Below are 57,671 nucleotides of genomic sequence, written 5' to 3'. Positions count from 1 at the left end.
CTTCATCACGACGGCCGCGTTGATGCTCATCAACCTGGCCTTAGTCTGGTGGTTGATTCCCGAGATTCGCCAGCACCAATCGCAGACTTCAAACGCTTAACTCATTCAGTCACACTCGGAACTGAACTGGTCTCGACCAGCCCCTTTCCACACACGTTTTAGTACTTGTCACCGGGGCCTGGAAGCTGATTCCAGGCCCCTTTTGCGTTGTTTTCAGGCTGATTTTCACATTTTTATAAGCGACTACTTATCAGATACTCATAAAGTTTTGTTATGGTTATATCATCTCTCGTTGACATCTTTTTGAAATCCCGGTAAAGCCTAGAAATATAAGGTTTTGTGGTCGTTTATTGGGGCCGATTATCAACAACGGCAATTGTCTTTTCTTGGTAATCGCTCCCACCTCATGTACAATAGAGCCAAGTTAAGCCTGTCAACGAACATTCTAATACGACCGGTCACCAGGCTTTTACCGTGCCAGCGGAAGGTCGGTCTGCCGATCGTTATTTTTATTATCCCCCCGGCTGATCTGCGGGGACAATTCAACTCAGGAGGTTAATCAATGCTACTTTCAATGGAACACCTACGTAAGGAATATGCTAATGGTAAAGTTGCCGTCGACGACTTTAATCTAAACGTCGATAAAGGGGAATTTATCTGCTTCATCGGAACTTCTGGTTCAGGGAAGACCACGACTATGCGGATGATTAACCGCATGCTCACCCAGACGTCCGGTACGATTAAAATCAACGACAAGGACATTTCACAAATGGATCCCGTCAAACTGCGGCGGTCAATCGGTTACGTCATTCAAAATGTCGGCCTGATGCCCCACATGACGATCCAAGAAAACATCGAAATCGTCCCCAAGCTGTTAGGCTGGGACAAGGAAAAGCGGGACAAGCAAGCCCACAAGATGATCGACCTGGCGCAACTGCCAGAAGAGATGTTGCAACGCTACCCCGGTGAGCTCTCCGGTGGGCAGCAACAACGGATCGGGGTTGTCCGGGCCTTAGCCGCCGACCAAGAAATCATCTTGATGGACGAACCCTTTGGCGCCCTGGACCCAATCACCCGGGAATCTTTGCAGGACTTAGTCAAGCACTTGCAAGAAGACCTGGGCCGGACCTTCATCTTCGTGACCCACGATATGGACGAAGCCTTACGCCTCGCCACCCGTGTGGTCATCATGAGTAAGGGCAAGCAGGTCCAAATCGACACGCCGGAAAACATCTTACGGCACCCGGCCAACGAATTTGTCACCAACTTGATTGGTGAGGAACGTTTGATTCGGGCCCAACCAAACATCATGAACATCAAGCAAATCATGCGCAAGAATCCGGTTGCCATTTCACCCGATAAAACGTTGTCCGACACGATTGATTTAATGCACGATAAGCGAGTCGATACTTTGCTGGTCACTGATGACCAAGACAAGCTGATTGGCTACATCGACCTGGACGACGTTAGTCGCAACACCAACGCTTCGACGCTGGTCAGTGAATTGATGAACCACGAGGTCTTCTACGTCCAAGACAAGGCCTTAATCGGCGACACCGTTCAACGCATCTTGAAACTGGGTGTGAAGAACGTGCCGGTCGTGGATGATGATCACCGGCTAGTCGGAATCGTCACCCGGACTTCGTTAGTTGACTTGGTTTACGACGCTTTGCGGGGCGCAACCGATGAGGAACTATCGTCACCGTTTAACGCTGACATCCACGCCGCCGCTAACCGCGATGAAGACGACAGTAAGGATGACAATAAGGATACAGAAAAAGAAGAAGGGAGTGACGGTCAGTCATGATTAACTTCTTATCGACTTACGGCACCCAACTGATTTCTAAAACCGGCCAACACCTGTACATTTCGGCGTTTGCCTTGGCTTTAGGGGTCATTGTTGCCGTGCCCTTAGGAATTGTACTGACCCGAATGAAGCGTGGCGCTAACGCTGTGATTACCTTGGCCGGGGTCCTACAGACCATCCCTGCCATGGCGCTCTTAGCTATTATGATTCCAATCTTTGGGATTGGGTCCACCCCAGCGATTGTGGCCCTCTTCATTTACTCACTGTTGCCGATTCTGCGGAACACCTACTTAGGCATGGAAGGGGTCTCCCCCGACGTGAAAGACGCCGCGAAAGGTATGGGGATGACCGCCTGGCAATCGATGATTCGTGCCGAGTTGCCGCTAGCTGCCCCCGTCATCATGTCCGGGGTGCGGTTATCCGCCACCTACGTCATCGCTTGGGCGACGCTGGCATCCTATATCGGTGCCGGTGGCTTAGGGGACTTCATCTTCAACGGCCTGAATTTATACCGTTCCGACCTCATTTTGGGTGGCTCGATTCCCGTAATCATTTTAGCGTTGATCGTCGACTACCTACTGGGGAAGCTCGAATTTGCCGTTACCCCAAAGGAATTACGATAGGAGGCCCGTCTTTATGCAAAAACGTTTACGCGTCTGGTTGGCTGGTCTTCTAGTCACCATTCTACTATTGCCGCTAGGTGGCTGTTCTCTGCCCGGGCTGGCCGGTTCCGGTAAGGACACGGTCCGCATCGCCGCGCAAAACACCACTGAACAACAAATCATGGCCTACGTGATTCAAGGAATGATTCAACATTACACGAAATTAAACACATCAATCATCAATAACTTAGGGTCCGGGAACGTCAGCTTCAACGCCCTGAAAAATGGTAACGCTGATATTTCCTCGATTCGGTTCTACGGGACCGACTTGACCACGGTCTTGGACGAAAAGTTTCAGCGGGACCCATCCAAGGTGGCCAGCAAGGTCACTAAGGAATTCCAGGACCGTTACAACATGACCTACTTCAAGTCTTACGGCTTCGCCGATACCTACGCGTGGATGGTCCAACAATCCTACGCCAAGAAACACAACCTCAAAACCATCAGTGATTTGAAGAAGCTCGCGCCGAAGATGACGGTCGGGATTGACCAAATTTGGCAGAACCGGCCTGGTGACGGCTACCCGGCCTTCCAGAAGACTTACGGTTACAGCTTCGGGACGGTCAAGCCGATGCAACTGGGGTTACTCTACGATGCCTTAGCGGCCAACAAGATGGATGCCATCTTAGGGTACTCCACCGATGGTCGGGTCGGCAGTTACAACCTGAAGATCTTAAAGGATGACAAGGACTTCTTCCCACCTTACGATGCCAGTCCCGTGGCAACCGACAAGGTCTTAAAGCAACATCCAGAAGTTCGGACGATTTTAAACAAGCTGGTCGGCAAGGTCTCCTTGAAGACCATGCAAACCTTGAACTACAAGGTCGACGACAAGTTGCAGGAACCACAGACCGTCGCCAAGCAGTTCTTGGAAGACCACAACTACTTCGAAGGGGGGAAATAACACATGAAAGACATGGGACTTTGGAGCCAACTGATTTATTACTTCACGCATAACGGCATGTACGTTTTACAACAGTTCAACCTTACTTTCTTAGTGTCCATCTACGGGGTGCTCTTCGGGGCCATCGTGGGGATTCCGATTGGAATCTGGATTTCACAGAACCGGAAGCTCTCCCCCGTTATCATCGGGATTGCCAACGTGATTCAGACCATTCCGTCACTGGCGATGCTGTCGATTTTGATGTTAGGCTTAGGGCTCGGGGAAAATACCGTCATTGCCACGGTCTTCCTCTATTCCCTCCTGCCAATCATCAAGAACACCTATACCGGGATGCTCAGTGTCGACCTCGACGTCTTGGACGCCGGCAAGGGCATGGGCATGACCCGCTTCCAGATCATGGCTAAGATTCGGATTCCGTTGTCACTTTCCGTGATTATCGCCGGAATTCGAAACGCCCTGGTCTTAGGGATTGGGATTGCCGTTATCGGGTCCTTCATTGGGTCCGGTGGTCTGGGTGACATCATCATCCGGGGGACCAACGCCACGGACGGTGGGGCCATCATCCTCGCGGGGGCCTTACCAACCGCGTTGATGGCCATCATCACCGACTGGATCTTATCCCTGATTGAAAAGTGGTTGAAACCGAAGACCGCTTCGGAATCTTAATCAAATTGACACGCGAAACGTCGCTGGTCCTGAGGACTGGCGGCGTTTTTGTTTGGCCTCGATTTCAATCTCGTCATCGTCAATTCCCCAATCAGCGCGGATTAATGGTAAAATTTGAACAGACTACGCGCCCCGTCATCACGTGGGGGCGTTACCGCTTTTAAGGGGGAAACGCGCGTGAAACGCCTACAGCAATGGGGCTTGGATTTTTCCGTCGGCACACTTAACTTTTTGGCTTTAGCCGGCATCATGTTGCCCTATATTTTGATTTTGTTTCAATACCAACGGACCCACAGTACGACTTACTTGATTGCCCTGGTGGCCGTCTATATCTCGCGAGCCGCCAGCATTTTTTACACCAAACGCTTCAACCTCCGCTCCAGTACCTACTTATTGTTAACCCTGATTTTCGGGGTGCTGGGCAGTCTGCCCTTTGCCCTGACCCAATCACTGGGGTGGTTGATTCTCGGCAGTGTCTTGTGGGGCTACAGTGCCGCTACCATCTGGCCGTACTTCTTGACGGTCAAGCTCCACCTGTCCCATACCACGGCCTTTAAGATGAAACGCGTCTACTGGTTGGTGTTTCTGGTGCTAGCGCTGTTACTAGCGGCCGACTTTGGCTTTCACCTGAGCTTTTCGCTGACCTTCGCATTACTGGCCATTTTGAACCTGGTGGCTTTGCCCGGTGGTCTGCTGCTCAACCAGTTCACTCATGACTTCTACCAGGACCAGCCCAGCCAGCCCCACGGTCTCAAGCAACTTTGGCGCTGGTGGTTGTCCGTTCTTTTCTTCGCCGCTTTGGCCTTACTCACCACCCTACGCAAGGCCAGCATGGCACTGCCAAACTGGGCGACGCTTCTGATTATTCTGGTGGCCCTAGTGATTGCCGGTATCGAACTTCTGGCCGACAAACACGACCTGGGCGCCTTCAAGTTACGGCTGCTACACCGCGGCTTCGTCCTGCTCTTTAGCAGTTTCATGGCGTTCTTCTACTGGGGAAGCTTGGGGATGTACCTAGTCTTTGCGATGTATCTCATCGGCTTCGAAAGTGGCAACGCTGTAATCGGCGTTCTAGCTCACCACGATGCCACCCGCCAAAAGGTACTCGCCGGCCGACTCTTAGGCCTGGGCCATCTCTTAATCTTGATTCCCTGGAAATGGTCTTATTTGTTGGGGTTATTGTTGCTGGCCACCTACATTGGCTATGATAACCCGACCGTCACCAAAGACCTTTACGAATCCGAGGCCACCGATGACGACTCGGCCATGATTGAAAAATACCGGTTCTCCACGGCTGGCGGCTTGCTATGTCAGTTGTGTCTGTTTGCGTTACTAGCGTTGATTGCTTGTTTGACCCCGCTCACCATTCTGGACTTCTTCAAGCCAACCACAACGGCCCACTGGTTCTTCTACACCTGGGCCGTCAACTGGCCGCTTACCCTGGGGTCAGCGTGGGTCTCTTGGCGGGCTTTACGCCAACCCAATACACTGAAATAACCTTGACGACCACCAAAATGGGCCAGCCACGTTTAGCGCGTGACTGACCCATTTTAAAATCCAATTTACTGCAAATTATCAAACGTCTTCAACGAAGTCATAATCAAATTAATGAAAGCTTCCCGGTCGATATTCAATAGAACTTCAGTATTTTTAGGCTTGCCCGTCAACTCATAGTAGTCGCAGACCGTTTCACCCCGCGTTAACTCACCAGCGGTATCCACGTCCACGTTCATCTTGGCCGTTTGGAACCACTCCGGATGGAGCAACCAGGTGATGGTGCAGGGGTCGTGAAGCGGCGCCCCCTGAAAGCCCCACTTCGGTGCTTCGTGGTAGCGTTCAAAGAAATTCAGTAACCCGTTGAAGGCCTGGGCGACCGGATTTTGAATCTGCTTGAGTGCCGCGATTTCCGGTTTTAAGATTTGGGCCTTGTGGGTCACGTTCAGCGGGGCCATCACCAGGGGAATCCCGGCGTTCATCACGATTTTAGCCGCTTCGGGATCCACGTAGATGTTGAACTCGACCGACGGCGTCCAGTTGCCCAGTCCCATGGCGCCCCCCATGAACACGATTTGGCTGATTTTGGCCTTGAGTTCGGGGTACACGCGCAAGAAGAGCGCCGCGTTGGTCATCGGGCCAGTTACGACCAACGTGACCGGGTCTGCGCTGGCCCGCAAGGTCTTGGCCATCAGTTCAATAGCGGTCATGTCCTGGACCTTGAAATCCGGGTCGGGCAACTCGGCGCCGTCCAGGCCACTCTTACCGTGGACGTTGCCCGCCGTTTCCAGCAGCTTGAGTAACGGGGTCCGATTGCCACCCGCCACCGGAATTTCCTGGTGGTGCATCAACGTTAATAGGCGCATCGCGTTGTTCAACGTCTTCTCCGGCGTCTGGTTGCCCGCCGACGTGGTGACGGCTAAGAGATCTAACTCGGGGTTGGCCAACGCCAGCATCATCGCTAAGGCATCATCGTGGCCAGGATCACAATCTAAAATCAGTTTTGTTGTCATATTTTATCCACTCCTATCTAGTACCTTGTGACCGTAATTGTTGTGCAGATTGATGGCAGACCCAGAATAAATAACCATTTACCATTAATCCAATTATGCTTACTATAATGGTTACCAAATTTTCTCCTGATATAAGCGTACTAATGAAACCAAAGCTATAAACGACATTAATAAACTGCATAAATCCCACTGCAAATCGTCGTTTACGCCATATCCCTAAAATTGCCCACGCATATAGCAACATTGCAAAACCTAACGTGTTCAGCAATGGCCGATAGTTCCCAGTTAATGTTGGTAATAACGTTATCCCGTAGGCAATCATAAACAACACGACTGATAAAATAGCAGCAACTGTAATCGTTTTACATTTCGGCTTCATTAAAGCTCACTCCTCTAGAAGTACAACCCAACGATAGTCCCTGTAAGAACTGAAGCTAGCGTTGCACCTAATAACAGTTTCATAGAAAACTTGGCTACGTAACCACCCTGTTCCTTACTAATTGACTTAATAGAACCAGTAACGATTCCAACAGTCCCAAAGTTAGCAAACGAAACAAGATAAGCTGAAATAATAGCTGTTGCCTTAGCACTTAAAGTACCTGCTATACTGTGCAATGATCCCATGGCAACAAATTCATTAGTGATTAACTTGGTTGCCATTAAACTACCAACTTTCAGAGCATCGTGTGCTGGAACACCCATCAAAAATGCAACAGGTGAAAAAACATAACCAATTAAGTCAGTAAAAGAAATATGCAAAATTGCAGTAAAGGAACTATTTAAGAAAGTAACCAATGCGACAAATCCAATTAGCATTGCACCAACTGTAATTGCTAAGTTAAATCCATCTGTAATGTAAGTACCTAAAACTTGGAAGAATGGTTCATCATTACCTTTAGAAATTTGCACTAATTCATCATTATCAGATGTTTCATAAGGATTAATAACGCAAGAAACAATTAAGGCAGACAGAATATTTAAGAAAACTGCCACAACAACGAATTTCCCTGGAACCATCTTCATGTAAGAAGCTAACATTGCAGCAGATACGGCACTCATTGCCGAAGCACAAATCGTATAGAGTCGTTGCTCGTTTAACTTTGGAATTTGATCTTTAACAGTTAAGAAGACCTCAGGTTGACCTAAAACAGCGGTTGAAACTGCAAAGTAGCTTTCTAGTTCACCCATGCCAGCAACTTTATTTAACGCCCAACCAGTCCACTTAATAATGAATGGCAATACCTTAATATAATTTAAAATCCCTACTAATGCTGATATAAATACAATTGGCATTAAAACGTTAAGGAAGAAGACTGATGCTCCCGGTTTAATCATAAATCCACCAAAAACGAAATCAACCCCGCCAGCTGCTTGATTCATTAACCAGCTAAAGAAGCCGGAAATACTAGCAAGAGTCTTAACCCCGCCAGAAGTATGCAGACAGAGAAACGAAATAACAAGCTGTAAAGCAAATAGAATACCCATACGTTTGTATTTAATATGTTTACGATCCGAACTAACCAGCCAGCCAATTCCAAAGACTAATGCTAAACCTGTTAACAAAAATACAAAATTCATTATGTTTCAACTCCAGTCTAGTTTTCAAAGCTGCTCAATTAGCGATTACCAAATTCCCTTAAAAGTTTCTCAGCGGCGTCTTCATCGATATTACGTGGTGTATTTCCAGCGAATTGTTCATGGGTAACTGCCGATGCGTTTTCCAATAATTCTTCAGTAGAAATACCATAATCGCTAAATGGATGTAACCCTAAAGTTTCATCACGAAATTGTCGATAGGCTTCAACTGCACGATCCGCTCGCTGCTTTTCATCTTCATTTTCCCTATAGGTTAATCCTAATATTTGACCAATCTCGGCAACCTTTTTTGGTAATACTGGAGAAACAAATTTCAAAACACCTGGTAAAGCATAGGCTACCGCTTCACCATGAACAATATGATATTTAGATCCCAAGACATGTGCCATAGAGTGACCAACATTTGTTCCGGCATTATTCAACATCCAGCCAGCTAAAGTAGCCGCGACCATGACCCTTTGACGAGCTTCACGATCTTGGCCGTTCTCTACAGCTCGCGGTAGGTAATTAGCTAATAAAAACATGATTTTTTCACAAATTGCGTCCGTTACTGGGCTAGATAAGCGTGATGTATCCCCTTCTGCTGCGTGTGAAAATGCGTCCAATCCCGTCGCAATCGTCATTTTCTTAGGTAGAGATAGCACCATATCTGGGCATAAAACGGCATACTCACTAACTGCATTATCAGATAAAATCGCCAGTTTCTTTTGACTATCTACATCTGTTACGACCAATGCATTTGACATTTCGCTTCCTGTACCCGAAGTTGTAGGAATTGCAATTAATCCCGGACATGGTTTAATCGTTGCATCTGGCTTAGTATAGTCTAGTATGTAACCACCATTTATTCGAACAATATTAACTCCTCGAGCTACATCAATTGAACTGCCACCACCAATTGCAATAATACTATCAGCTTGATGTGCTTTAAAGGCCCCAACACCATCCATTACAGTAGCTGCTGGCGGATCAGAAACAACTTTATCAAAAACTGCGTATTGAATATTATTCTTACCGAGAACTTCCTGTGTTGTTTGAACCAGTGGCATCTCTGCAAGAAAGTGATCCATAATAAACAATGGTCGTTTATATCCCTCAGTCCTTAAGATATCAAGGATGGTAGATGATAAATCATCCGTATCTACTACCTTAACTCGTTGTAATAATTTGACATTCATCAAAACACCTCTCAATTTTTAGCTAAAATAAATCGTTTTCTAAATACTCCACTTAAAGCTTGAATTGTTGGTCCCGTTGTTAGTGCCGTTAAGATTGTAATAATTCCAAACCGTCCGCCTAACAAAACGCCAACAACAATTAAACACACATCAAATGTGATTTTGCTCCGTCGCATACTCCATCCTGTTTTGTCTCGTATCGTTAACATAAAGCCACTAAATGGATCAACACCAATATCTGCTGCTACAAACAAGCTAATCCTCAAATAATAAAGAGAGATACCTGTAGCACCACCAAACATTCTTGTTACAAGAGTTGTCGATTGAAAAATTATTGGATATAGATATGACCCAATTGAGATAAAAAATCCATATGGGACTAGATACATCAACGTTCCCCAACTGGCATAGTGACGACCAATTAAATACAATGCAACAATTAAACCAACATTAAGATAATTAGACACTGTTCCTAATTGAGCATGACCAAGGTGAAAAGTCGCACGCAAACCGTCATAGATAATCCCTACTGGGTCATTGCCAAGTTGCGTATTATTATTAAAAGCAACCCCAATACAAACAAGAAATATCCCAATCATAGCCAATGCAACCGTTGTTGGCGTATAACGACGATTTGTCAAGCTCTCTCATCTCCTTAGAATTTAAAGTCCCAACTTTTCAGCTGCTGCGTCAGCATTTTTACAAAACTCACGAACTTTATCAATATCTTTCTCCATACGCCCACCTTCATACTTAATGCTAGTTCGGGTTAAAGAATCAACTCCATACGGACGAATTTTTTCAATAGCATCCGCAACATTTTCAGGACTCATTCCACCAGCTTCAATAACTGGTACATCAACGGCCTTAACAATCTTCGCATCAATATTCCAGTCATGAGTTTTGCCACTGGCACCAATTCCAGTATCAGGAGCTAATCCTGAATCCAATAAAATATAATCAACAAATTGGGCAAAGTGCTTAGCACGATCAATTGCTGATTCATTATCAACCAAAACTGCTTGCATTAAGTCTGTATGGGGCGCAACTTTTTTAAGCCGATTAGCAAACTCCTTGTCAGCTGCATAACCGTCGCCTGCAATATGCAAAATGTCCGGTTGGATTTTTTTAGCTAAATCCAGCATTTCTTCCGGATCATTGGTTAACATAATAGCAACTCCTGTAACTCCACGACGCTTAGCTTCATCAAAGATTTTACGAACCCGGTCTAAAGGTACTCGATGCGCAGGTACACCACCATTTTGCATCGGTACCAAGCCAATATTGTCAGCGCCAGCTTCCATTGTTTTAACTGCTTCTTCGTATTGAATTAATGAATAAATCTGTTTAATCATTACCAAAATCTCCTTTTAGTTTAAAATAGTAAGCGTTTCCATTTTTGCTTGAATCTGTTCTACTGTAATATCTGGAACTGATTTTGCACTCTCAAGTGCAATGCTAGAAGCTGCTTGAGCAATTTGCCCCGTTTGCCGTAACGAACGATGCGGATCCGTAAAACGTCCCCATGTGATGGCGGCCATTCCACAATCTCCTGCACCATTAGCATTCACAATACTCGTTTTGAACGGTGATACATGAATTATCTCATGTTGGTCAGCACATAAAATACCATCCGCACCTAACGAAATATAAACATGTTTAACACCTTCATCAAGAAGAACTCTAGCAGCTACACCAGCGGTTTCCACATCCTTAACCTCAATACCACTTAACAGCGAAGCTTCTAACGCATTTGGCTTCAAAGTGTCCATCTTATTTAAAACATTTTGGAAATGTGGTGCCTTACTAACAGATACTGTATCACCAAATAATGGGACCGTTACATGATCACCTAGCCAATCAATGGCTTCTTGAGAAATATTAGCATCGATTAAGCAAATACTGGCATGATTAATAAAATCTAATCGTCGACTCAAAAATTCTGGGGTGATTTTATCGCAGATTCCCATATCATTAACACCAACTAGCATATCTCCTGTTTCATCAGTGATGTACATATAAGTTGAAGAACGGGAACCAATCATTTGTTCAGCCTGATCTAACATAATATGGTTATCATGGCAAGCTTGTTTTAAAAGCGTTCCATTGTAATCATCACCATAAACTGTTAAAAGATATGTTGGAGTACCTAAATGCGCTAAGTTTTGTGCAATATTCTGGCCTACACCACCAACACTCATCCCCACCGTTCCAATATTAGAATCACGAGGAATCACTTTATGACTAGGCATCCCAAAGATATCCATATTCATTCCACCAATGACTACAACATAGTTATCCTTATGCGTTGCATTCATATCAATTACCTCCTCACCAAAGGCGATTTATAAACAAATTTTTATTTAAATAGTCATTTGACAGTTAAAGAATACCTCTTAATGTAAGCGCTGCCAATAAAAATAAAAAAGCTTCTTTTTATTTTCTATTTATTCACAAGCTTGCCTAATGTTTAACGTACTATTATGTCTAAGTTCGCCAACACTTCATATTTACTTATTCACAATAAAAAAGAATTCTTCCAAAATTAATGGAAGAATTCAATCCTTATTTAAGGATAGACAGCTGTTGTTGTATTAACAAACTTTCTGTCATTTTTTCATTAACAGCCTCATTCGATTCAGACGTAATGTCAGCAGCTGCAATCCCCAATTGAGCTGTCGTTCGGAAATCCTTATTACATAATCTTGCCCAACTTAAAGCTGCCGTAGCTGCTGCCCCTGCTCCATTAGTATTTTTTGCCTGATGCTTCCGTTCATTAAAAAAATAAAATTTATCTTTATTTTCGTAGAGAATCCCGACATCGTCAATGTAGATAAAAATATTATCGATTCCACGGTTTAGTAATTTGTGAGCGCACTTACGTGCAGTATTTTCATCCGTTACCGGTAGTTTTGTCAAAACAGTGGCTTCAATACCATTAATTACTAGAGTATCTAGATAGCTTAATCCATCATAAAGATTCATCGTTTTATTCAATCCAACGGCTTTTGCAAAAATTGGAACAGTCACATTACTGTATATCCAGCGTATCGTTCTCTTGGGCAAGTTAGAATCAATGACAACTAATTTTGAATTATTAATGACCCTTTTTCGTTGTTCCAAATATTCTGGAGACATGTAATGGTTAATCCCCATATCATCAATACCAACAACTCGATCGCCATTTGGTTGATTGACATACAAATAATTCGATGTTGCTTCATGCGGTATTTGCTCCGAGTGCGTGATATCTACACCTTGATTTAAAGAATTTTCCTTAAAGCGCTCACCATTTTGATCGTCTCCAAAAGCAGCTATTAAATAAGTTTTAATTCCCATTTTACTTAAATTTACTGCAATATTTCGGCCAACTCCACCTAATCGGTTATAGATTTTTCCTGGATAGGAACTACGACTATCAATACCTTCCTTTGCCATTCCAAATGTATCAATGTTAACACCGCCAATAACAGTTACGTATCTTGGTGGAGTTATAATATATCCTTTCCCCTGAATATATCCTTTCTTCACAAGATTTGAAATATGAGCAGCAACCCCTGATCGCGTGATACCAGCTAATTTAGCCAAATCATTTTGCGAAATTAATGGATTTTGTTTTATCCATTCTAGTATTTGTTCTTCCCGGTTGGTTGCCATTTTTAACCCTCATTTCCTAATAATAAGTTAATCTTATCATAACACCCCCAGACTGCCTCTCATTAAATTACTAACTCCAATAAATTTAAAGCCACCCCAAAAACGACCACTCATCTAGCTAACGAGTGATCGTTTTTAAAATCCAATTTAGTTTTTCGTCCGGTGCCAAGTCAGCTTCGGTCGCCATAACCAAAGGTAGCCGAAGATGACCGTTACTAGCAATGCGATAATCCCCGCAGTGGTGACATGAAAACCACCGCTGAAGATGACCGTCACGTAGATTACGAATACCAGGTAGACTGGCCAACGCAACCCCGGAAACAGGAGGTACTCGCCGTCGTGTTCCAACGAGAGCCGTTGGTAAAGCCAAGCGCCCCAAACGGCTAAAATAATGGTCGCCACAATCCAGGCACCGATTTCCGTCCACTGGCCTTGTTGTGCGGTCAAAAGGTTGAATCCCGGAACGTTCACGCTGATAATGCCGACTAACGACAGGATAAACCCGGCCAACGTCACCCACAGGGCCCCCGTTTGCCCAATAATCAAGGCCGCAAACCAGCAAATAGCAAAGAACCCGATGGACGTGGTTAAGCCCATCAACCACGTGGTGATTAGCCCTGGCCAAGCCAGGTCAAGGGTCACGCTGGCTGGCATTTGCAGCCAATAAATCAGGTACTGAATGGCCGTCGTGACCACGGCAATTCCCAGTAAGCCGCCTAACCCCAACGTCAATTTCGTCCAGTAGATTTGCCGGCGCCGGTAGCCGCTGGTGAAGAGAAACTGGTTGAAGTGGTCCTTCAAGTCTTGGTTCATCAAGACCAACCCGGCCAGGCCAAAGGCAAACATCAGCCACGGCGAGTATAACGAGAAACTCCCAAAGCGGAGTTTGGTCGCGTCGAAGGCCAGCCACTGGTGCATCTGCGGGCCAAAGACGGTCGTCTTGGAATGATACAACCAGGTCGTGGTATCGGCCCAGGCCGATAGCGCCATAATCAGCAATGAAATCAGCCCCAACGACCAGAAACGTTTGCGATATTGCCGCCAAAGTAAGCGGCGTAAATTTTTATCCATCTTATCCCCCTACTGCATCAGCTGGTAACCAGCGGTTTGCGACAAATTTGCCCGGAAGAGGTCTTCCAGCGTCAACGGCAGTTCTTCCATCAAGACCGGGTCGAGCGCTTGGAGCTGTTCGGCCAGTTCCGGCGTGTAGTCCGGAAAGACCACTACTAAGACTCGTCCAGAGACCCGAATCAGCCGGCTATGCTTCTTCACGATGGCCGGAATCTCCTTGCCGGCAAAGACCAACTGGAGTTTCTTAGCCTGGGCCCGCACATCTTCCAAGTTGTAATCGTGGACCAAGCGGCTGGCTTTCAATAACAGCACCCGGTCGCTCAAGCCATCGAGTTCGTTCAAGTCGTGCGAGGAGATCAAGAAGCCCTTCTGCTGGTCGGCGACCTCGTCGATGACCATGGTGGCGATATTCTCCCGCACGATGACGTCCAACCCGTCGAATGGTTCGTCTAACAAGATGTATGGTGCGTTCGACGTCAGGGCTAAGATGACGTTGACCAGCGCCCGCATCCCCTTGGAGAGCTGCCGGTACTGGTCCGAAGCCGTCAAATTGAAGCGTTGTAAGAGGTCGCGGTACCGGTCCGCATCAAAGTCGGCGTAGACCAAGCGATAAAAGTCCGGTAACTCGGCCAAGCGATAATTCCCCAAGAAATTATACTGGGTGTCGATAAAGAACAGTTGCCGCTGGTAAGCCGGCTCCTGCTTCAGGTCGTGCTCGTCGATGGTCACGGTCCCCTTGTCGGCCACGTACTGGTTGGTCATGGTCCGAAACAGGGTGGTCTTCCCGACCCCATTGCGGCCGACCAAGCCCACGATTTCGCCGGGATGCCACTGAAAATCGATGCCCGTAATGATGTCACGGTGCTCGATGGTTTTACTTAGGTCCTTCACGTGTAACATTAATCTGCCTCCTCATAGGCCGTTTTAATCCACTCAATCACTTCATCTGCCGGAACCCCCAAGTACCGAATCTCGGTCAATAGGCTCAACAACCGTTGCTTACTCGCTACGACCTGAGCGGTGTCGGCCACCGCGTCATTGGTCTCGCGCACATAAGTCCCCTTGCCGTGCACCGTGCGAATCACGTTTTGCGTCTCCAACTGTTTGTAGGCCTTGCTGACCGTGTTGGGGTTCAACTGTTCTTGCCGGGCCATCTCCCGTACGGACGGCAACCGGTCCCCCGGCCGTAAGATTCCCCGGACAATCTGTTGCTTAACGCGTAACACCAGTTGCTCATAGTACGGTAACCCTGATTGATCACTGACGGGCATCCGCCTCACTCCTTTACCGTTGACCCTCCATGTGTTCTGTGTGTCCTATTATACATAGTACACTCGAAAACACAAGCCTAAATTCAGCCAACAAAAAGGCGTTTGAGTGCCAACACCCAAACGCCTAAACTTGCTTCATCTTAGTGGCGCCCAAATCATTGCCGAGTGACCCGCAACGATTCAGCGCCTTCATCATTTGTTTTGTTCCGCAGCCCAATGGGCCAAGGCGACCCCGGTACGAGAATCCTCGATGTTGATCGACTTCCGCGGTACGCCACTGTACTGGATATGCCCGCCATAGCGTCCGGCATCGGGCCCGACGTCAATCAACCAATCGGCCTGACTGATGACGGCCAGGTTGTGTTCGATGATGATCAGCGAGTTACCCGCAGCGACCAATTGGTTGAACAGCTTGAGTAAGCGGTCGGTATCCTGTAAATGCAGGCCCGCCGTGGGTTCGTCCAACAAGTAGACGGTCCCTTCCTTACCCAGTTCGACCGCGAGCTTCAACCGTTGCACTTCCCCACCGGACAACGTGGTCAGGGGTTGAATCAACGTCAGATAACCCAGGCCGACCCGAGCCAAGTTGGCCAAGGGCTTGGCGACCTTGGGTGTATCGGCAAAGAACTTGCTAGCTGCTTTGACCGACATCTGGAGTACTTCGGCAATCGTCTTGTCATGGTAGGTGTACTGCAAGGCTTGGTCGCTGTAGCGTTGGCCGTGGCAGAGCTCACAGGTCTGCACGACCGGGTCCATGAAGGCCATGTTGGTGATGGTGACCCCTTTGCCCTTACACCGCGGGCAGGCGCCCTTGCCGTTATAACTGAACCAGCCGGCCGCCACGTGGTTGGCCTTGCCAAAGAGTTGGCGAATATGGTCCAAAATCCCCAGGTAGGTGGCGGGCGTCGAGCGAATGTTAATGCCCACCGGCGTTTGTGCCAGGTCGATATAGTCGGTCTTCAATTGGCGCTTGATGGCGCTGACCAACGAACTCTTCCCGGAACCAGCGACCCCCGAGATAACGGTCATGATACCCAAGGGGATGTCGACCGACACGTCGGCCAAGTTATTTTCGGACACGTGGGTCAAAGCCAGTTGTCCTTTTGCCGGTCGTTCCGGACCCCAAGTGTGCGGTTGACGTAACCAGTTGCCGGTCAACGTATCGGAAGCCAGGAGTTCGGGATAGGTCCCCGTAAACGTGATTTGGCCGCCCTGTTCACCGGCCTTGGGGCCCATTTCGACCACGTAATCGGCAAACGAGAACATGGCCGGGTTGTGCTCGACCACCAGAATCGTGTTGCCTTTTTCCTTCAACCGCGTCAAAGCCTGCTTGATGAGTTGAATGTCGTGCGGGTGCAGGCCCACGCTGGGTTCGTCTAAGATATAGACCATGTCAACCAGCGAACTGGTCAGGTACTTGGCAATCTTGATGCGTTGCGCTTCCCCACCGGATAACGAGCTGGTCCCCCGGTCGAGAGTCAGATAGCCCAGGCCAATATCGACCAGTGATTGAATTTTGGTGGTCAGTTCCCGAACCACATCGGTGACTAACGGTTCGGTAATGGTCCGCAAAAACTTCAACACGTGATTCAAGTCTAAGGCGGAAACTTCGGCGATGTTCTGGCCGTTGATGGTCACCGTCAAAACTTCCGGCTTCAGCCGGCTCCCATGACAGGTCGGGCACGGCTTACGCGTGACAATGGCCGCAATCGCGTCACGGTGATGGGCCGCCTCGCGCTTGCCGATGATCGACCGGCGAATCCGCGGGACCAAGCCTTCATACAACGCGGTCCGGGGAAAATCTGGGCCAGGGTGTTTCAGGTGCTGTTGTGGCGCGTGCATTAACATCTCGTACTCCTTATCGGTGTAGTCTTTGATGGGCTTATCGTTATCGAACAAGCCGCTCAATGCGTACCGCCGCCAGCGCCAGGTATTAGGCGCGAAGCTCACGAAGGTGATGCCACCGTCGTTCAACGACTTGTTACCGTCGATCAGTTGCGATTCGTCGATATCGTCCACGTAACCCAGACCCTGACAGGTTGGACACATCCCTTGGGGTAGGTTGAACGAAAAGGTGTCCGAGTAACCGATAAACGGTTTCCCGATTCGTGAAAATAGTAACCGTAACAACGAATAGATTCCGGTGTAGGTCGCTAGCGTTGAACGGGCATTCTTACCTAATCGTTGTTGGGCGATGACAATGGCCACGGGCAAATGGTCGATGCGCCCCACATGGGGTTGCCCGTATTTGGGTAGGTACTGTTGCGTAAAACTGGGGAACGTCTCGTTCAATTCCCGCCGCGATGCCGCAGCAATCGTGTCAAAGACGAGCGACGACTTCCCCGACCCGGACAGGCCGACAAAGACCGTGGTACGGTACTTGGGCAACCGTAGACTCACGTGTTGCAGGTTATTTTGTGTCGCGTCGTTGACCGCGATATAACCCTGAGTAAATTCTTGAGTTGACATGATAATCTCCTCTCTTGACCGGATGTTTACTCCCCTCAGTGTAGCACGGCTGGCGGGACGCTTGCGACCAAAGCGTTTCGCGACTTTAGCCTGGACACAAACGCTTCGTAAGCAAAATTGACCAACTTCTTTAAAAAAACGATTATACTCAAATTAGTTCATTGAAAGGAGCTTTTGTGTATGTCATTTTTTAACCATCATTCACTCAACCTCCCCGCTGCCGTCCTCGCTGGCGGGCTGGCGGGAATCGTGTCCGGCCTCGTCAAGTTAGGGTGGGAAAATGTTTTGCCACCCCGCACCGAAGAACGCGATGCCACTAATCCACCGCAGACCCTGCTACAACAATTTGGGGTCCCTGAAAAATTGACCCACGCGACCTACCATTATTCTGGTCACGCTTTGCCATGGGTCAGCTACGTGATGCACTTTGGCTTTTCAACCACCTTTGCCGTGCTCTACCAAGTCTTAGGTGAAAAAATCCCGGCCATTAAAAAGGACGCCGGCACCTGGTTTGGCCTAACCATCTGGGTCGCTTTTCATTTAGGTATCATGCCAGCGATGGGAACCGTACCGTCCATCAAGGACCAACCCAAGACCGAACACATCTCCGAAGCGTTGGGCCACGTGGCTTGGATGGTGACTAACGACTTAGTCGGCGACGAAATCTATCGGCGACTCGTGGCCAAGAGCCGCCAGTAATACCTGAAAGGGGGGGCGTACTTATGCAACAAGCACCTTGGCAAACAAAGTGGCCCGAACGAATCAGCTACGGCATGAGCGATGCCGCAGATAACCTGGTCTTTCAAATGATGACCACTTACCTACTCTTCTTTTACACGGACGTTTACGGTCTTTCCGCTAGTAGCGCGGCCATTCTGTTCATCGTGGCCCGACTGGCCGACGTTGTGGAGAGCTTGATTATCGGGCTGATGATCGACCGCACCCATTCGAAATGGGGCAAGAGTCGGCCATTTTTCCTGTGGTATGCCCTCCCCTACGTGGCCTTTGCCGTGCTGACTTTCGTCACGCCCCCGTTCGGTGCGACCGGTAAACTCGTCTGGGCCTACGTCACCTACCTGGGACTAGGTTTCTTCTACACCGCGGTCAACCTGCCGATCACTTCGATCCTACCTACCCTGAGTCAAAACACCAAAGAACTCACGTTACTGGGGGTCGTTCGTCAATTTGGTGGTAGCGACGTACAAATCATCGTGGCCGTCTTCACCCTACCTTTAGTCGCCTACTTCGGCCAGGGCAACCAGCAAAAGGGGTTCTTACTGACCATTGCCGTCTTTGGTGGCATTTCGCTGATTCTGATCTGGAACACGTTCTTTCAGGTCAAGGAACGCTTCACCAATCCCGAACACGCCCACCAATCCTGGAGCGCCGTTTGGCAAATGCTCAAGCAAAACCAGCCCTGGTTGGTGATGTCGGTGGTCATCCTGCTTTACTGGCTGACGACCGCTATCAAGAATCAGACCACGATTTACTACTTCAAATACTTACAAAATGATGAGGGCTTAGTCCCCTGGGCCAATGCCTTCACCTTTGCCTCACTGATTGGGGTCGTCCTCATCATCCATTCGGCCGGTCGCTGGGGCAAGAAACGCACCATGTTAGGTGGGATGGGCCTCGGGCTCATCGGTCAAGCCATCCTGGCACTGGGAACCACCCTCAACGTCTTACCGCTGATTTTCACCGGTACCCTGGTCAACGCCATTGGCAATGGGCTGATCATTGGTCTGGTCTCCATCATGATTGCGGATACGATTCGCTACGGGGCCACTCTGGGCATCCAAGCTGAGGGCATCCTGGCTTCGACCGACGACTTCGGGGTCAACGTGGGCCTCGGGCTCGGGGGCCTCATCACGGCTGGCCTGTTCCACCTCTCGGGTTACGCCGCCAACCAGACGCAAAACCTGGCGACCCAGCATATGATTGTTTTAAACTACGCGTGGTTGCCCCTGTTGTTGTATCTGGTGATGATTCTGGTCTTACTCCTTTACGATGATCACCGAATCCAGGCCGCGCTGACCAAAGAGCGCGAGTAACCCGGCTTGCTTGACGTCGCAATCTAAAAACTCCCACCGAACATTCAAACGTTCGGTGGGAGTTTTGTGAGCCAAAAGCAGGTTTTCCAAGACTTAGCCGGCTTGGGAAGCCTGTTGACTATCCTAAATTTAACCGTGATTACAGATTGCCATTGCCCAACCGACCCGGTTTTTCGTTGCCCCGGTTGGAGTTGCGGCGTTTATCATGTAAACTATCGAAACCAACAAAGCCCGCCGCGACCGCACGTTCATTGGCGCGGTGGAGCACTTCGATAAAGTGTTCCGCTTCATCACGGCCAAAGAAACCTAACCAGCGGTGGAACCGTTCGTCAGTGGCTTGGGCCAGATTACGTTGAACCCGGCTGCCCGCGGCAGTCAACGTAATGTACTTGACCCGCCGGTCGTTAGGATCGACCTTTTGCATCACGTAATTTTCCTTTAATAAAACGTTGACCTGCCGGGCGATAGCGCTCTTTGAGACGCCCTCCAGCTTGGCCAGTTCGACCAACGTCTGCCCATTTTTACTGCGCGCAATATTCTCCATGACCATGTAGGCCTCAAAGGTCAAGTTGTACTTTTGCGTCGGGATGGACACAAAATCCCCGATATACTTAAAAATGTGCATGTACAAGTCATCAAACTGCTTTTTCAACTCTTCTTCAGTTAGCGTTTCATTCGTTATCTCACTCATAATCTCTTCATTACTCCTTTTACGGCTCTTCTCCCGTTGCTATTAGTCGCGTGGCACCTCCGACGTGCACACCGATCACGTCATGTTGCTAAGTATATCACCTGCAGGACAATTAATCTGTAAATTAACTTATCCGATAAGATGAATGGTAAAGGTTCCCCTATCAGAACATATGTTCTATAATGGATATAAATTCGATAATCAAGGACGTGACCGCATTGCAACCTATTATTCAGACGTACACGTTACTCCACACAGCCTACCAGAACAACCAAATTACTTCGCTTACCATTCACGGCACCACCTATACCGGTACTGTGGATTTTCTCACAACGCAAACCGTCTATCTTGGTCTCCGTGCTGGTTATTCTTGCCAATTACCGCTAGGCCAGATCAGCCAGGCGCACTTACACCAATTGCAACCTTGGTGGTACCTTTACGATTAAGCGACGATATCCTCCTCATAGTATCACCTCTCCGCCAGCAAAAATAAACCCTTTTTTAAATATTGTCGCAATTTCTTTTACAATTCCGCTTAAATCAAGGTGGTGGGCGGAGACTGGCCTCCGCTTGCGCGCATTAATGTATAGCTGACACTAGTCTAATTATACCGCCAGTGACCCGTAAACGGCGACCACAAAATGGCGAACCTGGTAACATTACAAATCTTGTATAGAATAACTAATTGATAAATGCTAACCTTTTGCCCACTAAGTCTAATTATTCACGTAGTGGTTTAAAAAAGCCCTGACACCCTGCCTGGGCTTTTTTTGGTCCTGTTTTAAGTTATTTCAGTTCGACAAAGGCTCCGGGTAAGATTCCGGCCACCGTGGTCTCCGCCACAGCGCCCCGTTGATTCGTCAGGTAGACGGGGGCGTCCTGGTCGAAAAATTCAGCGATGACCTGGCGACAAATCCCGCACGGGGCAATCGGACCGTCCGTGTTCCCCGTGACTAAAATCGCCTGAAAGTGGCGTTCCCCCGCCGCAATCCCGCTAAAGATCGCGGTCCGTTCGGCACAGTTAGTCGCACCATACGAGGCGTTTTCGATATTGCAGCCACCATACACTTTGCCGCTCTCGCCGACGACCGCCGCGCCCACGTGGAAATGAGAATAAGGGGTGTAAGCTTTGTCCAACATTGCCGTGGCAACTTTGAGAAGTTCTGCTTGATTTACCATAATTGCTCCTCCTTAATTCTAAAACCAGTTAACACACTTATTGTGTCATAATTTCAAAGAAAGCGCTACCTTTTGCACAAAATTTCGATGTGTTTTTCAAGTCGCTCACCTGCCATGCCTGCTGGCCCCTAAAAATCCGGGGAAATTGAGGTAAATCTACAGCCAAAGCTGTGAGCTATGCTAAAATAATGACAACATTATAATGAGGAGTAACTAAACTTACCATGAAAACATTGCGGAGTATTTTAAGCTGGGTCGTCCCGATTGCCGTGGCGGTAATTCTGGTGGTCCTGGTGCGGAGCTATTTACTAGAAGTCGTCAAGGTTTCCGGTGACTCCATGACCCCTAATTTGGCCGACCAGGAACGGATGCTAGTCGTCAAGCCCCTGAGTGTCAAACGACTCAGCGTCATCGTCTTCGACGCCCATGGGGAGGATCCCAATGCCGCGCCCAATACCAACTACGTCAAACGCGTGATTGGGCTACCGGGGGACCGAATCGTCAGCAAAAACGGGACCATCTCCATCAACGGCCACAAGCTCAACCAATCATTCATCAGTGCTAGCGAACGCACCACGGGAACCGGCAACTGGACGTTACAAAGTCTGGCCAAACAACATCACTGGGCCTACAAGGGTAAAGCCGTCCCTAAGGGCCATTACTTCGTTTTGGGCGACCACCGTAGCGTGTCCGAAGATAGCCGCGCCTGGGGTTACGTCGATGCCAATAAGGTCATGGGTGTCGTCAAGATTCCGTTTTGGCAAACGACCGCCACGTACCGCCACAACATCAATAGTTTGGCGCAATAGATAGAAAAAGCACAGCTTCCCGACCGTTTCCATGAGTCGGTGAGCTGTGCTTTTCGTTAGACTAAGTTCACAAAGCCGCGTTTCGAGTCGTTACCCACAGGCAACCCAGCTTTAATCTCGAAACGACCCGCTGAACTTCTAGCTTTAACTAAACATCTTCTTGGTGGCCCGCAACAAGGTCTTAGGATCCTTGTCGTAACGCGGCGTGTCCACCAGGTTATCCAGCGAAATACCAGCAAAGTGGTATGCCGCCATCTCTCCAGAACGGACCGCACTTTGTTCGGTGAAGACCATCTGGTACGGTTGTTCCGCGAACTCACCAGTGAAGGCTAAGTTCGTGGAGTGCGCCGGAATAACTTCCGGCCGGTCAGTCTTGGCCCGGTTGTTGAACAGGGCCGAAGCGTATGGCATGTAGACCGGAATGTTGTTGATGATACTATCGAGGATTTCTGGTTCCTTATCCTTGATGTTATTCGGTCCCGAATCAACCTTGGATAATTGGCCAATTAATTCTTGGGCCATTTCCTTCCCCGTCATCTTAATGTATGGTTTGTGGACGAATTCACCGGTCCGGCGTGGGTACAAGAAGTAACCCCAAATGACCGATTCGTTCGACTTTTGGGTCGTAAAGTGGGGTTGGTGGTGCACCACGATCGACATTCTCACGTCCTTGTTGCCCAACGGCGTAATCGGCGTCGTCGACAGGAACGAGTTCAACGCGTTCCCTGGTACCTGGGTAGTAATCCGGGTGATTTCGTTTAGCAATAGGTGGTTCTTGGTGGTCAAGGTGAAGCTGACCCATTCGGAACTCTTCCGGTCGTTAAAGAACTTGTCCGGCGTCCCCAGGTTGTAGAAGCGGTCCGTGGCTTTCTTCCAAAGGGCCGCGGAAATCCCGTATTCCATGTTTTCGGGGGCCGGCGTGTTGTAATCACCCATCGTAGCGGAGTCAGTAATCGATCCGTTGGTGAAGATGACCGCCGTGTCATCGTCGATGGTGACTAACTCTTCGTCACCCGATTCCACGTTCTTGACGTGAATGCCGGTGACCGTGATCTCATCTTGTAATTCACTATCGGCAAATTCCCAGTCCGTGACGATCCGGTTGGCCTTAAAGGTGACCCCTTCACCTTCCAGGTACTTAATCAATGGCAACATCATGCTTTCGAATTGGTTGTACCGGGTCCGGTTAACCCCGACTAAGTGTTCAATTTGCGTAAATTCATAAATCATTTGGTGCATGTAGCGTCGTAACTCTTGGGCGGAACTTTGCACCCGAAAGGCAAAGGTGGTTTCCCACATGTACCAGAAATTTGTCTGGAACATGTGTGGGTCATCCTTGAAGTACGCCGCAATCGTGACGTTATCTAACTTGGTCTCGTCCTCATCGGGCATCAAGACCAACTTCGATAAGAGGACCCGGTCCTTGTTGTTCAACCCAAGTTTGCCGGCATTTAAGATGCCCTTACCACCTTGAAGCAAGCGTGCCTTATCGAAGGTCCGGTGCTGCGCGTCGAAGTCGTGGGTATCTTCAGCAGCAGTCATCCCTGGTTCCGTGACGGATGGAATCCGGTCGAGCAGGTCCATCAAATCAACGTAGGTCCGGTAGTTCAACATCCGACCACCCCGAGCGACGTACCCCGTCGTATTTTCCATGGGATGGTTTTCGTTCCAGTATTCGTTGGTGAAGTCATCGGTCGGCCCACCATCGTTGGCACCGTGCATATCAGCCCCGTAGAACGTGATTTGGCTGCCGTTCCAATGACCCTCTTGAATCAAGTAAACGGCCGCGGCCATGTTGGCTAGCCCCGCGCCGATCATTACTGCTTTTGTCTTAACCATCAAAAACACCTCCGTATAGTCGTAGCGCTTCCACCCCTTCATTATGCAAGCCCACCCCCACTTTGTAAAGCAATTACCCGTCGGCATCATCCCGCTTTTACGAGCCACCGACGAGCAGACTTAGGGGCAAATCGCCGCTGACTGGACATCAAAAAAGCGGTACCGACTACCGGTCCCGCTCTTCCTTCATCCAGATTCCTGCTGCTAATCAGCGGCCTTGAAGGCCCCGGCGGTCAACTTGGAAGCCAAGACGAAGCCCTTGGTCTTCTGGTTGGTCACGTAGAGGTACTTTACGGTCTTCTTGTGGCGCTTGATGGTGATTTTCTTGGTGGCGTAGAAGGTCTTTTGAACTGGTAACGTCCCCTTCTTAATCAGCGTCACTTTAGCCTTATCCGCCGCAAATTTTCCCTTGTAGAAAGCTGGTGCCTTGGCCTTGAAGTGGTACGCACTCTTCTTGATGGTCTGAGCACTGACCAGGTTGTAAGTGGTGCCTTTGGCCTTCGCTGCCTTAACGATCTTTTCGGTCGTAGCCGTGGTGGTCACTTTCTTAGTTGCCGACTTTTGGACCACGGCTCGCTTGGCCGCTTTCTTGGCTGCACCAGCCGTTAAATGTTTGGCAGCGACCCAGCCCTTAACTTTAGCGTTGCCCGTCTTCACATAGGTGTAGGTGACGCTCTTGGCCTTTGATGTCCTGGTCGCTTTAGCTTTGACTACGATCTTCTTGGTCGCGTAGTAAGTGGTCCCCGTCTTCAGGGTTCCCTTCTTCGACAACGTGACTTTAGCCCGATCCGCCGCAAAAGCTCCCGAATACAGTGCTGGCCGGCCCGCCTTAACGTGGTAGGCCGCCTTCTTCAACTTAGTCGCTGATTGTAACGCGTAGGTCGTCTTTTTGGCCGCTTTTTTCGTCGCCGCAAAGGCGGTCGTCGTGTTCGTTGCGGGTGCGATGACCCCTAACCCCAGTGGTAACACCATCGCGGCCGCAGCAGCGACCAATGCAACTTTTTTCATCATAACGACTCCCCCTAGCAAATAGTTAAAACGCTGAACCCATTGCTGGATTCAGGAGACATTATAGCACCCCCCTTGAGTAGGGTTAACGTTAGCCCTCCGGGGACTGACGTTTTTTCCATTTTATGACCGCCTCAGGATTAAGCCAATTAACTAAGGGACTAAAAACCCGCCACAACGGGATTTCTCGTCATGACGGGTTCGGATTATTGATTAAGTTGTTTCGTAATTGTCTTGGCAATCAGCGACGTGAAGTAACGGTTCCCGTAGTCGTTCGGGTGGACATTATCCTTCACGAACCAGGACGAGTGGTCCTTCGCCGTCGTGTACCAGTCGATCACGTGGACGTTCGGGTACTTCTTGGCCGTCTTGTGAATCATCGCGTTGACCTGGTGCTGCCATTCACGCGTTGGCACGTGGGCCGTGACCCAGAAAATCTGGTGATCTTTGCCAATGCCGTGCACGATTTGGTCAGCCTGGTCTTGCGTGATGTTCCCGTTGGTCCCAATGTTGACCAAGACGTTCTTAGCCAATTGGCCCCGACTCGACAAGCTTGAGATGACGCCTGGCATAGCCGATGCTTGCCGGCCAACTTCACCATTGACCACGGCGCCCGGAAAGACTTCTTGCAGGTCGCCAGAATCATCCAGTAAGACGGAATCTCCCACCGCCGTCAGCGGTGTTTGCTTACTGGTGGTTAATTCCTCGGCATTCAGGAAGTAATACTTAGCGGTCTTCTGGTCCTTCTTGGACATCTTCGAGAAAGCCACCGCCTTGTCGTGCTTCTCCCTTTTCGCCTTCGCTTGCGCCTTGGCTAATTCCCGTTGTTTCTTGGCCGCCGCGGAATTTTGCTTCTGCGCAGCCGCTTGCCGCTTGGTGATCGTCTTTTGTAAGGCGGTCGGCTTGGCGCCGCCGGCCGGTTGTTGGACGAAGCCTACTGCCGTCAGTGCAAAGCACGCTACGGCGATGACGCTCAACACGCTAGTTGCCCGGTGAGACAACGGGTGCGACACGGCTCGCCAGAGATCGTGGCCCAGTTGCCGGTATTGGTAATGCCGCACCGGGTTTTCGACAAAGCGATAACTCAATTCAGTGACCACCATAATCAACGCCACTTCAATCAAGGCGTGAATCAGGGGGTGGTTCCCAATATTATGCACCCGGGCTTCGTAGAAAATCATCACGGGGAACTGGTACAAGTAAATCCCGTAACTGCGTTTTCCCACGTAGCTAAACACCTTGTTGGACAAGATGCGGTTCATGTCGCTCCCGGGATGGGCCACCGTGGCCACCAAAATGGCGGACATCATCGTGAACCAGAACATGCCACCGCGGTAGGTACTAGCTGCCTGCCCGTTCATGGTAAAGAACAGATAGATCGTGCCCGCTAAGGCAAGTAACCCCAACCCATCTAGCATGAATCGGTGCGTCTGACTGATGTTATCCCGCAATTTATACGCGGGCCAGATAAAGGCCATGGCCGCCCCAATCAAAATGGCGAACATCCGCGTATCGGTCCCATAGTAGACCCGGTTCAGGTTCGTTGGGTCGTACAATAAGCCCATGGCAATGGCCGATAAGATGGCCCCCACCATCAACACGATTGCGTCCTTGACCCGACTTCTGAAGAGCAATAACAGCCCCACGACCACCAACGGCCAAACCAGATAAAACTGCCCTTCAATGGATAAGGTCCACAAGTGCGTGAACGGTGATTCGCCATTGAAACGGTCGAAGTATGACTGTCCGTGATTGATCTCGAACCAGTTGTACAGGTAGGTCAAGTTCGATACGATGGTCCCACGAATATTGACCAATAAACTCCGTTGAAACAGGGTAATATAGGCTGTCGTTCCCAAAATCATGGTGACCAACGCCGGATAAAGCCGTTTGACCCGACGCCCATAAAAGCTTAAGAAAGCGACACGCTTACTATGTGTTTCCCATTCCTGGATCAATAAGTATGTTACCAGGTAACCCGAAATCAAGAAGAAAATCGGGACCCCCAAATAACCACCCTGCATGGAAGATGGCGCAAGGTGATAGATAATCACCCCTAGTACGGCTAGGGTGCGCAACCCATCGAAGCCCGTAATATAGCGGCGTTTGCCAGCACGTTGACTTCGAAATGTTGCTCGTGTCAAACGTGTGCGCGTTTGGTCCATATTTTTTCCCCCTCAATTAGTGCCAGTTAGATAATACTCCCCCAAGGTTGTATCTCTGAACGGTAGATGCAAGTTGTCATCTGTCTCAGTTAATCGACACCACCCTGTAATTTCCAAAAAGGAGTGGTTCGGAAAGTCCGAATCACGCCTTATTAAGTCAAATTCAATGGTTTGTCAACAACTTTCCTCATCAACACACTAATTCTATAATGTTTTGTAACCTGAAACAACGGTTTTTGGCCAAATACTTAAATTGTAAAATTTGCCGCTAGCGCTTACGGGGACGCGGGGTCATCAAAAACCACCACTAGCCCCTTAATTCTAACGGTCCCCATTCGTTTAGTCGTTAAATCATCGAAATTAGGTCACTTACTAAACCGGTCATTTCCTAGATTCGGCATGGTATACTATAAGGAAGCGTTGCCATTGACCAAGTGCCTTGATAATTCACCACTTGGCAAGTTAGCATGGCGTCTGATTATGGTCCACCGACATTTATCAGTACTGGTTTTCAACTTATCAAAAAACGACTACACTAAACCCCATACTTATCCCGAGTCCGCTCTCTGATTGCGGTCCAACTTTATTTTCGCTCACCAGGTCATCTCCAGCCTGGAGATACTCGGGTAAACCAGTTCTGAGCGCTTCCAAGCGACCATCAACAACCACTTTACTTGTTATCACGTTCCCTAAAAGCCTAAGGAGGAATTCAGTATGTCTCAAGTTGTGCCCTTTACCCCCACTGCTGTTCGCCGCTTTCCAAAGGTGGAACTGCATTGTCACTTGGATGGCTCCCTGTCTCTCCCGGCATTACGCCAAATGGCCGCCGTGAGTGGTGCCAGCCTTCCCACCGATGATACGGCATTGCGCAAGTTAGTCACGGCCCCCATCGAAACGGTGAGTTTGATCGACTACTTGAAACGGTTCCAAATCGTAACTGATTTGATGCAGACGCCGGAACAACTCGAAATCGCCGGGTACGATATGGTCCAGACCGCTGCCAAGGATGGTCTGATCTACTTGGAGACGCGCTTTGCGCCCGCTATTTTCACCGACCAAGGACTGACTGTGAGTGAAGCCTTGAGCCACGTCTTGACGGGACTGCACCACGGGACCCAGGACTTTGGGGTGCCGGTCAACGCCATCGTTTGTGCCATGCGCGACCGGCCCGTGACAGAATGTGCCGACGTCTTCACGACCGCCGCGCAGTTCGCTGACCAGGGCGTCGTCGGTTTAGACTTTGCCGGCGATGAATTCAATCACCCGACCCACGACTTGCTTCCAGCCATCGAAGCCGCGTTGGCGACGGGACTCCCACTGACCTTACACGCCGGGGAAGCCGGACCAGCCAGTAACGTAGCCGAGGCCCTAACTTTGGGTGCCAGTAGGATTGGCCACGGGGTGCACATGAGTGGTCACCCCCAGATCATCACCCAGGCCAAAGCCCAAGGTGCCACTATCGAGTTGTGTCTGACCAGTAATCTCCAGACCAAGGCCATCACCGGGTATGCCGACTTTCCGCTCAGTGAATTTCTCAGCGCCGGTCTCCCCGTGACCATCAACACCGACGACCGGACGGTTTCCAACGTCGATCTGACCGGCGAGTTCTTGACCCTTCACACCCACTACGGTCTGGACTGGTCATTACTCGAACAGGTCACGTTAAACGCCATCGACGGCGCCTTTGTTCCCGAAGAAGATAAGACGGCCCTCCGCAACCAAGTCCGTGCGGCCACCAACCAACCCAGTTAAGCGTATTGCTACCGGAAATCATTTCCGGCGACTCTTTATATCGTTAAAGTAACTCTTGTCAAAGGAGATGTGTTTTTCATGTCAAAAATCCTCTATCCCTACCAGGACGCCTTCGAACGCGACCTTGACCGCCGAGAAATCGCCGCGGCGACCAAGGATGAGTACACGGCCACCCTGCAGGACTTTTTCCACTACCTCGAACACTTCAACCCGACTTACCAACGTGAGCACCGGGTCAATCAACTCCAGACCCAGGACGTCGAGCAATACCTGGCTATGTTGATCGCCAATCGCGAAATTCAAAATCAAACCTATAATAAGGTGTTGTCTCACCTAAACGTCTACTTCAAGTTCTTGTTCTCGCACAACTGGACGCCCTACCTGCCCACGTTGGATTTGAAAAGCAAGCCCAAACAAAATGACCGGCCCATCAATTATCAGTGGGTCGATAACTTAGACGACTGGCTGGCCAATCCACAGTTACACGTTTACACCCGCGCGGCGATGTTGCTGACCACCAAGGGTTATCCGGTCCAGGTCTACCTGAAGCCCAACTTCACCGCACACCTCAAGACCAGCGACTGGCCCAGCAACCAGCAAGCCTTTTTGACCCGGCTACGGGCCTTTTTGGAACCCTTGCAGACACGCTTCCAGTGTCCCGACTGGTTCCTAAAACAACGGGCCGCGACCGACCCACACCTGACGCTGCCTGGGTTACACAAGTACCTCCGCCCGGATGAGGCCGTGACCCACTTCAGTCTCAGTCCCAGCGTGCTATACCAAGGTTACTTAGTTAACTATCTGCGACGGCATCCCGAACTGAGCGACCAGGCCGCCGTGGCGGCGTTACACCTTGATCCTGGCGCCATCGATTATTACCGGCGTTTGGCCCGTCACGCCGATTAACGATTTTGCGCGTCACTTTCCCCTCACCCAAGCTATAATGAAGCTGGTAAACTAATTGGGGGGATTTACATGCGACGACATTGGCTGATTGGGGGCCTCAGCCTACTGTGTTTAGCCGGAATCTGGGGTGGGTTCGCCTGGCACCAGCACCGACTGGCGGCCACGGCGACCCAACCACAAGCGACCCGGACCACGCAACACGATCAAGCGACGACCAACCGTGCGGCGGCCAAACCCACGACTACCACCTGGCACCACCTTAAGCACCCGCTCAAGCTGCCGATTTTGATGTACCACAGCCTGTCGACGGGGAATCAGCTCCGGGTACCGCCAGCTCAATTCGCGCGAGAGATGGCTTACCTTAAACGGCATCACTACCGCACGCTGAGTGCCGCGGAAGCCGTGCGGGCCTTGACCACGAATTCAGTGCCCGCCCGTCACGTGGTCTGGATCACGTTAGACGACGCCTACCGCGACAACCTCACGGCGGGGCTGCCCATTTTACAACGTGACCACTTGCACGCCACCATCAACGTGATTACCGGCTTCACGCATAAATCAAACCACCTGACTTTGGCGCAAATGACCAAAATGGCAACCACTAACCGGGTGGACTTCGCCAGCCACACGGTCCAGCACCTCGATCTAGACGAGTTATCGACTTCCCAGCAACGCCGGGAACTGAGCGCTTCTAAGACTTGGCTGGACACTCACCTGCACCAACAGACCCAGGTGCTCTGTTATCCTGCCGGGCGCGCTAACGCCACGACTCGCCGGCTGGCCCGGCAAGCCGGGTATAAAGTTGCGTTGACCACTAATGAAGGCGTCGCGCAACTCAGCCAGGGACGCTATAATCTGGCCCGCTTACGGGTGACGCCCGGGATGTCGACGGCGACCTTTGCAACGCTATTGGCCGTCACGAACTCATAGCGCCCCATCCCTGAATTGGGGGCTTATTATTAAATTTGTAAGCGGTTACGATTGCATTGTAACGGGCTTGCGCTTAGAATGAAGATGTTGAGGAACTACGAGGAGGTCTTTCAAATGGGGAGCACGTTAACCATCGTTTCTTGGACCGTCATGCTACTATTAATCGGCGGTGAAATTATTCGTGGCATCTTTATGTTTCGGCACTAATCAGGCCAATGACCGGGCATTTGCACCGGCCTTTTTGATTCCAGCTTCCTCGCTGAGCGTCACTTGACGCCCCTCAACTGCAACACAACCCAAAAAAGGAGACCGCGACAACGGCCTCCTTTTTCAATAACAGGTTTATCTCTAATCTTTAGTTAGTGTATCAAGAAACGGCGTGGCCGTCAAAGACCGCTAGCAAACACCGCGGTCTGCGTCGTCAGCGTCCGCAAGAGCGGGGCTGGTTCGGTCTTAGTCGTCTTAAAGGCCTGGTGACTGGTGAACAACGTGTCCGTGTCTTGCGCGTAATAGGTGACATGCTGCGTCAACCCGGTCTGTTGGTCGGCCACGGTCAATTCCCCAACCGGATCACCGGCTTCGATCTGACCGCGTTTAAGTTCGGCCGCAGTCAACTGAGGACTAAACGAAGTCTTGACGTTGGCGTCTTCTTGACTCTTGGTCCAGGTACCAACCTGACTGGTCTTTGGCGTGGCGGTGACCTTGGTCCCATTGACCAGGGTTACCGTACGGGCATTAACCGATGTTGCGTGTAACTGGTAGGTCTGCTTGACCTGCTTAATCAGCTTGTTCATCGCAGAGAACGTGGTATCGCCCCCCAGAATCGTGGCGATCATGCGCTCACCGTTGACCTTAAAGGTCGCCGTGTAACAAAGCTTGGCATTTTCCGTGTAACCGGTCTTCAACCCATCGATTTGGCTGGCCGCCTTATACTGGGACTGGCCCGGCAAGCAACTGTTTTCGTTGTAGATCTTCGTGCCGTTGACCTTGGCCTGGGTGCGACTGGCAATCTTGGTAATCGTCGGGTCGGCTTCCAACAGGTGTTGGGCCACAACCGTGATGGCTTTCGCCGAAACTAAGTTTTGTTCACTGGCCCCCGTGCCAGGTAAGCGGTAATGATAATCCTTCAAATCAGAATTATCCAGTCCAGACGAACTGATGAAGTGGGCGTCTAAGCCCCAGTCTTGGCTCTGCTGGTTCATCTGGTCGATGAAAGCACTATTGCTTCCCGCGACATAATCCCCCAGAGCTGAAGCGGCACTGTTGGATGACGCGACCATCGCCGCGACCACCAAATCCTTGACCGTAAACTTATCTTTAGCAGTCATCCGCAATGAGGAGTACACTGAGCTGTGGCTCAACCGAATCAGTTGATGATCGATGGGGACTTGATCCGTCCACTTGATTTTGCCGTTGTCGATGGCTTTGACCGTCAAGTAGACCGTCAACAGCTTACTCAGCGAGGCAATGGGGTACTTTCGATTGGCATTTTGCTGGTAAAGCACCTGGCCACTTTGGGCGTCCATCACGTACGCAGAGCGTGCAGGAACTTTGGAAACCGCCGCGCTGGCCGATTGCGCCGGTCCGCCCGCGGTTAACCCCGCCATGATGGTGACACCCAGGCTTACCCGGACTAGCCAGCGTTTTAAACCTTTCACGAGTTAAACGCTCCTTTCAAATATCACAATTCTTCTTATTATACAAAGTTTCCCCCACCCTGTGTCAATCCCCCACAATCTTGCCAAAATTTTAAGGTCTTAGAAATCCTTTTATACCGCGGCGTGAGACCGCTAGCTTGACAGGCTTGGCCGCCCGTTGTACACTCTATGCAACAGTTAAGACTACGTTTGTAAACAAAGAAGGGGTTATCTCATATGGTTACCACAGAACTGACTGCCACGATTTCCGATGCCGAATGGCGCGTGATGCGGATTGTCTGGACGCTAAAAGAAACTGATAGTCACACCATTATCGATTTATTGTCTAAACAACATGATTGGAAGGCCCCCACCATCAAGACGTTGATTGGCCGCCTGGTTAAAAAAGGCGCCCTCGCCGCCACCAAACAGGGCCGGCAATACCGCTACACACCCCAAATCAGTGAACAAGCGGCCATGGACGCCGCTCTCTTGAACGAACTCGACCAGATGTGTGCCATGCACCGGGGAACGGCGCTGGTCCACGTGGTCGACCAACTCGAACTGAGCCACAACGACGTGCAAACTTTGATTGACCACTTAGAAGCCAAGTTACCGACGGCGCCGGATAGCGTCCCGTGCGACTGCTTACCGGCGGATTGTGAAAGGAGTTGCGAGTCATGACGAAACACCAAATGGATAATGACGAGATGGATCACATGCAAATGGATGAGCATTCCCAAATGGCCATGAACGACCACAGCCAAATGGGCCACCACGACATGACCATGGGTGATATGGACATGGGCAACGGTCACATGATGCACATGGGCAATCTGAAACGAAAATTTTGGGTCTCCTTAGTGTTGACCATCCCGATTTTATTGCTTTCCCCCATCATGGGGAAACAGTTGCCGTTTCAACTGACCTTTCCTGGAAGTGACTGGGTCATCGCTGTGATTGGGACTATCCTGTTCTTCTACGGTGGAGCACCCTTCTTTAGCGGAGCCTACGGCGAACTCGCCAGCAAGAAACCAGCCATGATGACCTTGATCACCATGGGGATTGGCGTGGCTTACATTTATAGTATCTACTCGCTCATCGCCAACGATATCTTTCACGTGACCCCGACCGTTACGAACTTCTTCTGGGAGCTCGCGACCTTGATCGACATCATGTTGCTGGGCCACTGGGTCGAAATGAATGCCGTGATGAATGCAGGATCCGCCGTCGATGCTCTGGGTAAATTGTTGCCGCAAACGGCACACGTCGTGGGTGACGACGGTAAAACGACTGACGTCAACTTGGCCGACTTAAAGACCGGCCAAACCGTGGAGGTCCGCGCTGGCGAACAAATTCCCGCCGACGCCACGATCTTGAATGGGAGTTCCGCCGTCAACGAATCACTGGTGACTGGTGAAGCTGCCGCGGTCAAGAAGACCAAGGACGACCAGGTCATCGGGGGCTCGGTCAATGGTGACGGTACGTTTACCGCCAAGGTCACCGGAACTGGCGATTCGGGGTATCTGGCCCAGGTCATGACCTTGATTCAAAATGCTCAGGACGCCAAGTCGGCCTCCGAAAACCTGGCTGACCGGGTCGCGGGTTACCTGTTCTATGCCGCCTTAATCGTCGGTATCGTGGCCTTCGTGGTCTGGTTAGGGCTGACAAATCTGACCACGGCGTTGCCCGTTGCGGTGGCAGTCTTCGTCATCGCCTGCCCCCACGCTTTGGGACTCGCTGTGCCGTTGGTCGTGGCCCGTAGCACCTCATTGGCCGCGCAAAACGGGCTGTTACTGCGGAACCGGGACGTCTTGGAACAAGTTGGACACTTAAAGTACGCTTTGATGGATAAGACCGGGACCCTCACCCAGGGTCACTTTACGGTCAACCACGTGCAAAGTTTAACGGACCAAGCCAGTGACCACGATATTTTACAGCTGATGGCCAATCTCGAAAGCGGTTCCAGTCACCCCTTAGCAACGGGGATTTTGACTGCCGCCAAGGACGCCGACTTAACGGTCAAGGCCGCAAAAGATGCCAAGCAAACCACCGGGGTCGGTCAATTTGGAACCATCGACGGCACGACCTACGGCTTAGTCGCTGTCAATTACCTCGACAAACACAATCTGGACTACGACCACGACCAGTTCAAGTCTCTGGCCGCTGAGGGTAATTCCATCAGTTTCCTGGTCACCGACGATCAAGTCTTAGGGTTAGTCGCTGAAGGGGATCAAGTCAAGCCGACCGCTGGTAAATTGATTAAGGCCCTGAAGCGCCATGGCATTACCCCGGTCATGTTAACTGGGGATAATCGGGAGACCGCCGACAAGGTAGCCCACGCCGTTGGTATCGACGACGTGCAAGCCCGCCTGTTGCCTGAGGACAAGGAAAAGTTGGTCCAAGAGTACCAGCAACGCGGCAAGGTCCTCTTTATCGGTGACGGGGTCAACGATGCCCCCAGCCTGGCCCGCGCCGATATCGGTATGGCGATTGGCTCCGGGACCGATGTCGCCATCGAAGCCGCCGATGTCATCTTAGTGGCCAGCAAGCCGGCCGATGTGATTCAGTTCTTAGCATTGGCCCGCGCCACCAACCGCAAGATGACCGAGAACCTCTGGTGGGGGGCTGGGTATAACCTAATTGCCATTCCCCTCGCCGCCGGGATTCTGGCACCTATCGGCTTCATCTTGAACCCAATGGTCGGGGCTATCGTCATGTCGTTGAGTACCGTTATCGTGGCTATCAACGCGTTGACGTTACACTTAGAGAAAATCGATTGAGCTTCGGCTTAAACTCAGTTTAGCGCAAACACCGTCAAACCCTTTCCGTTTGGCGGTGTTTTTGGTGTCTTGGTAATTTGTGTGTCCCAACATGAAAAAGGCCGGGAACTTTTTGAAGGGGTCATCATGGTTAAATCACTAACACTGAAGTGTCCCTTCATTTCATTTCCGGCCTTTCGGTCATTCACCATGTATGGCACCGTCATTTCATTGCCAACGTCAAAACACGTGTGTTTGGATATCAATTCTGGGTCCCATGATAATCTTTTGCGTAATCAACTCGTTATAAATCGCTTGGCCAAAGTACTGGCTACTTTGGGCATCAAAGTGGAAGTCATCGCGTAAGGTTGCGTGTTGGAGGTCAATCACGTGCAGGTCAGAGTCTTCTTGAGCCAATCGTAACAATCCCGCTTCTACCGTGGGGTCATACTGCTTGGAGTGGTGACTGATTGTCCCACAGATAATCGGGAGATCCGGCTTGCCCACAAACTCGCGACAGGCTTGAAATACAGCCTTTAAATTGTGGTAGTAATTGACCGGTGACACGGGAGAGAAGGTGCCCCGGTCGCCCTCTCCTTGGTGCCAAAGCATCGCTTGAATATCCAATTCATCCTGTGACGCTTGCAGGCAAGTCTGAACCAATCGCTTAAATTGTAAAAGCAATGAATGGCCCGGACTTTCCAGTTGACTGATATCTGCGGTCCAGTGGTCGTTGAACTTACCCGCTTCCCCATGAACGTCGATCGAGGTGCCGCCTTCGGAACACTTCATCACGTACAAATCGTACTTGGCGACCTGGGTAATCTGGTAATACGTAACTAAATCAAAACCCCAGCGATTATCTGACAGGTCACTAGCCTTCAAGGTTGGCTGGAAGACCCCTTCTTCATGTTGTGGGGTGTCATTACTACAGTAATGACAGTTGGTCAGTGGTAACGCCATTGCCGAAGGTAGCTCCGTGAGTGGTACCCGTCCGTCGATGTTCGACTGCCCCGCTGAAATCAAAGCTAATTTTTTCGCCGTTGCCATACGACTAATCTTCTTTCATACATTCATTTTGTATCACGACTTCTGTCAGGACTTCGAATGCTTCTGGGTTTCTATCCCCTTCGCTAGTAATCGTGACGCCAGCTCATGATCATCGTAAGCCTGATGGGTATTGGATAGTAACATAATGCGAGCATCCCCCTTGGTCATGAGGTAGTGGCGTTCCCATTGATCTTCGTCTGGTCCATCCCCCGTTATACGGAGATACCCCGCCAACGTCTTAAGGACCTGAATCGTCAATGAAATGTTCGTGTAGCAATCATTGTCGTAGAAGTGAGCCCACTTTTTAAGCGGATTGGATTGCCAAGCGGTCAAAATTCGTTGTAACGCCTGCTCTGCGGCGTCAATCTGCAGAAAAGCTGTAATCAAGTTTGGCGACTCTGGTTGGGTTGCAGCCTTAAACGCCGTCAACGTTCGTTGTAACGCCTCACTAGCGGCCGCATGAACGACCACACTCAACCACAAGTCGTTATACAGCCGATTAGCGTCCATCGTTGGTAAACTGGCCATTGCGGTTTGAATTTGCTGGTCCAGCCGGATAAATGGCGTGACGTGTCCGTGAAGCAGGTCCGCAATTTCGTCTAATTCCGCCTGAAGTGGCTTATCCCCCGTCAGCCAGGTCATAGCGGTCAATTGTTGGCTGTGGGCCAACCAAGCCGCCACGATTTTCCGTAGGGTGTAAGTGTAAAATTCGTCACCGGCCCTTTGGTCCGCTAACTGGCCGTAATTGAAAACCGTCGTGAAGTAGCGTTGATACAACGCCACGATCTTTTGCTGATTGGTCTCATAATACTGTTGCACGTAGGTGGTCAAGATGTCTGCGGTAGAGCGGACCTTAAAGTCCGTTCGCCACGATTGGGCCATGAGTGCTAAGAAAAGGATACTGGGCTTGATATTCCCCGTGTTACACAACACAAAGTCATCCATTCCAGCCTGGTGAACTTTATCCAATTCTGCCGCTACCGTATGGGGATCAATCTGCAACAGAGTCAAGAAATTCGATGCTTGTAAATCATGAAAGGCAACGTGGTAGTAAATCCCTTGCGATAGATTAGGATTCTGTCCGCTTAACACATCCGTCCGCGGATCGTCCTCGCCTTGCCGGCGTGACACCATCTTCCCGTAACCGTTATCCGCCCAAATCTGAATCACGTCTTGGGGGATCTTGATGAGACCCGCATGGTACAGCCCCGTTAACTCACCGTAAATATTGATGGCACATTGGGCATCCGGCACTGCCGCTTTGACCAGCCGATATTGCGTTTGAATCACATCGTTAATGACCTTGGCCCGGTCCGCTAACGTGTAGTGGTGGTCATCGTCTAACCAGAACGGTCGGTCACCCTGGCCCCGAAAACCCAAGGTCCACACAGTTTCGCTATCTTGTTGTTCCGCGATGGCCTTTTGCCATAAGCTCTTAAATAGGTCCGGGTGCTTAACGTACGATGCCGTTAAATCGGGATAGACCCGCGCAAACATTTGCGCACCCAAAGGTTCAGCGTGGTGATGGGTCACAATCAGCCCCATGGCTGCCGCGATTGCCCGGTGCGCGTGCGCATTGTTCCCCGTTCCCGGAATAATGATATTGCCACCGCAACGTAAAAGCGTCTCGTACACCATCTGCCAAACATTTTGGTTGGATTCTTGATATTGCCAATGATTTAAAAGAACTTCATCGTTAACGAACCACCCGCGATAGCTGACCCGATAATCGGGAAGCTTGAGTCGTGTAGGATTTCCCACAACGGCTTGCGGTACTTTTTTTGGCAACTTATCCAGCCAAAACCAAAAGTCGTTGACTTTCAGCACATTCTTGGAAATAGCCAACGCACCATACATCACCCCCCGAAGCGTACCAGATTGTACGACTAAGTGTGCCGCATCGGGTTGCGCCACGCTAAACTGTTCTGTTCTGGGTAACGCTGATGTGACTCGAAGGTCAATCTCATTATCAGTCTGTATTGTTGTCACCGTCATTTGAATGTCCCGAGTCAAAATTTGGGCGGCATTTCGTAAAACATCATTACCAAAATCCGTCACGATACGGGTAGCCTTTGAAATGACAAATTCTTCCATCATAAATCCCTCTTTTATTTCATTAAGATCAATTTAATCCACAATAAGAGCCAAAAAGCGGTACAACGTTTGCGAAACGACCATTTACTTCCAGTATCGCTTTCGCTACACTTATATTGTAAGCGCTTAACTTGACGTATTCCTTGCATTTATGCTATTAAACCTTACAAAAAAGGGGGTAATTTTTTGATTGATAATCTATCGATTGACGGGACCATCCCCATGCCCGTCTTCTGTAATCACGTCACTAGCCGGCACCATAATAGTCCGCTGCACGTTCATCCTCACCACATTGAAATGTTGCTATTGCTTTCCGGCAATGCGAGTTTTTACACGGAGAAACAGGCCTTCTTGCTCCTACCACGAACACTCGTCTTGGTTCCAAATGGCGTGTGGCATTGTATCTTGACCCACGACGACACACCTTACGAACGTGTGTACATCAATATCGAGCTTAACCTAATTCACCAATTATCGACTACCCGTACTAATTTATTGAAGTGTTTTGACCGTGCTCGGCATCAAGAAGTTGGTACTATGGCGTTGAATGAACAAGAAAGTACGCGGTTCACATCACTCTGCGATAACCTCGTTGACGTTATCGACCAACAACACGATGCGGCCGATATTTATCAACGTATCCTCCTGACCGAAATTCTACTGCTCGGTAACCAAGTGGCGCCGGTCCCACAACACCGGGAAAACCAAATGCCTCAACTCTTTTCAAAAATCATGCAATACATTGCCGAAAATATCGCGGGGGATTTACGATTATCGGCTCTAAGTCATCACTTTTATTTAAACCCCAATTATATTGACAAGTACTTCAAGAGCCAGATGAACATCTCTATCCACACCTACGTCATCGAAAAACGCATCGAGCTAGCCAAGCAGCTACTCGGGGGCGGTGAAAGTGTTGGCGAGACCAGCGTCCACTGTGGGTTTAGGAATTACAGTAGTTTTATCCGCACGTTTAAACAACACGTCGGCCAGTCGCCTGGTAAATATAAACAAACTCACCAACGAAAAACGCCACTATCCTAAAACTAGTTTGAAATAAAATGCTAAAGTGCACCGCCTTTAACTGAAAGATCCATTTGCAGGTGGTGCCCTTTTTAAATTATTTCAGTATCCGTATATGGTACCGAAACGTGTGCCAAAAGGCCGTTAGTTGCGCTTAGTTCAAATCCCGGGGATTCCATCAACCATAACGACCCACAAGTTTCGTTATAAAAAAAGGTCCCCGCTCCCAAGCGAAGACCCGCTCAACGCCTCATATAGAGGGAATCCTTAGGATGATGGTAGCCGCCGGACGACCCGTCTACTAAATTTGTTGACGGTGGGCGCCGGTCAAACCGCCGCCCACCTTGTCTGTAGTCTACCTGATTGGACCCCGTCACCTTGGCCGGGCCACTCAGTAAAGCAAGTCAACAACGTTTGCCCCTCAGCCACTAAGGGCCTCAAAACGACCGGTAGATTATTAGGGCTCTGATTGCTCTAAGCCAGCCGTAATTTTGATTAGCTGCCAAGCGTAGCCGTTGACGTTCGCGCCATCATCGTGAAAATCTCAGTTGATAATCCCAGGACATCGTTGATTTCTTGAAACTAAGTGTTGTCCCTTGGTCATCTCACAACTCAAAATAGCGTCAATGAATTTTAGCCATCAACACAAAATATCATAGACCTCAGATTAAAGGCCGCATCGATTATAAATAAGTTATTTTCTCTCGGGTGCTATGTATTCAACAAACTCAATAACCACGATGGCAACCAACAATCCAATAAACTTCCGCTTTAAGCTTGCCCAGTCGAATCTAAAAGTTGCTGGCCAAAGGAGAGGCAAAACAACTGCCATGATCCCTACCGTCACATAACATATCAGATAGTTGCGTAGTCTGATGTTCATATTATTGCCATCACCATTTAAATAACAACCCCAAAGCTAAGGTAGTTAGCCCAAATACTATGAAAGAAACGATGACCCCTAACAAGATACTAAAGATAAAATTGATACTTTTTTGTGCTAATTTAACTGATAAATAATCTGCAAACATAAAAAAGTCCAACCCAATTAGGCTAAATTCCCAAGATGCACGATCTGCCACAATAAAGGCAATGCCGATTAACAATACAATTATCATAACGTATGGAATCTTTTTCATTGTTGATGACCCATATTGACTAGCCAAAGCTACCGTCCAACGCGAGTTAGATTGCATTTAAATCACGCCCCCCTTAGTTTGATAGGACCAGCTTTTATATTTCCTAACGTGAAAAATTCTTCCAGCTTTGAAATGAGACACATTAGCAGATGTTGCCGCCGCATAAGCCCCCTACTGGAGCGAATAGTGGCAATATTAATAAAACTGAGCAAAACTAATAATTCTATCTTTTCTCGTCATAAATCCCGCTAAAATAATTGTATAATCATTTCCCTTGACCTATGACATGATTTTAAGTGTACCATTATCTTAGTAATGTGTATACCTTTTAACTATTAAATTCAAATGTTGTTTAGTTAGCAATGGATTCCTTCTATGTGAAGGAATCCTTAGGCTGATGGTAGCCGTCAGACGATTCATCTCCTAAATCTATTAAATCACTACGCATCTTAGCTGAGTTCTTCAGTCACTAAGGGCCTCAAAACGACCGGCCAAATCCTCCATCCGGAGGACTTGACCGGTCGTTTAGTATTTTATTTCAACTCATCACTTACAGGTTTTGCCCCTTTTCCCAAGCGGTCAGTGACAGGTTCAAGCCCTGCTTGACCAGTTGGTCGAAGAGCGCGTGGGTCCGCTTCGAAATCTCCCCGGCGGTCTGCGCGTTACTCTGAGTCAAGAAGGCCGGCATATCGCTAGCGTCCTGGCTCGCTTGATCCGTAGCTTCGACCCGTTGACGGGCGTAGGACTGGCAGGCGTCACGGTAGGCGTTGACAGTCGCCACGTAGTCGTGGAAGTGCGGTTCGATAATTACGGACAACGTCTTTTCTAACCAGTACACGTTGTCGGTGGCCACCGTGGTGGTCGTGTTCTTGTAGTCGACCGGGGTGTCGGTGATGTTGGTGAAGAACGGCACGTAAGGACTGTAGGCAAAGAAGCCCATGGCGACCCACTGGATGGCCGCGTGATCCGCGTCGACGTCGTTTCGAATCTGCAAGATGGATGAGCATTGGTTGCGGTCCATCGAAATCGGCCGGTAGCGACGTCGCTGGTCAACCGTGCCGGACGCGTAGGTGCCAAATGGGTCGTACACGGTCCCGTTGTAGTGCGACGACAAGAAGAACTGCACGTCTTCGATGGCCAGCTTTTTAGCGGGCTTGCGCGTAAACGGCATGTCTTGACTCGTGGGTTCCTGCTCGATTTCAGGGTTGAACAACTTTTGGCCGTACCAAGTCCGTGGCGTGTTGTAGTAGGCGTCGGCTTCACTATGCGTGCCAAAGATCTCCCGGAAATTAAAGTGACCGGGCCGCGGGTTCAAGTGGTGTTGGGCCACAAACTGGGCCAAATCACTGGCCACCAAAAAGTTGGCGTCATCAGTCAAATCGATTTCCTGCATCAACGTCTGGTTGGGCGCAATGGCGTAACAGTCATCCGGCAGACGCATGGCAGCCCAGTGATGGCCCCCAGCCGTTTCTAAGTACCAAATCTCGTTTTGATCATTGAAGGCGATGCTGTTACTTTCGCCGGTCCCGTACTTCTCCAGCAGGGCGCCTAAGCGTTGGGCCCCCTCCTTAGCGGTCTTGATGTACGGTAAAACTAAGGTGACCATGGCCTCTTCATTGATGCCATCGTTCACTAATGGGTCATAGCCCAAGACCCGCGCGTTGGTCGCGGTAGTCTCCGTGGCGCTCATCCCCACGTTGAACGAATTGATGCCGGCCTCTTCGTACTGGCCGTCACTCTGGTCCACTTGGGGCGTTCCGGTATAGCGAAACGCGTGCGCGGGCAGTGGGACCGTGACCCCCGTGGTGATGGAAGTAAACGTAGCGTTGGATTGGTCCTTCGCTGGATGCACGACAAACTTAATGGGATTGACCGGACCGTAACCATCTTCGTTGCGGGCGACAATCGTGGAACCGTCCATACTGGCGGCTTTACCGACTAAAATCTCGGTACAATCGGAACTCTTAGTAGTCAAAATGTTCCGCCCCCTTTGTTTAATAGTATAGGAGTCCGGGACGGTCCTGACCAGTGAGTTGACGAAAGTTCAACCGTTCATCTCAATTTCATCACAAAAATAATGATTCCAGTAAAGAATTGGTTTGCAATTCTCTACTGGAATCATTATCCTCAATCATTAAATTCAGCCAACGTTACTTAGTTTTCGGCAGCCTGTTGACCAGCTAATCTGCCAAAGGTCTGGGCATGGCTAGCTGCTAGACCAGGAACCCGATCTGGGTAGCTCCCAAAGAAGAAACCACCACTATCGTTTCCAGCTGCGTAGAGATGTTGGATAGGGTCAAACTGGTCGTTAACAACTTCCATTTTCTTGTTAACGCGTAACCCATCAAACGTGCATAAGATTCTGCCACCTAAGATACACCCATAATAAGGTTTCTTATTAATCGGCGTTAACCGAAAGGCTTCTTTTCCAAAGTCCTTATCAATATTATCAACGACAAGTTCATTGTTCCGCTTTACCGATTGCTTAACAGTTTTTACAGGAAGGTGCAACTTTTCTGCTAATTCTTCGATGGAATCAGCCTTAACAACTAGTCCTTTATCTACATACTGTTGTGTATCTTCGCGTAGTTTTTGTGCACTGGCCATATAACCAGGGAAGCCCACTCGAGCGCACCCTAACATGTGGAACTGCTTAGCGTACTCGGAAAAGTTGTCATCCCAAATCATACTGTAAAGGTAGCCGGGTTGCTTGCTGGCAGCATTCACAATAAATTGGTAAGGGATGGATTCGTTCGCAAACCGTTCTCCACGCATATTGAGTTTTAATAGCGGGTGACTAGCTAACCAAAGCCAATCTTTGTAAGTTGCCGTTTGAACATACATATCACCGGTCTTTGTCCCCACGGGAACCAATCCCCGATCAAAGATACATTCAGCAGGTTCCTCATCTTTAATCGCACCAACGTTCAGCGCCGAGGTAATTCCAGCACCATTATTGCGTGGACTGTCATTATAAACATTTTTCTTCAAAGCAACCGGATTCCATTGTTTCAACAAATCTTTGTTGGCTGAATAACCACCCGTGCAAAGAATGACACCTTTAGAAGCATTGATTTGAATGAATTCATCATTCTTTAAATCTTTGACGATAGCACCGGTGACTTGGTCTTCCGTTGTTAATAGTTTAACCAATGCCGTCTTAAATTGAAGTTTAACGCCCATATCTTCAACTTTTTCTTGGAACCATTTACCATAAGACGCAAACGTTTTATCATCAGTAGTAGGGTCATTTTCAGTTGGAAAGCCTTCATAAGCTGAGCTTGTAACCATGGCATCTGGTTCAGACCGTAAGTGAGCACCATGGGGCTTCAGAATATTATCTTCAACCCAATTAACAGCCTCGGCACTATGGTTTGCCCAGTGGTAAATCAAGCCTTCATCAACGTTGTGTTGTGCAAATGCCGCTAAGTATTCTACTAAATCATATTTATTAATAGTGAGACCGGCCCGCTTTTGAGCATTTGTTCCAACACCACCAATACCGAGTCGTAGTAAATTAATACTATCTTCCTTTTCAACGACTGTTACTTTTGTCCCCTTTTCGGCAGCGGCCGCAGCAGCCATCATCCCAGCGTTGCCAGCACCAACAACTAGTACTTCTGTATCAATCGTCTTCTGGACATCGCTGTCCTTAAATTGGTAATGATCAACATTTTGCAATTTTAACATTTCAAAGCCTCTATGTCTTTAAAGCATTGGTATCGCTTACATAGTTAAAATTATCACAAATACTAATTCCTGTGAAACGCAAAAATGTGGTCGCTTATAAGCAAAACTGATTACTAAATGGGGGGCTCAAATGAACATTGATCATTTAAAAATTTTTATTAATCTAGCAGAAACTTTGAACTTTTCTTTAACCGCTAAGACGTTGAATCTCTCTCAATCAGCGGTTTCCCAAGCCATTAAGTCCATTGAAAACGAGCTAGGCTTTTCACTGTTCAAACGTACCAAGCGCCAAGTTCGCTTAACAAAGAGTGGCACATTATTTTACCAGCGAGTTTTAACCATTCTAAGTAGTTTCGACAAAGCTGTCTGCGACAGTCGCGATGTTTATCAACGAGAAAAAAGCACCTTGACGATTGGGACTACCGGAACTAGTTTTGAAGCTCATACATTACCGCTCATCATTAAAGATTATCGAAAGCAACATCCAATGATTAAATTCTATCTGGAGTATTTTAGCCATAACCAGTTAAAACAACATTTACTTAACGAAGAATGTGATTTGATTTTTACAACCAAAGATGATTTAGACGACACCCCACAAATTGAATTTTCCCAATTAGCTAGTGGCTATTTTTGCGCACTAGTCCCTAACGAAAATCCACTAAGCCAACAAAAGAAATTAAAGTTTTCGGATTTCAACCACCAGAATCTAATTCTATTAAATGATAATTGGTGCCCGCCGGAACAACTTAAATTCCAGCGTTTATTGCAGACGTATAACACCAATCTCAAAGCCACTCTTGTAGATAATGTTTCAGTTGCGAATACCATGGTTGAAGCTGGTCTCGGTATCACCGTGATGCCCGACTTTATCAGCTTTTCAAGCCATCAGTTCTTTAATACTATTCCCATTGACTACCCTATTCAACTGATCTATGGTGTCGGAATTTTGTCACATCCCACTTCAAAAGCGACAGTTGATTTTACGAAGTGGCTAGCTACTTGCAAGGCTTTTAGTTATTAATAATCAGATATCTACTAAAAAGCTAACCCAAAATCGTCCCATTTACGGAACCTACTTTGAGTTAGCTCTTCTGGTATCTTATTCTGTTAGTTTAGAGTTTGCTAAAGAATCCGAGCAATTCATCTTCAAAATCCGCCGTTTCAAAGAAGCCCAAATTCTGGTCCTGTTCAATTCCAATAATCTTAGCCTTTAACTTCGGATTGTCATTTAAATCGACTCCTGGCAAATATACCTCATAAGCTTGATAGATATCATTTCCATTAGAGCCATGATCTGCCGACCAGCGCCGGAGCTTTAATTCTTTTTGTTCCGTCCGAATCATCTGTCGTACTTCTTGCAACATTAAAGTGTCGAAATGTTTCGTATACTGCCCATTTTTAATTCCATCCAAAACAGCTTCAATTTCAGCCCGATTAGCATCATCTAATGGCGCAATGTGCTTTTCCACGGCCGCATGCTTTTCCGCCGTAATTTCATCCATGTATTAGTTCTACTAATTTATCATAGTCAATGATTTCGTGGTTATACAAGTCAATGGCAATTTTAACATTCGTCAAATCGACCTGCTTGTCCGGTGGCAGCAACTCATTGACATCATTCAACCGGGCCTGGAGGGCGCTAAATTCCGATTCATCGGTAATATTTAACGTAAGCTTACTCCCCGTCGGTTGCCCTTGTTTATCTACCACATCAACCGCAGCACCAAATTGATAGCCTTGTTGGACTAACCGTTGAATCTTTTGATTGACTTCTGCTGCCAGTACCGCAAATTCTTGTTGCGCGTCTTCCGATCGCGGTGTTTGGCTAAAGTCTTCTCCGGCAATGGCCTTTAATCGTTCCAGTTTAGGTTGAAGTGCTTCGACCTGAGTAGCAAACTTAGGTGCCAAAATATCCGCATCCTCCAGATCCTGTTGATCAGTATCTTTTGGTGGCTTGCCAGTATCAGCTGCTGTGTCATTACCATCCTTAGTGTAAATAACTAAAGCTTCCTTAACGTTATCTTTCATGACATCACCTTTACGGAAAAAGCGAACTTTTCCGTGAGGCTTAGCATCCTTATCAATTGTTCGATTGGTCCGTGACATTGCCTGAATTAGGAGCCCTTCTTTAAGAATCTTATCCATATAGATAATGTTCACATATTTCGAATCAAATCCAGTTAACAGTTGATCGGAAACAATGACTAAATCTAATCGTTGCGGGTGGGCCGCCTCTTGTTTGTCCGTGAGCTTTTGGTTGTACGGCTTCTTGTGAGCTAAACGCTTGGTGATATCATTTAGATAATTTTGTTCGGCGTGCTTGTCATCCAAAAAGTTACGTGTTTGAAATCGAGTTGCATAGTCAAGCATGCCCTGTTTTAAGGCCGCTTGTAAATCAGATGATCCCTCACCATTGGTCTCATCACGCGAATAAGTCATCGCTACCCGTAACTGTGGGGCCAATTGTTTAAATAATTGGTAATAAGCCACCACGGCCTGCTTCCCCGACACCGCAAATAATCCGTGAAATTGATTAGGCCGGCGAACTCCCATCCGAATGGGCCCCGAATGATTTTCCGGCCAATGTTTAAGAATATCTTCTACGACCGCTTTCCGGTATGGCAAAGAACTATAGACTTCCTTTTCCAGCTCTTCTTCGGTAAGTTTTGTCTTTTCTGCAGCTTCAATATCCGGGGTATAGTAGCTGACGTCAAACCCCAGGACGTTACCATCCCCGATAGCGTCCTTAATCGTATAACGATGAAGCCGCTGACCAAAAATATCATATGTCGAAATATCGCGGGAAGTCTTAACTTCATTAGCTTCATTGCTATAAAAGTTAGGGGTCCCAGTAAAACCAAACCAAGTCGTTTGTGGAAAGTTCTTTTTAATCCGTTCGATTGCATCTCCACTTGCCGACCGATGAGCTTCGTCCATTAAAATAACGTTGCGTTCTGTTGAGGATAGTCCCCGTTTAACAGCTTTGTCCAGGCCTTGAACCGTAATTAAATAGATATGCGAGGGTGCTGATTTTTGCGCCAATCGTTTCCGTAGCATGTACCCTTTTACAACTTGGATCCGATTTTCAAAAGTTTTGTAGGCATACGACTTAAAGTTCTCATAGGTCTGATTTACTAAGTCGACCCGATCCACAATGAATAGGACATTACGAACCCGGGGCATCGCTGCCAATAATTGTGCAACTTTAAATGCTGTGACAGTTTTCCCAGAACCAGTGGTGTGCCAGATGTATCCCCCCTCCTTCTCAACGAAGTGATTGGCTTCCATGGTTCGCATCCGATCCATAATAGCGCGGGTGGCCTGAATCTGGTAGGACCGCATCACCATCAAATTATCATTAGAGGCATCGGGAATCATATTAACGGTAACCAAGCGGTGTAACGCCGGAATGCCCATTACCTGGTGAATAAACGTCATAGTGTCTGTGACGTCCTTACCGTTGGCATCTCGCCAACCAAAGACAAAATCTTTATTGTACGCCTCGGCGTTCCTTGGCCGAGCAAAATAATGGGCCGAATGTTGCGACAGGATAAATTGAACCTGCACAAACGAGAACAATCCGGTATACATCCCATCACTATCGTACTTTTGCAATTGTTCAAAGGCATTCCATTGATTTTGTAACGATTCATCCTTTTCTTCAATGTGGGCGACTGGTAACCCATTAATTAGTAGCATAATGTCAATTCGCCGTTTTTGACTTAACGTAAAAGGTAAATCGTTAAAGGTTACTTGATTCACCACCTCGTAACGGGACTGCCCACCTGCAACTTCGTCACCATAAAAAATTTCAATCTCTAGTCGAGTCCCATCATCACGAGTCAACGGAAGTGTTCCTACACCACCTGATCCAGCCAGGAGTAACTGAGCATCATAGGGTGTCTTATTTTTATTTAATTCAAGTTTCAAATTCTCAAATTCAGTATCGGATAATGGTACATTATCCAGTTTACGGACATTATTCTGATTTAAAATATGCCGCCAATGTTCATATAAAGCTTGTGTGCTTACGCCGGACAAATCATCACGATAAGTCCAACCCTCCGTTTTGAGCTTCGCAATCACGGCATCTTCAAATTTATTTTCTGCCATCCTCTTTGACTCCTTTCACGCCGTTATGCTATGTATCTGGAGAATAACTCCCCAGGTAAGCTTCTAAATAAACATTTTTTGTAATAACGCTTGCTTCATCTTTTTTAGAGCTTCGACTTTTCGTTGATTGGAAGCGATAAGGTTGTCAAGTCGCTGAAAAAGAATACCAACATTTCGTTGTTCATTTATATTCGGAAGCAAAATTTTTATCTTCTCAATATCACGGGCATTATATGAAGGTAACGCTCCGATTTGAACAAGTGAAGCCAAGTTTATTGTCTCAAATAATGCTTTTGTAAAACGAGTATCTAGAACGTTTTTATCCATAGAGTAAGCCATAGTATTATTATCTAAAAGGAATGGTACTCGGCATAACCTTTTTCGATTCAACAAAACGGCAGCTCCTACTTTTGCAAAAAAGATTGCAGGAACATCTTCAATTGGTTTCCATTTCTTTCGAGAAATCTGATTAGTTGTAACATAATTATTTGCACTGATCATTTCCTGTTCATTACCTGGAGTAGTCATATCTGAAACCTTATAAAAAGGTATTCCTTCTTTTCCGCCCTGTTCGGAAGCTGGGAAACCAATTCCTGAACGTACTTTCCCAAGTTCTCCAAGCTTACGCTGTTCCCAAGCGTCCGTATAACCTTTAAAGCGAATTTCTGGTTCTGTTGGTAGCTGTTTCCGAACATTACTCATAATCTAAGACTTCCTTTAAGTCATCTAAAATTTGCTGATCCTTAGGATTAGTCACGACTAAATCAGCCATCATATCTTTTAGGTTGGCTTTCAGCTGCGTCTCCTCAACAGATATTGCTTTCACATCAGCCACTAATTTTGCGGTATCCACGGGAGGTTCTTCCTCAAACGTATCCACGTAACGTGGAATGTTTAAGTTATAATCATTTTCCTGAATTTCAGCCAGGGACGCCACATGCGCATATTTCTCAACGTCCGTCCGGTTCAAATAGGTTTGGACAATTTTATCAATATCGACCTGCCGTAATTGGTTACTGTTCTTCTGTTTTTCGAAGCCCTTAGACGCATCAATAAAGAGGACGTCGTCTGCCTTTCGGTTCTTTTCTAATACTATGATGACCGTTGGAATGCCAGTATTGGTGAAAATTTTCTCCGGTAAACCAATAACTGTTACAATATTGTGGTTTTTAAGTAGCTCCTGACGAATTCGTGCCTCAGCAGCTCCGCGGAACAATACCCCATGTGGTAACACAATAGCCATCCAACCGTTTGATTTCAAATGATATAAACTATGTTGAAAAAAGGCATAATCCGCTTTCGTCTTTGGTGCGATTCCCGCCTTAAACCGTGGATCATCTTCTCGATTAGTATTATCCCAATGTTGAGAATACGGCGGGTTGGCCATCACCGCGTCAAACATGCGTGGGTTATCCTGGCCATCAACCACACCATCTGGCCAATCACCATCTAGTGTATCTGCATTTCGAAAGCTAATATCGTTATAATCGACGCCGTGCATCATGAGGTTCATCCGCGCTAAGTTATACGTGGTGGTATTTAGTTCTTGACCATAGTACTTGATAGCTCCTCGAACACCAGCCTCCTGCATGTAAGATGCCGTCGTCAACAGCAAAGATCCTGAACCTAGTGTTGGATCATAAAGACTATACTCTGCCATATCTTGGCGACCAGCCGTTAAAATCCGGGCCATCACGTCTGACACTTGATGTGGCGTATAAAATTCTCCTGCTTTAGCACCCGAATTGGCCGCAAACATCCCAATTAGATATTCATACAAATCTCCTAAAACATCCGTATTTTCGTCCAATTCAATCTGGTCCATCAAATTAATCCAGTCGATCATTGTTGCTGTTCGTGTTTGTGCGTTGACACCCAAACGCGATGAGGATAGATCCATATCCGCAAAAATACCGGCAAAATCATCCTTAGCGTCCGGGCTAATGCCTTGGTCAAATCGAGTCAAAGCATCCGCAACCATCATAATATTAAACTTATCCTCGTTGATGGCACGCTGCCAATCGGTAAACATGTCACCTGGTTGAATCACATATCCTAAGTTACGTTGCATAAATTCAGCGGCTTTCTCAGAATTTTGATTCCAAACGTTAGCCCAGGTCTCTCCCTTTAAAACGCCATCAAGCCATCGTTGAGCCTTTTCTGACAAAAACTTATAAAACATTACACCAAATATGTAGTTTTGATATTGAGAGGGCGAAATCTTTCCCCGCGTGTCATTTAACGTTTTCCAAATCAACGCTTCTTTTTCAGCTGTTAGTGCCATAATCTTTCCCCTATTCATATTCAATTTTGATTCATATCACTATTTTAACCATAATTATACCGTTTTCCCTAATTCTTTGACAAACCAGTTCAATTTTCAATCCAAAACAAAAAACGACCGCCCACCAATCTCACGGTGGTCCGGTCGTCATGCGTATTTAGCTGGTCTTAAGAGCCCCAGACATGCCCCATGACCCGTTGGCCATCGGCATGTTGGTACACCGTAATCTGTTCATTCTTAGTCACATTGCGGAATAAGAACACGTCTTTTTCGGCGGAAGTGGCAAATAGTTGCCACTTGCTGGCATCGCGACCACGACGCGTCAGTTCCTGTGCGGTCCAGGTTTTAATATCTTCGGTACTAATAGGGGGTCTTCCTTTCACGTGATTGCCGGTCATGACCGACAAAGATTTAATCATCAGGCCAATCAATTGTTTACAATTTATTAACTCACTAATAATTTGTAAGCCAAACGATTGTACCCATATCATACGCCCTTTAACGTTAAATACAACTTAAAGCTATCGCCGCGAATCGTGGAACCGCGACCATTTTAAGTCTGGGGGCGGCGCTACCCCTAGCCTTGAGCCAGTGCCCCCCATTTCACTGGTCCCGCCTTAAATTTTATCCAAATAACCAAAAAAGGGCAGTCCGGACACTCACGTCCGGACCCCCTTTTTCTGGACTCATTGAACCGTGACGACGGGCGTTAACTTAGTCCGTCGAGACGCGTTTTTCTTTAGCTTGCACCAGCCGTTCCCAACGGTGCCGTAAGGCTTTGGCAATTTCAGTCACCACGAGGACCACAATCCCCGCGATAATCGGAATCCCCCAGCCGTAGGTAAAGTTGGCGCTGGTGGTGTGGAAGACGCCTTACATGGCGGGCCAGTAAATAATCATGGCTTGTAACGCCAGCAGGATCCCCACGATAATGAAACTCATTTTATTTCTAAACAGGTACTTTGATAACACCGGATGGTCGTTTTGCAGGTTGAACAGGTAGAAAATCTTCCCGAAAATAATCACGTTCAGCGTCATGGTACTGCCGACCACGGCCGACAAGCCCTGGTTGGTCAACATGTCGTAGAAGAACATCCCCAACCCGGAAATCAGCAGCGAGACGTAAACGACTTCGAACACGTCGTACTTCCCGAGGATGCCCTTGGTGACGTCCCGCGGCCCCCGCTTCATGATGCCACTTTCGGCGGGTTCGAAGATAAACGCGAACTGGATAGTCAACGCCGAGACCATGTTGATCTACAACAGTTGCGTCGGGAACAATGGTAAGGTTTGGTCCATCAAGATACTCAAGACCACGATCAACCCTTCGGCAAAACTCGTCGGCAGTAAGAAACGAATGGTCTTGCGGATATTATCGAAGACGTGGCGGCCTTCGCGGACCGCGCCCAGTAACGAGGTAAAGTCGTCATCGGCTAAGACCATGTCGGCGGAGTCCTTGGCGACGTCGGTCCCCCGAATCCCCATGGCGACCCCAATATTGGCTTGCTTCAAGGCCGGGGCATCGTTGACCCCGTCACCGGTCATTGACACGATGTGCCCGCGCTTCTGTTGGGCCCGCACGATCCGAAGCTTATCCGCCGGCGTGGTCCGCGCAAAGACGGTGTATTGGTCAATGGTCTTGACCAACTCATCATCACTCAACTGGTTCAGTTCAGGGCCGGTAATGGCCTTGGCCCGTTCCGCCAAGTTCAACTGTTCGGCGATTGCCGCGGCCGTTTCCGGGTCGTCCCCGGTAATCATCTTGACCTTGATGCCGGCGTAACGCAGTTGGCGCACGTCGTCGGCGACACCAGGACGCGGCGGGTCGATGATTCCAGTCATCCCGGTCAAGTGTAAGTCCTGGCCGACTACCAGTTGGTCGATATCGTCAACGTCAGCGGCCACCGGCTGGTACCCTAAGGCCACCACCCGCTTACCTTGGCGCGTCAATTGCGACAAACGCTTCTGCCAAGCGGCGGTATCGACGGTCTGACCCTGCTCTTGCATCAAGCGAATCAGCGTTTGCGGGGCCCCCTTGACCAGTAACCACCGTTTGCCCTTGTGGTCCACCAACCGCGCGGAGTACCGCACGGCCGAGTCAAAGGGTTGCGAGTCGATTTCGTGGGGGGCCGGGTCTTGCTGGGTCAGCTTGTGGTACAGCGAGGTTAGCGCCCCGTCGGTCGGTTCCCCAGTCAGAACCCACTGGCCGTCTTCCTCGTGGAATTCGGCGTCGGAAGTCTGCCCGGCGATTTGGACCAACCATTCGAGGTCGCTGTCCTCTTGCCAAGCAACGGCCTGACCGGACTGGTCTTCCAGTTCACCGGCCGCGTCGTAGCCGACCCCGGTCACCGTGTAAGTGGCGTTAGGGGTCAAGACGTCGGTCACAGTCATTTCGTTTTTGGTCAGCGTCCCGGTCTTATCGGTGTTGATGATGTCGACGGCCCCTAAAGTCTCGACGGCCGGTAAGGTCTTCACGATGACGTTTTGCTTGGTCATCTGCTGGGTCCCCATGGCCAGGACCACCGAGGTACTAGCCGGCAAGCCTTCGGGCATCGAGCCCACGACCATGGTGATGACGGCGATCAGTAACGTTGGCAGGCTGTAGACGTGGGTGATCATCCCCAAAATAAACAGCAGAACCGCCACAATCAAGATGGCGACCGACAGCCCCAAGCCTAAGCGGTTTAAGTTCTGCATCAATGGCGTGGTCTGGGCCTTCACCTTGGCGACGTGTTGCTGGGTGGTCCCAATCTCGGTCTGCGTCCCAGTGACCGTGACGATGCCCCGGCCCGACCCGTTGGTGACAGCCGTCGACGCAAACGCTTGGTTGCGCCGTTCCGCCAGTGGCAGGTCGGCCGCGGCAATCGGGTCCTCTTCCTTTAAGACGGAATCGGTCTCCCCGGTCAGCGCGGATTCTTGAATCTTCAAATTATCCGCATCAATCAACCGCAAGTCAGCGGGAACGGTATCCCCGGCTTCCAGTTGGACGATATCCCCGACCACGACTTCGCGAGACGGTAACGTCAGTTTCTGTCCGTCACGGATGACCACGGCTTCCGAGACCAGTAACGCCTTGATTCTCGCCAGCGCGTTATCCGCGGAACGTTCCTGGAAAAAGCCAATAAAGGCGTTAGCGACAATCACTAACCCAATAACGATCGAGTCGGAGTAATGGTGCATCAGAAAAGTCATGATGGCCGCCGCGGCCAGGATATAAATGATACTGTTGTTGAACTGCTTTAAGAACCGCAAGAGATTGGATTGCGGTTTCGCCGTCAACTCGTTGGGCCCATTTTCGGCCAGCCGCTTCTTAGCAACGGCGGGGCTCAACCCAGTGGCGGTATCGGTGTGATAGTCCGCCTGCAGTTGCGCCGTGCTCCGTTGCCAAAGCGGCTGCTCCGGTCCAGGGTCGGTAGTTTCAGAGATTGGGGTACTACTTACTTTCGGCTGTTCTGCCATAGATTAAAATCATCCTTTCAAAGCTCGATTAAATTAACGATCTGGTACGCGAAAAGTCTCGTAACCGTGGTACAAGACGGCCACCCCCTTAGCTAGTTTTGGTAAATCTATTCTATCAGGTTTATTTACCCGTTGCACGATTTCACCCCAAAAGTCTTAAAAGCTTCACATTATTGACGGTCGTATCCGCTAAATGAACTGAAACAGGACGAGCACGTCTCATGCGACGGCCCGTCCTGTAACTCGCTTATTCGGTTATGCTGAGGCGTTTGGCGTTAACCTTAGCCCTGCGTGCCATTGTGGGTATGGTTCGTGGCCGTATCCGCCATGGCATTTAAGGTCGCCATGTCCGCCGCGTCGATGGAGAAGTCCAACTGCGCGTTAGCTTCGATGTGGGCTTGATGGGTCGCCTTTGGTAGCGGTAAGATACCGTTTTCCAGGCAGAACCGTAAAGCCAGTTGCGCCGGCGAAACGTGGTACTTGTTGGCCATCTCCTGGATGTCGGTATTGTTCAACATGTCCCCGGTGGCTAATGGCGAGTACGCTTCGACCAACATATTGTGGTCCTGGGCAAACTTCGTGATCTTGGGTTCCGTGTAGCCCACGTAGTATTGAATCTGGTCAACCATCGGCAGTACCTTCGCGTTACTGATGATGTTTTGTAAGTCGTGGACGTTAAAGTTTGAGACTCCGATGGCCTTGGCCTTGCCACTGGCATAGATTTTTTCCATGGCCCGCCAAACCTCGAGGTTCTGCGCGTCACAATCCTTACCAATGTCGTTCCATGGCCACGGGGCGTGGATCAAGTACAAATCCACATAACCCAAGTCCAGGTTGTCCAGCGTGGTCTGAAAGTCGGCCAGCGCGCCGTCGTAGGTCTTGGTCTCGGCCGGCAACTTGGTGGTCACAAACACGTCTTCACGTTTGAGACCGGAATCGCGAATCGCCTTGCCCACGCTGGATTCATTGGCGTAAGCCTTGGCGGTATCGATGTGCCGGTAACCGGTCTTTAACGCGTTTGCGACCGCGTCATAGGCCGTTTGCCCACCGGGAATTTGCCAGGTGCCGAAACCGACTTGGGGAATGGACGTCCCGTTTGCTAACTTGAATGTATCCGTTAAAACTGCCATAAATTAGCCTCCATTTCGTGTCATTAAAATCAGTATACCCCCTAAAGCCTACTTGAAGGCAACTAATTTGGAAACGAATTCAGCAAAAAATTTATGACGGTCAACCCTAAAATTGGTTATTTGTCAAATTGTAATATTACAAATCGTCCAGAACGCCCAAATCAGGCCGTTTCTTTGTTATGATGAATCTGTCGTAAAGATTGCTTAACAAACAGACGACAAACTAAAGCTTTTTTGATAATTGCCCGGCGGGTACCCGGAAACTACCCGATGGATCACCGATTATCAATCCCATACCATAACCCCATTGAATCAGACTAAATCCCAGTTTGATTCAATGGGGTTAGTTGTCGTCCCTAGTTTTCCCGTTTTTGCGGTCGCTGTGGTGGCGTGGTCAATGTGAGAGCCAACCGTTACAGCGTCGCGGCTAATTGCCGCTGGTCGGCAGCTGTATACCCAGCGGCTGTTAACCGTTGTTTCACAATGTTTTCCTGCGTCATTTTCAAGCGGACCCAGACCCGTTGCCCGTGTTCGCTTAAGTCCAATCGCCGAATCCGCCGGTCCGACCGGTCCGTTTCGACCACCCACCCCGCTTTCACTAACCGGTCGACCTGCCGACTGACCGACGAATGGTGTCGGCCCACCTGTTCCGCCAACTCCCCGACACTGATGCCGGGGTACTGGGCAATCCGGATCATCACCGGCAACGCCGCCGGCTCCAGATTGTCCCCCGTTGTTTGCAACAATTGGCGTTCGGCTTTGGGCTGCTGAACGACCAATAAAATCTCTAAGAGTGCCTCAAAAATTTCATTATCCATAATTGTGATTATAGCAGAGACGTGCTACGATGTGACCAACATCACAATTAATTTTGATTTGGAGGGATTATCGAAATGAGTGTTTCTAAAATTGCGATTATCATTGGCTCGACCCGACCTAGTCGAATCAGCCCTAGTATTGCCCAGTGGTTGCAGACCAATCTGCAAACGGCCGACTTGGCGGTCGACCTCATTGACCTGGCCAAGGTCGACCTACCGTTACTCGACGAAGCGGCGATGCCAAGCGATGGTAACTATACGCTGCCGCATACTAAGAAGTGGCACGATCTCATTACCGGTTACCAGGGCTACGTCCTCCTCTTCCCCCAATATAATTGGGGCTACCCCGCACCACTCAAAAACGCATTGGATTGCCTGTATAGTGAATGGCGTCATAAGCCGGTCAGCATGGTCAGCTACGGCGGTCACGGCGGCTTTCAAGCGGCCTTAGCCTTATCCCTGGTCCTCCGCGGGTTAAAGATGCGCTGGTTGACCAACAACCTTGAAATCACCCTCAAGCCTGACGAACTAGACGACAACGGCCAGTTCAAAGATGCCGAACAGGCCCTGGCCCCTTATAAATTCGATGTGCGCCAACTCAGCGCGGAATTCACCCACTTATTGCATTGATTGTGCCCTCAAGTGGGTTGGCCGCTTAATCAGTTAGCCCTGTGGCCGTTGCAGAGTAACCCGAAAACGGTATAATTAAGTCGTTAAATCGTTTAAGAAAGGTTCGCGGCGTCTATGGATAATCAAGCCCCTTTGCAACATAATCACTATCCCGCTACCGAGTCCGAATATGAGGCCGAACTCACCGAAACGGAAGCCGAATTTTCCGACCAAATGGAAGCGGTTGAAGAAAAAGTCCACAAAGAGATTCAACGGTACATTCTCTGGGGATCCCTTGGTGTGGTGGTCAACATCGGTGTCTTCTACCTCTTCAATAATATCTTTGGCGTGGAGTACCAGCTGTCTAACCTGATTGCCTGGGTCTGCAGTGTGCAGGCCTCGTTCTGGATCGATAAGAAACTGGTCTTCAAGCACCGTTCCGCCCACCCGTTTCGCGACATGGGCAAGTTTTACGGCACCCGGAGCTTCACCTATGTGCTGGAAGCTCTGATTCTTTACGTCGTCATCTCGCTGTTGAGCTTCCATTCCACCATCACCAAGGTCATCGGTCACGGGCTAGCCATCGTTGGCAACTACTTCTTCTCCAAGTGGTTCATTTTCAAGGCAAATTACAAGTTTAATCCGAACAAGCCCGGAATCTTTCAATGGCAGTCTGTTGATGATGTATTTTTAATGGTCGTTGATTAATTAGTTCAAGTGCTGCTAGGATCTCATCAGTCGT

General features: G+C 48.9%; 45 protein-coding genes and 4 pseudogenes (1 of these 49 running past the window's edge). 19 read left to right on the top strand and 30 right to left on the bottom strand.

Going from position 1 to position 57,671, the window contains the following annotated elements:
* The 6 genes from DXH47_RS07815 to DXH47_RS07790 form a co-directional block, all read left to right on the top strand.
* A protein-coding gene (locus tag DXH47_RS07815; RefSeq protein WP_129032802.1) for an MFS transporter crosses the window boundary here: on the top strand, window positions 1–100 show its final stretch. The gene continues 1,136 nt to the left of window position 1, outside the view; the window shows 100 of its 1,236 coding nt (coding positions 1,137–1,236); the start codon falls outside the window, past its left edge; the stop codon is at window positions 98–100.
* A 462-nt stretch (window positions 101–562) separates the two neighbouring features.
* Window positions 563–1,807, top strand: a complete 1,245-nt coding sequence (locus DXH47_RS07810) for a betaine/proline/choline family ABC transporter ATP-binding protein (protein WP_129032801.1) — start codon at window positions 563–565, stop codon at window positions 1,805–1,807.
* Complete coding sequence (locus DXH47_RS07805) at window positions 1,804–2,430, top strand: ABC transporter permease (RefSeq protein ID WP_129032800.1); 627 nt, start codon at window positions 1,804–1,806, stop codon at window positions 2,428–2,430. Before DXH47_RS07810 ends, DXH47_RS07805 begins: the two co-directional genes overlap by 4 nt.
* 13 nt (window positions 2,431–2,443) lie before the next feature.
* Window positions 2,444–3,373, top strand: a complete 930-nt coding sequence (locus DXH47_RS07800; protein ID WP_129032799.1) for an osmoprotectant ABC transporter substrate-binding protein — start codon at window positions 2,444–2,446, stop codon at window positions 3,371–3,373.
* Between the two features lie 3 nt (window positions 3,374–3,376).
* Window positions 3,377–4,039 (top strand): ABC transporter permease, encoded by a 663-nt coding sequence (locus tag DXH47_RS07795; RefSeq protein WP_129032798.1) that lies wholly within the window; start codon window positions 3,377–3,379, stop codon window positions 4,037–4,039.
* Between the two features lie 177 nt (window positions 4,040–4,216).
* Entirely contained in the window at window positions 4,217–5,536 is a 1,320-nt protein-coding gene (locus DXH47_RS07790) for a hypothetical protein (RefSeq protein WP_129032797.1), read from the top strand.
* A 65-nt stretch (window positions 5,537–5,601) separates the two neighbouring features.
* Here DXH47_RS07790 and rihA read toward each other — a convergent pair whose 3' ends face one another.
* From rihA to DXH47_RS07735, 11 genes are all read right to left on the bottom strand, one after another.
* Window positions 5,602–6,546, bottom strand: coding sequence for a pyrimidine-specific ribonucleoside hydrolase RihA (rihA, locus tag DXH47_RS07785; RefSeq protein ID WP_129032796.1), 945 nt, complete (start codon window positions 6,544–6,546; stop codon window positions 5,602–5,604).
* Window positions 6,547–6,939: 393 nt separating this feature from the next.
* Entirely contained in the window at window positions 6,940–8,124 is a 1,185-nt protein-coding gene (locus tag DXH47_RS07780) for a NupC/NupG family nucleoside CNT transporter (RefSeq protein WP_129032795.1), read from the bottom strand.
* A 38-nt stretch (window positions 8,125–8,162) separates the two neighbouring features.
* Window positions 8,163–9,320, bottom strand: a complete 1,158-nt coding sequence (locus DXH47_RS07775; protein ID WP_129032794.1) for an iron-containing alcohol dehydrogenase — start codon at window positions 9,318–9,320, stop codon at window positions 8,163–8,165.
* Between the two features lie 11 nt (window positions 9,321–9,331).
* Entirely contained in the window at window positions 9,332–9,961 is a 630-nt protein-coding gene (locus tag DXH47_RS07770) for a YczE/YyaS/YitT family protein (protein ID WP_225423530.1), read from the bottom strand.
* Window positions 9,962–9,982: 21 nt separating this feature from the next.
* Window positions 9,983–10,675, bottom strand: a complete 693-nt coding sequence (locus DXH47_RS07765) for a phosphoribosylanthranilate isomerase (RefSeq protein ID WP_129032793.1) — start codon at window positions 10,673–10,675, stop codon at window positions 9,983–9,985.
* A 15-nt stretch (window positions 10,676–10,690) separates the two neighbouring features.
* Entirely contained in the window at window positions 10,691–11,638 is a 948-nt protein-coding gene (locus DXH47_RS07760) for a PfkB family carbohydrate kinase (protein WP_129032792.1), read from the bottom strand.
* A gap of 247 nt (window positions 11,639–11,885) precedes the next feature.
* A complete protein-coding gene (locus DXH47_RS07755) occupies window positions 11,886–12,977 on the bottom strand; it encodes a PfkB family carbohydrate kinase (protein WP_129032791.1) in 1,092 nt (363 codons plus the stop codon).
* Window positions 12,978–13,124: 147 nt separating this feature from the next.
* Complete coding sequence (locus tag DXH47_RS07750; RefSeq protein ID WP_129032790.1) at window positions 13,125–14,048, bottom strand: ABC transporter permease; 924 nt, start codon at window positions 14,046–14,048, stop codon at window positions 13,125–13,127.
* A gap of 9 nt (window positions 14,049–14,057) precedes the next feature.
* Window positions 14,058–14,948 (bottom strand): ATP-binding cassette domain-containing protein, encoded by an 891-nt coding sequence (locus DXH47_RS07745; protein WP_129032789.1) that lies wholly within the window; start codon window positions 14,946–14,948, stop codon window positions 14,058–14,060.
* Window positions 14,948–15,319 (bottom strand): GntR family transcriptional regulator, encoded by a 372-nt coding sequence (locus tag DXH47_RS07740; RefSeq protein ID WP_129032788.1) that lies wholly within the window; start codon window positions 15,317–15,319, stop codon window positions 14,948–14,950. The genes DXH47_RS07745 and DXH47_RS07740 overlap by 1 nt, the downstream gene beginning before the upstream one ends.
* Window positions 15,320–15,511: 192 nt before the next feature.
* A complete protein-coding gene (locus tag DXH47_RS07735; protein WP_129032787.1) occupies window positions 15,512–17,788 on the bottom strand; it encodes an ATP-binding cassette domain-containing protein in 2,277 nt (758 codons plus the stop codon).
* 180 nt (window positions 17,789–17,968) lie between these two features.
* Between DXH47_RS07735 and DXH47_RS07730 the strand changes: the two genes are divergently transcribed.
* Together DXH47_RS07730 and DXH47_RS07725 are read left to right on the top strand one after the other, a co-directional pair.
* Window positions 17,969–18,487 carry a DUF1440 domain-containing protein gene (locus tag DXH47_RS07730; protein ID WP_129032786.1) on the top strand — a complete coding sequence of 173 codons (519 nt, stop codon included), beginning with the start codon at window positions 17,969–17,971 and terminating at the stop codon, window positions 18,485–18,487.
* A gap of 23 nt (window positions 18,488–18,510) precedes the next feature.
* Entirely contained in the window at window positions 18,511–19,839 is a 1,329-nt protein-coding gene (locus DXH47_RS07725) for an MFS transporter (RefSeq protein WP_129032785.1), read from the top strand.
* 139 nt (window positions 19,840–19,978) lie between these two features.
* On the opposite strand, the gene DXH47_RS07720 is transcribed toward DXH47_RS07725, so the two are convergent.
* The gene (locus DXH47_RS07720; protein ID WP_129032784.1) at window positions 19,979–20,530 is read right to left on the bottom strand and encodes a MarR family winged helix-turn-helix transcriptional regulator; all 552 of its coding nucleotides are present in this window, start codon (window positions 20,528–20,530) and stop codon (window positions 19,979–19,981) included.
* Window positions 20,531–20,748: 218 nt separating this feature from the next.
* Here DXH47_RS07720 and DXH47_RS07715 point away from each other — a divergent pair, with 218 nt between their 5' ends.
* Complete coding sequence (locus DXH47_RS07715; protein ID WP_129032783.1) at window positions 20,749–20,976, top strand: hypothetical protein; 228 nt, start codon at window positions 20,749–20,751, stop codon at window positions 20,974–20,976.
* A 340-nt stretch (window positions 20,977–21,316) separates the two neighbouring features.
* On the opposite strand, the gene DXH47_RS07710 is transcribed toward DXH47_RS07715, so the two are convergent.
* Complete coding sequence (locus DXH47_RS07710) at window positions 21,317–21,709, bottom strand: cytidine deaminase (protein WP_129032782.1); 393 nt, start codon at window positions 21,707–21,709, stop codon at window positions 21,317–21,319.
* Window positions 21,710–21,933: 224 nt separating this feature from the next.
* Here DXH47_RS07710 and lepB point away from each other — a divergent pair, with 224 nt between their 5' ends.
* Window positions 21,934–22,518 carry a signal peptidase I gene (gene lepB / locus DXH47_RS07705; protein WP_129032781.1) on the top strand — a complete coding sequence of 195 codons (585 nt, stop codon included), beginning with the start codon at window positions 21,934–21,936 and terminating at the stop codon, window positions 22,516–22,518.
* A gap of 144 nt (window positions 22,519–22,662) precedes the next feature.
* On the opposite strand, the gene DXH47_RS07700 is transcribed toward lepB, so the two are convergent.
* The 3 genes from DXH47_RS07700 to DXH47_RS07690 form a co-directional block, all read right to left on the bottom strand.
* On the bottom strand, window positions 22,663–24,357 hold the full coding sequence (locus DXH47_RS07700; RefSeq protein ID WP_129032780.1) for an oleate hydratase: 1,695 nt from the start codon (window positions 24,355–24,357) through the stop codon (window positions 22,663–22,665).
* Window positions 24,358–24,561: 204 nt separating this feature from the next.
* Complete coding sequence (locus tag DXH47_RS07695) at window positions 24,562–25,365, bottom strand: hypothetical protein (RefSeq protein ID WP_225423529.1); 804 nt, start codon at window positions 25,363–25,365, stop codon at window positions 24,562–24,564.
* 206 nt (window positions 25,366–25,571) lie between these two features.
* Window positions 25,572–27,530: an acyltransferase family protein gene (locus DXH47_RS07690; RefSeq protein ID WP_129032778.1), complete on the bottom strand. Its 1,959-nt coding sequence runs from the start codon at window positions 27,528–27,530 to the stop codon at window positions 25,572–25,574.
* 714 nt (window positions 27,531–28,244) lie between these two features.
* Here DXH47_RS07690 and add point away from each other — a divergent pair.
* The 3 genes from add (at window position 28,245) to DXH47_RS07675 (ending at window position 31,118) form a co-directional block, all read left to right on the top strand.
* Window positions 28,245–29,282, top strand: a complete 1,038-nt coding sequence (gene add, locus DXH47_RS07685; RefSeq protein ID WP_129032777.1) for an adenosine deaminase — start codon at window positions 28,245–28,247, stop codon at window positions 29,280–29,282.
* Window positions 29,283–29,360: 78 nt separating this feature from the next.
* Window positions 29,361–30,188 (top strand): site-specific integrase, encoded by an 828-nt coding sequence (locus tag DXH47_RS07680; protein WP_129032776.1) that lies wholly within the window; start codon window positions 29,361–29,363, stop codon window positions 30,186–30,188.
* A gap of 69 nt (window positions 30,189–30,257) precedes the next feature.
* Window positions 30,258–31,118, top strand: coding sequence for a polysaccharide deacetylase family protein (locus tag DXH47_RS07675; protein WP_129032775.1), 861 nt, complete (start codon window positions 30,258–30,260; stop codon window positions 31,116–31,118).
* A gap of 386 nt (window positions 31,119–31,504) precedes the next feature.
* Here the strand turns inward: DXH47_RS07675 and DXH47_RS07670 are convergent, their stop codons facing one another.
* Window positions 31,505–32,776: a D-alanyl-D-alanine carboxypeptidase family protein gene (locus tag DXH47_RS07670; RefSeq protein WP_129032774.1), complete on the bottom strand. Its 1,272-nt coding sequence runs from the start codon at window positions 32,774–32,776 to the stop codon at window positions 31,505–31,507.
* A gap of 216 nt (window positions 32,777–32,992) precedes the next feature.
* Here DXH47_RS07670 and DXH47_RS07665 point away from each other — a divergent pair, with 216 nt between their 5' ends.
* Both DXH47_RS07665 and DXH47_RS07660 read left to right on the top strand, forming a co-directional pair.
* Window positions 32,993–33,439, top strand: coding sequence for a CopY/TcrY family copper transport repressor (locus DXH47_RS07665; RefSeq protein WP_129032773.1), 447 nt, complete (start codon window positions 32,993–32,995; stop codon window positions 33,437–33,439).
* Window positions 33,440–33,474: 35 nt separating this feature from the next.
* Window positions 33,475–35,538: a heavy metal translocating P-type ATPase gene (locus DXH47_RS07660; RefSeq protein ID WP_404820028.1), complete on the top strand. Its 2,064-nt coding sequence runs from the start codon at window positions 33,475–33,477 to the stop codon at window positions 35,536–35,538.
* A gap of 219 nt (window positions 35,539–35,757) precedes the next feature.
* Here DXH47_RS07660 and DXH47_RS07655 read toward each other — a convergent pair whose 3' ends face one another.
* Both DXH47_RS07655 and DXH47_RS07650 read right to left on the bottom strand, forming a co-directional pair.
* Window positions 35,758–36,567: a sialate O-acetylesterase gene (locus DXH47_RS07655; RefSeq protein WP_129032771.1), complete on the bottom strand. Its 810-nt coding sequence runs from the start codon at window positions 36,565–36,567 to the stop codon at window positions 35,758–35,760.
* Window positions 36,568–36,612: 45 nt separating this feature from the next.
* Window positions 36,613–38,661 (bottom strand): glycosyl hydrolase 115 family protein, encoded by a 2,049-nt coding sequence (locus tag DXH47_RS07650; RefSeq protein WP_225423528.1) that lies wholly within the window; start codon window positions 38,659–38,661, stop codon window positions 36,613–36,615.
* A 186-nt stretch (window positions 38,662–38,847) separates the two neighbouring features.
* On the opposite strand from DXH47_RS07650, the gene DXH47_RS07645 reads away from it, so the two are divergent.
* Window positions 38,848–39,705 (top strand): helix-turn-helix transcriptional regulator, encoded by an 858-nt coding sequence (locus DXH47_RS07645; RefSeq protein WP_129032769.1) that lies wholly within the window; start codon window positions 38,848–38,850, stop codon window positions 39,703–39,705.
* 872 nt (window positions 39,706–40,577) lie between these two features.
* Here DXH47_RS07645 and DXH47_RS07640 read toward each other — a convergent pair.
* From DXH47_RS07640 to DXH47_RS07630, 3 genes are all read right to left on the bottom strand, one after another.
* Window positions 40,578–40,880 (bottom strand): hypothetical protein, encoded by a 303-nt coding sequence (locus DXH47_RS07640; RefSeq protein WP_129032768.1) that lies wholly within the window; start codon window positions 40,878–40,880, stop codon window positions 40,578–40,580.
* Between the two features lie 493 nt (window positions 40,881–41,373).
* Window positions 41,374–42,798, bottom strand: coding sequence for a C69 family dipeptidase (locus DXH47_RS07635; protein ID WP_129032767.1), 1,425 nt, complete (start codon window positions 42,796–42,798; stop codon window positions 41,374–41,376).
* Window positions 42,799–42,977: 179 nt separating this feature from the next.
* On the bottom strand, window positions 42,978–44,513 hold the full coding sequence (locus tag DXH47_RS07630) for an FAD-dependent oxidoreductase (RefSeq protein ID WP_129032766.1): 1,536 nt from the start codon (window positions 44,511–44,513) through the stop codon (window positions 42,978–42,980).
* A gap of 130 nt (window positions 44,514–44,643) precedes the next feature.
* Here DXH47_RS07630 and DXH47_RS07625 point away from each other — a divergent pair, with 130 nt between their 5' ends.
* A complete protein-coding gene (locus DXH47_RS07625; protein ID WP_129032765.1) occupies window positions 44,644–45,537 on the top strand; it encodes a LysR family transcriptional regulator in 894 nt (297 codons plus the stop codon).
* A 91-nt stretch (window positions 45,538–45,628) separates the two neighbouring features.
* On the opposite strand, the pseudogene DXH47_RS07620 reads toward DXH47_RS07625, so the two are convergent.
* From DXH47_RS07620 to DXH47_RS07590, 7 genes and pseudogenes are all read right to left on the bottom strand, one after another.
* A pseudogene (locus tag DXH47_RS07620) lies at window positions 45,629–48,629 on the bottom strand (type I restriction endonuclease subunit R).
* Window positions 48,630–48,692: 63 nt separating this feature from the next.
* On the bottom strand, window positions 48,693–49,331 hold the full coding sequence (locus DXH47_RS07615) for a restriction endonuclease subunit S (protein ID WP_129032764.1): 639 nt from the start codon (window positions 49,329–49,331) through the stop codon (window positions 48,693–48,695).
* Complete coding sequence (locus tag DXH47_RS07610; RefSeq protein ID WP_129032763.1) at window positions 49,324–50,913, bottom strand: type I restriction-modification system subunit M; 1,590 nt, start codon at window positions 50,911–50,913, stop codon at window positions 49,324–49,326. Before DXH47_RS07610 ends, DXH47_RS07615 begins: the two co-directional genes overlap by 8 nt.
* 167 nt (window positions 50,914–51,080) lie before the next feature.
* The gene (locus tag DXH47_RS07605; RefSeq protein WP_129032762.1) at window positions 51,081–51,296 is read right to left on the bottom strand and encodes a hypothetical protein; all 216 of its coding nucleotides are present in this window, start codon (window positions 51,294–51,296) and stop codon (window positions 51,081–51,083) included.
* Between the two features lie 331 nt (window positions 51,297–51,627).
* Window positions 51,628–54,372 (bottom strand): annotated as a pseudogene (locus DXH47_RS07600) (HAD-IC family P-type ATPase).
* Between the two features lie 281 nt (window positions 54,373–54,653).
* Window positions 54,654–55,502, bottom strand: coding sequence for an aldo/keto reductase (locus DXH47_RS07595; RefSeq protein WP_129032761.1), 849 nt, complete (start codon window positions 55,500–55,502; stop codon window positions 54,654–54,656).
* Window positions 55,503–55,915: 413 nt separating this feature from the next.
* Window positions 55,916–56,320, bottom strand: coding sequence for a MarR family winged helix-turn-helix transcriptional regulator (locus tag DXH47_RS07590; protein ID WP_129032760.1), 405 nt, complete (start codon window positions 56,318–56,320; stop codon window positions 55,916–55,918).
* A 75-nt stretch (window positions 56,321–56,395) separates the two neighbouring features.
* On the opposite strand from DXH47_RS07590, the gene DXH47_RS07585 reads away from it, so the two are divergent.
* Together DXH47_RS07585 and DXH47_RS07580 are read left to right on the top strand one after the other, a co-directional pair.
* The gene (locus tag DXH47_RS07585) at window positions 56,396–56,950 is read left to right on the top strand and encodes an NADPH-dependent FMN reductase (protein WP_129032759.1); all 555 of its coding nucleotides are present in this window, start codon (window positions 56,396–56,398) and stop codon (window positions 56,948–56,950) included.
* A gap of 114 nt (window positions 56,951–57,064) precedes the next feature.
* Window positions 57,065–57,538, top strand: a pseudogene (locus DXH47_RS07580) (GtrA family protein); the annotation flags it as partial.
* Between the two features lie 28 nt (window positions 57,539–57,566).
* Here the strand turns inward: DXH47_RS07580 and DXH47_RS11875 are convergent.
* Window positions 57,567–57,671: pseudogene (locus DXH47_RS11875) on the bottom strand (IS30 family transposase); the annotation flags it as partial.

The organism is Levilactobacillus suantsaii, from assembly GCF_004115745.1.
GTDB classification, from domain to species: domain Bacteria; phylum Bacillota; class Bacilli; order Lactobacillales; family Lactobacillaceae; genus Levilactobacillus; species Levilactobacillus suantsaii.
Note: the sequence above shows the minus strand (reverse complement) of the source record. Positions and strands in the feature narration are given on the sequence as shown.

Coding starts and splice junctions, on each gene's coding strand:
- DXH47_RS07740 (WP_129032788.1), bottom strand. CDS start 15,319: ATGCCCGTCAGTGATCAATCAGGGTTACCGTACTATGAGCAACTGGTG.
- DXH47_RS07750 (WP_129032790.1), bottom strand. CDS start 14,048: ATGGATAAAAATTTACGCCGCTTACTTTGGCGGCAATATCGCAAACGT.
- DXH47_RS07615 (WP_129032764.1), bottom strand. CDS start 49,331: ATGAGTAATGTTCGGAAACAGCTACCAACAGAACCAGAAATTCGCTTT.
- DXH47_RS07650 (WP_225423528.1), bottom strand. CDS start 38,661: ATGGAAGAATTTGTCATTTCAAAGGCTACCCGTATCGTGACGGATTTT.
- DXH47_RS07630 (WP_129032766.1), bottom strand. CDS start 44,513: ATGTTAAAATTGCAAAATGTTGATCATTACCAATTTAAGGACAGCGAT.
- DXH47_RS07755 (WP_129032791.1), bottom strand. CDS start 12,977: ATGGCAACCAACCGGGAAGAACAAATACTAGAATGGATAAAACAAAAT.
- DXH47_RS07660 (WP_404820028.1), top strand. CDS start 33,475: ATGCAAATGGATGAGCATTCCCAAATGGCCATGAACGACCACAGCCAA.
- DXH47_RS07665 (WP_129032773.1), top strand. CDS start 32,993: ATGGTTACCACAGAACTGACTGCCACGATTTCCGATGCCGAATGGCGC.
- DXH47_RS07730 (WP_129032786.1), top strand. CDS start 17,969: ATGTCATTTTTTAACCATCATTCACTCAACCTCCCCGCTGCCGTCCTC.
- DXH47_RS07725 (WP_129032785.1), top strand. CDS start 18,511: ATGCAACAAGCACCTTGGCAAACAAAGTGGCCCGAACGAATCAGCTAC.
- DXH47_RS07625 (WP_129032765.1), top strand. CDS start 44,644: ATGAACATTGATCATTTAAAAATTTTTATTAATCTAGCAGAAACTTTG.
- lepB (WP_129032781.1), top strand. CDS start 21,934: ATGAAAACATTGCGGAGTATTTTAAGCTGGGTCGTCCCGATTGCCGTG.
- DXH47_RS07610 (WP_129032763.1), bottom strand. CDS start 50,913: ATGGCACTAACAGCTGAAAAAGAAGCGTTGATTTGGAAAACGTTAAAT.
- DXH47_RS07735 (WP_129032787.1), bottom strand. CDS start 17,788: ATGTCAACTCAAGAATTTACTCAGGGTTATATCGCGGTCAACGACGCG.
- DXH47_RS07780 (WP_129032795.1), bottom strand. CDS start 8,124: ATGAATTTTGTATTTTTGTTAACAGGTTTAGCATTAGTCTTTGGAATT.
- DXH47_RS07640 (WP_129032768.1), bottom strand. CDS start 40,880: ATGCAATCTAACTCGCGTTGGACGGTAGCTTTGGCTAGTCAATATGGG.
- DXH47_RS07760 (WP_129032792.1), bottom strand. CDS start 11,638: ATGAATGCAACGCATAAGGATAACTATGTTGTAGTCATTGGTGGAATG.
- DXH47_RS07720 (WP_129032784.1), bottom strand. CDS start 20,530: ATGAGTGAGATAACGAATGAAACGCTAACTGAAGAAGAGTTGAAAAAG.
- DXH47_RS07655 (WP_129032771.1), bottom strand. CDS start 36,567: ATGGCAACGGCGAAAAAATTAGCTTTGATTTCAGCGGGGCAGTCGAAC.
- DXH47_RS07690 (WP_129032778.1), bottom strand. CDS start 27,530: ATGGACCAAACGCGCACACGTTTGACACGAGCAACATTTCGAAGTCAA.
- DXH47_RS07675 (WP_129032775.1), top strand. CDS start 30,258: ATGCGACGACATTGGCTGATTGGGGGCCTCAGCCTACTGTGTTTAGCC.
- DXH47_RS07810 (WP_129032801.1), top strand. CDS start 563: ATGCTACTTTCAATGGAACACCTACGTAAGGAATATGCTAATGGTAAA.
- DXH47_RS07700 (WP_129032780.1), bottom strand. CDS start 24,357: ATGGTTAAGACAAAAGCAGTAATGATCGGCGCGGGGCTAGCCAACATG.
- DXH47_RS07800 (WP_129032799.1), top strand. CDS start 2,444: ATGCAAAAACGTTTACGCGTCTGGTTGGCTGGTCTTCTAGTCACCATT.
- DXH47_RS07590 (WP_129032760.1), bottom strand. CDS start 56,320: ATGGATAATGAAATTTTTGAGGCACTCTTAGAGATTTTATTGGTCGTT.
- DXH47_RS07695 (WP_225423529.1), bottom strand. CDS start 25,365: ATGAAAAAAGTTGCATTGGTCGCTGCTGCGGCCGCGATGGTGTTACCA.
- DXH47_RS07745 (WP_129032789.1), bottom strand. CDS start 14,948: ATGTTACACGTGAAGGACCTAAGTAAAACCATCGAGCACCGTGACATC.
- DXH47_RS07775 (WP_129032794.1), bottom strand. CDS start 9,320: ATGAATGTCAAATTATTACAACGAGTTAAGGTAGTAGATACGGATGAT.
- DXH47_RS07710 (WP_129032782.1), bottom strand. CDS start 21,709: ATGGTAAATCAAGCAGAACTTCTCAAAGTTGCCACGGCAATGTTGGAC.
- rihA (WP_129032796.1), bottom strand. CDS start 6,546: ATGACAACAAAACTGATTTTAGATTGTGATCCTGGCCACGATGATGCC.
- DXH47_RS07795 (WP_129032798.1), top strand. CDS start 3,377: ATGAAAGACATGGGACTTTGGAGCCAACTGATTTATTACTTCACGCAT.
- DXH47_RS07765 (WP_129032793.1), bottom strand. CDS start 10,675: ATGATTAAACAGATTTATTCATTAATTCAATACGAAGAAGCAGTTAAA.
- DXH47_RS07585 (WP_129032759.1), top strand. CDS start 56,396: ATGAGTGTTTCTAAAATTGCGATTATCATTGGCTCGACCCGACCTAGT.
- DXH47_RS07805 (WP_129032800.1), top strand. CDS start 1,804: ATGATTAACTTCTTATCGACTTACGGCACCCAACTGATTTCTAAAACC.
- DXH47_RS07595 (WP_129032761.1), bottom strand. CDS start 55,502: ATGGCAGTTTTAACGGATACATTCAAGTTAGCAAACGGGACGTCCATT.
- DXH47_RS07680 (WP_129032776.1), top strand. CDS start 29,361: ATGTCAAAAATCCTCTATCCCTACCAGGACGCCTTCGAACGCGACCTT.
- add (WP_129032777.1), top strand. CDS start 28,245: ATGTCTCAAGTTGTGCCCTTTACCCCCACTGCTGTTCGCCGCTTTCCA.